The 56,159-nt window shown below is 56.5% G+C and carries 55 protein-coding genes and 4 tRNA genes (2 of these 59 only partly in view); 36 read left to right on the top strand and 23 right to left on the bottom strand.

The annotated features are described in order from the left end of the window. The 14 genes from cobO to KBP52_RS09815 all read left to right on the top strand — a co-directional run. Positions 1–46 carry the 3' end of a cob(I)yrinic acid a,c-diamide adenosyltransferase gene (gene cobO / locus KBP52_RS09875; RefSeq protein ID WP_003223053.1) on the top strand. It extends 566 nt beyond the left edge of the window, so only the last 46 of its 612 coding nucleotides appear in the window; the start codon falls outside the window, past its left edge; the stop codon is at positions 44–46. After that, the gene (locus KBP52_RS09870; protein ID WP_212622668.1) at positions 43–1,443 is read left to right on the top strand and encodes a cobyrinate a,c-diamide synthase; all 1,401 of its coding nucleotides are present in this window, start codon (positions 43–45) and stop codon (positions 1,441–1,443) included. The genes cobO and KBP52_RS09870 overlap by 4 nt, the downstream gene beginning before the upstream one ends. After that, entirely contained in the window at positions 1,440–2,090 is a 651-nt protein-coding gene (bluB, locus tag KBP52_RS09865; RefSeq protein WP_123592708.1) for a 5,6-dimethylbenzimidazole synthase, read from the top strand. Before KBP52_RS09870 ends, bluB begins: the two co-directional genes overlap by 4 nt. Continuing rightward, positions 2,087–2,995, top strand: coding sequence for an adenosylcobinamide-phosphate synthase CbiB (gene cbiB, locus KBP52_RS09860; RefSeq protein WP_123592709.1), 909 nt, complete (start codon positions 2,087–2,089; stop codon positions 2,993–2,995). The genes bluB and cbiB overlap by 4 nt, the downstream gene beginning before the upstream one ends. Beyond that, entirely contained in the window at positions 2,988–3,980 is a 993-nt protein-coding gene (cobD, locus tag KBP52_RS09855) for a threonine-phosphate decarboxylase CobD (RefSeq protein WP_212622667.1), read from the top strand. The genes cbiB and cobD overlap by 8 nt, the downstream gene beginning before the upstream one ends. After that, positions 3,977–5,428 (top strand): cobyric acid synthase, encoded by a 1,452-nt coding sequence (locus tag KBP52_RS09850; RefSeq protein WP_212622666.1) that lies wholly within the window; start codon positions 3,977–3,979, stop codon positions 5,426–5,428. Before cobD ends, KBP52_RS09850 begins: the two co-directional genes overlap by 4 nt. Positions 5,429–5,576: 148 nt before the next feature. Further along, the gene (gene cobU, locus KBP52_RS09845; protein WP_116032332.1) at positions 5,577–6,098 is read left to right on the top strand and encodes a bifunctional adenosylcobinamide kinase/adenosylcobinamide-phosphate guanylyltransferase; all 522 of its coding nucleotides are present in this window, start codon (positions 5,577–5,579) and stop codon (positions 6,096–6,098) included. Then, positions 6,095–7,150: a nicotinate-nucleotide--dimethylbenzimidazole phosphoribosyltransferase gene (gene cobT / locus KBP52_RS09840; protein WP_212622665.1), complete on the top strand. Its 1,056-nt coding sequence runs from the start codon at positions 6,095–6,097 to the stop codon at positions 7,148–7,150. The genes cobU and cobT overlap by 4 nt, the downstream gene beginning before the upstream one ends. Further along, positions 7,147–7,722 (top strand): alpha-ribazole phosphatase family protein, encoded by a 576-nt coding sequence (gene cobC, locus KBP52_RS09835; RefSeq protein WP_212622664.1) that lies wholly within the window; start codon positions 7,147–7,149, stop codon positions 7,720–7,722. Before cobT ends, cobC begins: the two co-directional genes overlap by 4 nt. Position 7,723: 1 nt before the next feature. Then, the gene (locus KBP52_RS09830) at positions 7,724–8,455 is read left to right on the top strand and encodes an adenosylcobinamide-GDP ribazoletransferase (protein ID WP_212622663.1); all 732 of its coding nucleotides are present in this window, start codon (positions 7,724–7,726) and stop codon (positions 8,453–8,455) included. Between the two features lie 174 nt (positions 8,456–8,629). After that, positions 8,630–9,034: a MarR family transcriptional regulator gene (locus KBP52_RS09825; protein WP_007919794.1), complete on the top strand. Its 405-nt coding sequence runs from the start codon at positions 8,630–8,632 to the stop codon at positions 9,032–9,034. Positions 9,035–9,087: 53 nt separating this feature from the next. After that, on the top strand, positions 9,088–10,296 hold the full coding sequence (locus KBP52_RS09820; protein WP_212622662.1) for an MFS transporter: 1,209 nt from the start codon (positions 9,088–9,090) through the stop codon (positions 10,294–10,296). Further along, the gene (locus KBP52_RS30670; RefSeq protein WP_256587114.1) at positions 10,293–10,415 is read left to right on the top strand and encodes a hypothetical protein; all 123 of its coding nucleotides are present in this window, start codon (positions 10,293–10,295) and stop codon (positions 10,413–10,415) included. Before KBP52_RS09820 ends, KBP52_RS30670 begins: the two co-directional genes overlap by 4 nt. 55 nt (positions 10,416–10,470) lie before the next feature. Further along, on the top strand, positions 10,471–11,031 hold the full coding sequence (locus KBP52_RS09815; RefSeq protein WP_212622661.1) for a glutathione peroxidase: 561 nt from the start codon (positions 10,471–10,473) through the stop codon (positions 11,029–11,031). Between the two features lie 227 nt (positions 11,032–11,258). On the opposite strand, the gene KBP52_RS09810 is transcribed toward KBP52_RS09815, so the two are convergent. The 3 genes from KBP52_RS09810 to KBP52_RS09800 form a co-directional block, all read right to left on the bottom strand. Further along, positions 11,259–12,530 (bottom strand): outer membrane protein transport protein, encoded by a 1,272-nt coding sequence (locus KBP52_RS09810; protein WP_077571735.1) that lies wholly within the window; start codon positions 12,528–12,530, stop codon positions 11,259–11,261. A gap of 146 nt (positions 12,531–12,676) precedes the next feature. Then, positions 12,677–13,159 (bottom strand): hypothetical protein, encoded by a 483-nt coding sequence (locus KBP52_RS09805; RefSeq protein WP_212622660.1) that lies wholly within the window; start codon positions 13,157–13,159, stop codon positions 12,677–12,679. A gap of 274 nt (positions 13,160–13,433) precedes the next feature. Continuing rightward, positions 13,434–13,658, bottom strand: a complete 225-nt coding sequence (locus KBP52_RS09800) for a hypothetical protein (RefSeq protein WP_034156218.1) — start codon at positions 13,656–13,658, stop codon at positions 13,434–13,436. A 207-nt stretch (positions 13,659–13,865) separates the two neighbouring features. On the opposite strand from KBP52_RS09800, the gene KBP52_RS09795 reads away from it, so the two are divergent. The 3 genes from KBP52_RS09795 to rmuC all read left to right on the top strand — a co-directional run bounded on the left by KBP52_RS09795 (position 13,866) and on the right by rmuC (position 16,485). Then, positions 13,866–14,255: a hypothetical protein gene (locus KBP52_RS09795; protein WP_176091707.1), complete on the top strand. Its 390-nt coding sequence runs from the start codon at positions 13,866–13,868 to the stop codon at positions 14,253–14,255. Positions 14,256–14,621: 366 nt separating this feature from the next. Beyond that, positions 14,622–14,945 (top strand): sel1 repeat family protein, encoded by a 324-nt coding sequence (locus KBP52_RS09790; protein ID WP_212622659.1) that lies wholly within the window; start codon positions 14,622–14,624, stop codon positions 14,943–14,945. Between the two features lie 175 nt (positions 14,946–15,120). Beyond that, a complete protein-coding gene (gene rmuC, locus KBP52_RS09785) occupies positions 15,121–16,485 on the top strand; it encodes a DNA recombination protein RmuC (protein ID WP_187677502.1) in 1,365 nt (454 codons plus the stop codon). A gap of 99 nt (positions 16,486–16,584) precedes the next feature. On the opposite strand, the gene KBP52_RS09780 is transcribed toward rmuC, so the two are convergent. Together KBP52_RS09780 and KBP52_RS09775 are read right to left on the bottom strand one after the other, a co-directional pair. Further along, entirely contained in the window at positions 16,585–20,055 is a 3,471-nt protein-coding gene (locus KBP52_RS09780) for a PAS domain-containing hybrid sensor histidine kinase/response regulator (RefSeq protein ID WP_137219612.1), read from the bottom strand. 222 nt (positions 20,056–20,277) lie between these two features. Then, positions 20,278–20,817: a TetR/AcrR family transcriptional regulator gene (locus KBP52_RS09775; protein WP_212622658.1), complete on the bottom strand. Its 540-nt coding sequence runs from the start codon at positions 20,815–20,817 to the stop codon at positions 20,278–20,280. A gap of 91 nt (positions 20,818–20,908) precedes the next feature. Here KBP52_RS09775 and KBP52_RS09770 point away from each other — a divergent pair, with 91 nt between their 5' ends. From KBP52_RS09770 to KBP52_RS09755, 4 genes are all read left to right on the top strand, one after another. Then, positions 20,909–22,096, top strand: a complete 1,188-nt coding sequence (locus tag KBP52_RS09770; protein WP_116032299.1) for an MFS transporter — start codon at positions 20,909–20,911, stop codon at positions 22,094–22,096. A gap of 51 nt (positions 22,097–22,147) precedes the next feature. Continuing rightward, entirely contained in the window at positions 22,148–22,459 is a 312-nt protein-coding gene (locus tag KBP52_RS09765) for a cupin domain-containing protein (RefSeq protein WP_116032295.1), read from the top strand. A gap of 105 nt (positions 22,460–22,564) precedes the next feature. Further along, the gene (locus KBP52_RS09760; protein WP_212622657.1) at positions 22,565–23,716 is read left to right on the top strand and encodes a TDT family transporter; all 1,152 of its coding nucleotides are present in this window, start codon (positions 22,565–22,567) and stop codon (positions 23,714–23,716) included. Between the two features lie 99 nt (positions 23,717–23,815). Further along, positions 23,816–25,690, top strand: a complete 1,875-nt coding sequence (locus tag KBP52_RS09755; protein ID WP_212622656.1) for an MFS transporter — start codon at positions 23,816–23,818, stop codon at positions 25,688–25,690. A gap of 114 nt (positions 25,691–25,804) precedes the next feature. On the opposite strand, the gene sugE is transcribed toward KBP52_RS09755, so the two are convergent. From sugE to rdgC, 3 genes are all read right to left on the bottom strand, one after another. Continuing rightward, positions 25,805–26,119 carry a quaternary ammonium compound efflux SMR transporter SugE gene (gene sugE, locus KBP52_RS09750; protein WP_077571744.1) on the bottom strand — a complete coding sequence of 105 codons (315 nt, stop codon included), beginning with the start codon at positions 26,117–26,119 and terminating at the stop codon, positions 25,805–25,807. A 120-nt stretch (positions 26,120–26,239) separates the two neighbouring features. After that, complete coding sequence (locus KBP52_RS09745) at positions 26,240–27,205, bottom strand: bile acid:sodium symporter family protein (protein ID WP_077571745.1); 966 nt, start codon at positions 27,203–27,205, stop codon at positions 26,240–26,242. Between the two features lie 149 nt (positions 27,206–27,354). Next, complete coding sequence (gene rdgC / locus KBP52_RS09740) at positions 27,355–28,275, bottom strand: recombination-associated protein RdgC (RefSeq protein ID WP_007919763.1); 921 nt, start codon at positions 28,273–28,275, stop codon at positions 27,355–27,357. A 159-nt stretch (positions 28,276–28,434) separates the two neighbouring features. On the opposite strand from rdgC, the gene KBP52_RS09735 reads away from it, so the two are divergent. From KBP52_RS09735 to KBP52_RS09690, 10 genes are all read left to right on the top strand, one after another. After that, positions 28,435–28,510, top strand: a tRNA-Val gene (locus tag KBP52_RS09735). Between the two features lie 19 nt (positions 28,511–28,529). Next, a tRNA-Asp gene (locus KBP52_RS09730) sits at positions 28,530–28,606 on the top strand. A 191-nt stretch (positions 28,607–28,797) separates the two neighbouring features. Beyond that, positions 28,798–28,873: transfer RNA gene (locus KBP52_RS09725), tRNA-Val, on the top strand. 19 nt (positions 28,874–28,892) lie between these two features. Next, positions 28,893–28,969 (top strand) — tRNA-Asp (locus KBP52_RS09720). A 233-nt stretch (positions 28,970–29,202) separates the two neighbouring features. Then, positions 29,203–30,504, top strand: a complete 1,302-nt coding sequence (locus KBP52_RS09715; RefSeq protein WP_212622655.1) for an integrase arm-type DNA-binding domain-containing protein — start codon at positions 29,203–29,205, stop codon at positions 30,502–30,504. A 265-nt stretch (positions 30,505–30,769) separates the two neighbouring features. After that, positions 30,770–30,967 (top strand): hypothetical protein, encoded by a 198-nt coding sequence (locus KBP52_RS09710; protein ID WP_150760978.1) that lies wholly within the window; start codon positions 30,770–30,772, stop codon positions 30,965–30,967. Continuing rightward, positions 30,964–33,027, top strand: coding sequence for an AAA family ATPase (locus tag KBP52_RS09705; RefSeq protein ID WP_191632518.1), 2,064 nt, complete (start codon positions 30,964–30,966; stop codon positions 33,025–33,027). The genes KBP52_RS09710 and KBP52_RS09705 overlap by 4 nt, the downstream gene beginning before the upstream one ends. Further along, positions 33,027–34,532 (top strand): FtsK/SpoIIIE domain-containing protein, encoded by a 1,506-nt coding sequence (locus KBP52_RS09700; RefSeq protein WP_150760980.1) that lies wholly within the window; start codon positions 33,027–33,029, stop codon positions 34,530–34,532. The genes KBP52_RS09705 and KBP52_RS09700 overlap by 1 nt, the downstream gene beginning before the upstream one ends. Further along, positions 34,532–35,662, top strand: coding sequence for an AAA family ATPase (locus tag KBP52_RS09695; protein ID WP_150760981.1), 1,131 nt, complete (start codon positions 34,532–34,534; stop codon positions 35,660–35,662). The genes KBP52_RS09700 and KBP52_RS09695 overlap by 1 nt, the downstream gene beginning before the upstream one ends. A 3-nt stretch (positions 35,663–35,665) precedes the next feature. Then, positions 35,666–36,556, top strand: a complete 891-nt coding sequence (locus tag KBP52_RS09690) for a hypothetical protein (protein WP_150760982.1) — start codon at positions 35,666–35,668, stop codon at positions 36,554–36,556. A 95-nt stretch (positions 36,557–36,651) separates the two neighbouring features. Here KBP52_RS09690 and dndE read toward each other — a convergent pair whose 3' ends face one another. From dndE to dndB, 4 genes are read right to left on the bottom strand one after another with little or no spacing between them, the layout of a single operon-like run. Then, positions 36,652–36,999: a DNA sulfur modification protein DndE gene (gene dndE / locus KBP52_RS09685; RefSeq protein ID WP_212622654.1), complete on the bottom strand. Its 348-nt coding sequence runs from the start codon at positions 36,997–36,999 to the stop codon at positions 36,652–36,654. Next, positions 36,999–38,993 (bottom strand): DNA sulfur modification protein DndD, encoded by a 1,995-nt coding sequence (gene dndD / locus KBP52_RS09680; RefSeq protein ID WP_212622653.1) that lies wholly within the window; start codon positions 38,991–38,993, stop codon positions 36,999–37,001. The genes dndE and dndD overlap by 1 nt, the downstream gene beginning before the upstream one ends. Continuing rightward, on the bottom strand, positions 38,990–40,618 hold the full coding sequence (dndC, locus tag KBP52_RS09675; protein ID WP_212622652.1) for a DNA phosphorothioation system sulfurtransferase DndC: 1,629 nt from the start codon (positions 40,616–40,618) through the stop codon (positions 38,990–38,992). The genes dndD and dndC overlap by 4 nt, the downstream gene beginning before the upstream one ends. Further along, positions 40,615–41,700: a DNA sulfur modification protein DndB gene (gene dndB, locus KBP52_RS09670; RefSeq protein WP_150760986.1), complete on the bottom strand. Its 1,086-nt coding sequence runs from the start codon at positions 41,698–41,700 to the stop codon at positions 40,615–40,617. The genes dndC and dndB overlap by 4 nt, the downstream gene beginning before the upstream one ends. 331 nt (positions 41,701–42,031) lie before the next feature. Between dndB and KBP52_RS09665 the strand changes: the two genes are divergently transcribed. Together KBP52_RS09665 and KBP52_RS09660 are read left to right on the top strand one after the other, a co-directional pair. Then, the gene (locus KBP52_RS09665) at positions 42,032–42,556 is read left to right on the top strand and encodes a hypothetical protein (protein ID WP_212622651.1); all 525 of its coding nucleotides are present in this window, start codon (positions 42,032–42,034) and stop codon (positions 42,554–42,556) included. After that, a complete protein-coding gene (locus KBP52_RS09660) occupies positions 42,556–43,773 on the top strand; it encodes a DNA phosphorothioation-associated DGQHR protein 1 (protein ID WP_150760988.1) in 1,218 nt (405 codons plus the stop codon). The genes KBP52_RS09665 and KBP52_RS09660 overlap by 1 nt, the downstream gene beginning before the upstream one ends. A gap of 195 nt (positions 43,774–43,968) precedes the next feature. On the opposite strand, the gene mobH is transcribed toward KBP52_RS09660, so the two are convergent. After that, entirely contained in the window at positions 43,969–45,714 is a 1,746-nt protein-coding gene (mobH, locus tag KBP52_RS09655; RefSeq protein WP_212622650.1) for a MobH family relaxase, read from the bottom strand. A gap of 224 nt (positions 45,715–45,938) precedes the next feature. On the opposite strand from mobH, the gene KBP52_RS09650 reads away from it, so the two are divergent. Next, a complete protein-coding gene (locus tag KBP52_RS09650; protein WP_007901093.1) occupies positions 45,939–46,136 on the top strand; it encodes a hypothetical protein in 198 nt (65 codons plus the stop codon). 132 nt (positions 46,137–46,268) lie between these two features. On the opposite strand, the gene KBP52_RS09645 is transcribed toward KBP52_RS09650, so the two are convergent. The 3 genes from KBP52_RS09645 to KBP52_RS09635 form a co-directional block, all read right to left on the bottom strand. Next, positions 46,269–47,228 (bottom strand): zincin-like metallopeptidase domain-containing protein, encoded by a 960-nt coding sequence (locus KBP52_RS09645; protein WP_150760990.1) that lies wholly within the window; start codon positions 47,226–47,228, stop codon positions 46,269–46,271. A 132-nt stretch (positions 47,229–47,360) separates the two neighbouring features. After that, positions 47,361–47,690, bottom strand: a complete 330-nt coding sequence (locus tag KBP52_RS09640) for a hypothetical protein (protein WP_212622649.1) — start codon at positions 47,688–47,690, stop codon at positions 47,361–47,363. Positions 47,691–48,318: 628 nt separating this feature from the next. Further along, positions 48,319–48,681, bottom strand: a complete 363-nt coding sequence (locus tag KBP52_RS09635; protein WP_191632525.1) for a DUF3085 domain-containing protein — start codon at positions 48,679–48,681, stop codon at positions 48,319–48,321. A 456-nt stretch (positions 48,682–49,137) separates the two neighbouring features. Between KBP52_RS09635 and KBP52_RS09630 the strand changes: the two genes are divergently transcribed. Then, the gene (locus KBP52_RS09630; RefSeq protein ID WP_150760992.1) at positions 49,138–49,545 is read left to right on the top strand and encodes a DUF3742 family protein; all 408 of its coding nucleotides are present in this window, start codon (positions 49,138–49,140) and stop codon (positions 49,543–49,545) included. Here the strand turns inward: KBP52_RS09630 and KBP52_RS09625 are convergent. The 5 genes from KBP52_RS09625 to KBP52_RS09605 form a co-directional block, all read right to left on the bottom strand. Then, positions 49,538–51,076, bottom strand: a complete 1,539-nt coding sequence (locus tag KBP52_RS09625; protein ID WP_150760993.1) for a conjugal transfer protein TraG N-terminal domain-containing protein — start codon at positions 51,074–51,076, stop codon at positions 49,538–49,540. The genes KBP52_RS09630 and KBP52_RS09625 overlap by 8 nt on opposite strands. Before the next feature lie 10 nt (positions 51,077–51,086). Continuing rightward, positions 51,087–51,395, bottom strand: a complete 309-nt coding sequence (locus KBP52_RS09620) for a hypothetical protein (protein ID WP_150760994.1) — start codon at positions 51,393–51,395, stop codon at positions 51,087–51,089. Positions 51,396–51,398: 3 nt separating this feature from the next. Further along, positions 51,399–52,769: an integrating conjugative element protein gene (locus KBP52_RS09615; protein WP_150760995.1), complete on the bottom strand. Its 1,371-nt coding sequence runs from the start codon at positions 52,767–52,769 to the stop codon at positions 51,399–51,401. Next, positions 52,766–53,722 carry a TIGR03756 family integrating conjugative element protein gene (locus KBP52_RS09610; protein WP_122318589.1) on the bottom strand — a complete coding sequence of 319 codons (957 nt, stop codon included), beginning with the start codon at positions 53,720–53,722 and terminating at the stop codon, positions 52,766–52,768. The genes KBP52_RS09615 and KBP52_RS09610 overlap by 4 nt, the downstream gene beginning before the upstream one ends. A 108-nt stretch (positions 53,723–53,830) precedes the next feature. Further along, a complete protein-coding gene (locus KBP52_RS09605) occupies positions 53,831–54,085 on the bottom strand; it encodes a helix-turn-helix transcriptional regulator (protein ID WP_122318590.1) in 255 nt (84 codons plus the stop codon). Between the two features lie 169 nt (positions 54,086–54,254). Here KBP52_RS09605 and KBP52_RS09600 point away from each other — a divergent pair, with 169 nt between their 5' ends. Continuing rightward, positions 54,255–54,524, top strand: coding sequence for a LasR-specific antiactivator QslA (locus KBP52_RS09600; RefSeq protein WP_122318591.1), 270 nt, complete (start codon positions 54,255–54,257; stop codon positions 54,522–54,524). Between the two features lie 129 nt (positions 54,525–54,653). Here KBP52_RS09600 and KBP52_RS09595 read toward each other — a convergent pair whose 3' ends face one another. Beyond that, on the bottom strand, positions 54,654–54,926 hold the full coding sequence (locus tag KBP52_RS09595; RefSeq protein ID WP_122318592.1) for an HU family DNA-binding protein: 273 nt from the start codon (positions 54,924–54,926) through the stop codon (positions 54,654–54,656). Positions 54,927–55,051: 125 nt separating this feature from the next. Next, on the bottom strand, positions 55,052–56,159 hold the final stretch of the coding sequence (locus tag KBP52_RS09590) for a conjugative transfer ATPase (RefSeq protein WP_212622648.1). It continues 1,643 nt past the right edge of the window; the window shows 1,108 of its 2,751 coding nt (coding positions 1,644–2,751); the start codon falls outside the window, past its right edge — the gene reads right to left on this strand; its stop codon occupies positions 55,052–55,054.

Genomic DNA, 56,159 nt, shown 5'->3' with positions numbered 1-56,159 from the left:
CGCCTTCCAGGCCGGCATCAAAGCGCAGAAAGGCGTCGAACTTTGAATCAACCACGTCACTGCCCGGCGGTGCTCATCGCCGCGCCGGCTTCCGGTCAGGGCAAGACCACCGTTACCGCCGCGCTCGCCCGTTTGCATCGCAATCAGGGACGCAAAGTGCGCGTGTTCAAATGCGGCCCGGACTTTCTCGACCCGATGATCCTCGAGCGCGCCAGCGGTGCGCCGGTGTATCAATTGGACATGTGGATGGTCGGCGAGCAGGAAAGTCGTCGTCTGTTATGGGAAGCCGCTGCCGAGGCGGATCTGATTCTGATTGAAGGCGTGATGGGCCTGTTCGATGGCACGCCGTCCAGTGCTGATCTCGCGCGGCATTTTGGTGTACCGGTGCTCGGAGTTATCGACGGCACGGCGATGGCGCAGACCTTTGGTGCGCTGGCGCTCGGCTTGGCCAAGTATCAGCCGGATCTGCCGTTTGCCGGTGTGTTGGCCAACCGCGTTGGCACTTTGCGTCATGCGCAATTGCTCGAAGGCAGCCTCACGGAAGGTTTGCGCTGGTACGGCGCATTGTCCCGCGAGACCGGCATCGAATTGCCGAGTCGTCACCTCGGCCTGGTCCAGGCCAGTGAACTGAATGATCTGGATGTGCGCCTCGACGCCGCCGCCGATGCATTGGCCAGCAGTTGCGAGGTAGCGCTGCCACCGGCCGTGGAGTTCGCCGCGCCTGACGTCATTGCGGTAGAGCCGCTGCTGAAGAATGTGCACATTGCCGTTGCGCGTGATGAGGCGTTTGCCTTCACTTATGGCGCGAGTCTGGATCTGCTGCGCGCGATGGGCGCCGAGTTGAGTTTCTTCTCGCCGATTCGCGATACGCAATTGCCGGAGGCAGATAGCCTGTATTTGCCCGGTGGTTATCCGGAACTGCACCACGTTGCGTTGTCGCAGAACACCGCGATGCTTGAGGCGATTCGCGCGCATCATGCGGCGGGGAAACCGTTGCTCGCTGAGTGTGGCGGGATGCTTTATCTGCTGGATTCGTTGACGGACGTTGAAGGCACTCGCGCCGAATTGGTCGGACTGCTTGAGGGCGATGCGGTGATGCAGAAGCGTCTGGCGGCACTAGCCCTGCAAGCGGTCGATCTGCCGGAAGGTTCGCTGCGTGGGCACACTTATCATCATTCGCTGACGACTACCGAACTGGCGCCGATTGCACGGGGTTTGAGCCCGAATGGTGGGCGTGGGGCCGAGGCGGTTTATCGGGAAGGGCGGATGACGGCCTCTTATGTGCACTTCTATTTCCCGTCGAATCCGGTGGCTGTCGCTGCACTGTTTGCGCCTGATTCCGAAGGCGCCTTCGCGAGCAGGCTCGCTCCCACAGTTGAAACAGTGGTGACTGAAGCAATGCAATCCCCTGTGGGAGCGAGCCTGCTCGCGAAAGGGCCATGACCGACAACGCATTCTCCGAAGCCGAGCGCCAAGCCGTCTATAAAGCCATCGCCGAACGCCGCGACATGCGCCACTTCACCGGCGGCACGGTCGAACCGGAGCTGCTGCGCCGACTCTTGGAAGCCGCCCACCAGGCCCCAAGCGTCGGCCTGATGCAGCCCTGGCGCTTCATCCGCATCAGCGACCGCAACCTGCGCGGGCAGATCCAGAACCTCGTCGAAGAAGAACGCGTCCGCACCGCCGAAGCCCTCGGCGAGCGCAGTGACGAGTTCATGAAACTCAAGGTCGAAGGCATCAACGATTGTGCCGAAGTGCTGGTCGCCGCGTTGATGGACGATCGCGAAAAACACATCTTCGGTCGCCGCACGCTGCCGGAAATGGACATGGCCTCGCTGTCCTGCGCCATCCAGAATCTGTGGCTGGCCTCGCGCGCCGAAGGTCTGGGCATGGGCTGGGTTTCACTGTTCGAGCCACAGGCACTGGCTGATCTGTTGAAGTTGCCCGAAGGTGCAAAACCTCTGGCGGTTTTATGCCTGGGTCCGGTCAAGGAATTCTATCCGGCGCCGATGCTGGTACTCGAAGGGTGGGCGCAAGCGCGTCCGCTCAATGAGTTGCTGTACGAAAATTATTGGGGAGTGAGTCAATGAGTGTGGCGTTGTTGAGTGTCGCCGCAGTGGCGCTGGATGCGCTGCTCGGTGAACCGAAACGCTGGCATCCGCTGGTGGCGTTCGGCAATTTTGCCGGGCGCATCGAGCAACGTTTCAACGCCGGTGGCCGGGGCTGGCGCAGCCATGGCGTCACTGCGTGGGTGATCGCGGTGCTGCCGTTGACCTTGCTCGCCACGGCGTTTTCCTGGGCGCCGTACGTGGGCTGGGTCGTCGAGATTCTCGCGTTGTATTGCGCCCTCGGCATGCGCAGCCTCGGCGAGCATGTCGCGCCAGTGGCTGCTGCCTTGCGCGCGGAAGATCTTGAAGAGGCGCGCAAACGCGTCGGCTATCTGGTCAGCCGCCAGACCGATGAACTCGACAGCACCGCCGTCGCCCGCGCCGCCACCGAATCGGTGCTGGAAAACGGCAGTGACGCGGTGTTCGCCGCGCTGTTCTGGTTTGTCGTGGCGGGTGCGCCGGGCGTGGTGCTCTATCGCTTGAGCAATACGCTCGATGCGATGTGGGGTTATCGCAACGAACGCTTCGAACGTTTCGGTTGGGCGGCGGCGAAAATCGACGACGTGCTCAACTACATTCCTGCGCGTCTGGTGGCGTTGACCTACGCGCTGCTCGGCAAAACCCGACTCGCGTTGAAGTGCTGGCGTACGCAGGCGCCAAAGTGGGACAGCCCCAACGCCGGCCCGGTGATGGCGGCCGGAGCCGGAGCCTTGGGCGTGGAGTTGGGCGGCCCGGCGATCTATCACGGCGAACTGCACGAGCGACCGCAACTCGGCGAAGGCGCTCCAGCGGATGCCGATTCCATCGACCGTGGCTGGCAATTGGTCCAGCGCGGCGTATGGTTATGGCTGCTGATTCTCTGCGTGGGGGCTGAATTCTATGCTTGAGCACGGTGGCCGGCTGCGCAAGGCTGCACTCGATTACGGCATTGCCGAAGCGGATTGGCTCGACCTGTCCAGCGGCCTCGCGCCGTGGCCGTTCCCGATCCCGGAAATCCCGCTGCGCGCCTGGGCGCGTTTGCCGGAAACCGATGATGGTCTGGAGCAAGCTGCGTGCGATTACTACGGTGCCGCGCAAGTGCTGCCGGTGGCCGGTTCGCAAATGGCCATTCAGTTGCTGCCGCGCTTGCGCCGGGCCGGCAAAGTCGGCGTGTTGTCACCGTGTTATGCCGAGCATGCCGAAGCCTGGCGCCGTAGCGGTTACATCGTGCGTGAAGTGCTGGAGCAGGAAGTCGAATTTTTTCTCGATAGCCTCGACGTGCTGGTGGTGGTCAATCCGAACAACCCGACCGGCCTGAGCCTGCCCCCGGCACGCCTGCTTGACTGGCATGCGCGGCTCGCCCGGCGCGGTGGCTGGCTGGTGGTCGATGAAGCTTTCATGGATAACACGCCGCAGTTGAGTCTGGCACCGCATGCCCATCAAGTCGGGCTGATCGTGTTGCGTTCGTTCGGCAAGTTTTTCGGTCTGGCCGGGGTGCGTCTGGGCTTCGTCCTGGCCGAGCGCAAGTTGCTCAAGCTGCTCGCCGAACAGGTCGGGCCCTGGGCGGTGAGCGGGCCGACGCGGGTGCTCGGGCAAGCGTGTCTGCAAGACACCGAAGGGCACACACGCCAACGGATTCGCAGCGATGAAGCCAGTGAACGACTGGCAGCGCTGCTTGAACGCTACGGCTTCAAGCCGCAGGGCGGTTGCGCGCTGTTCCAGTGGCTGATCACCGAGCATGCCGAAACGCTGCACGCATTCATGGCTCGTCGCGGCATTCTCCTGCGCCTCTTTACCCACAACAGCAGTTTGCGTTTTGGCCTGCCCGCCGACGCGGCTGAAGAGGCGCGTCTCGAACACGCTTTAAGCGCTTTCGCCAAGGACCACCCATGACCACCCTGATGGTGCAAGGCACCACCTCCGATGCCGGTAAAAGCACACTGGTGACGGCACTGTGCCGCTGGGCGACCCGCCAGGGCGTGGCGGTCGTCCCGTTCAAGCCGCAGAACATGGCGCTCAACAGCGCGGTGACTGCCGACGGCGGTGAGATCGGCCGCGCGCAAGCGGTGCAGGCGCAAGCGGCATTTCTCGAACCGCACACCGACATGAACCCGGTGCTGCTCAAGCCCAACAGCGACACCGGCGCGCAAGTGATCATTCATGGCCGCGCGGTAACGTCGATGAATGCCGTGGCGTATCACGACTACAAAGCCATCGCCATGAAAGCGGTGCTTGCGTCCCACGAACGGCTCAGCGCGGCGTATCCGTTGGTGATGGTTGAGGGCGCAGGCTCGCCGGCGGAGATCAATCTGCGCGCGGGCGACATCGCCAATATGGGTTTTGCCGAAGCGGTGGATTGCCCGGTGCTGCTGATTGCCGACATCAATCGCGGCGGGGTTTTCGCCCATCTGGTCGGCACCCTGGAGTTGCTCTCGCCGAGCGAACAGGCGCGGGTCAAGGGCTTCATCATCAACCGTTTTCGCGGTGACATCGCCTTGCTGCAACCGGGCCTCGACTGGCTGGAACAGCGCACCGGCAAACCGGTGGTGGGCGTGCTGCCGTACGTGATGGATCTGCACCTTGAGGCCGAGGACGGCATCGATCAGCGCCAGACCGACAAGGCCGAACAAGTGCTGAAAGTAGTGGTGCCGGTGCTGCCGCGCATCAGTAACCACACCGACTTCGATCCATTGCGTTTGCATCCGCAGGTCGATCTGCAATTTGTCGGGCCGGGGCAGGCGATTCCTCCTGCCGATCTTATTATTCTGCCGGGCTCGAAAAGCGTGCGCAGTGATCTGGCCTATTTGCGTGCCAATGGCTGGGATACGGCGATCTCTCGGCACTTGCGTTACGGCGGTAAAGTGCTGGGGATTTGCGGCGGTCTGCAGATGCTCGGCGAGCAGGTGCATGATCCGCTTGGCCTCGAAGGCGCCGCCGGTTCGAGCGCTGGTCTGGGCTTGCTGGCGTTCGAAACCACGCTTGAGGCCGAGAAGCAGTTGCGCAATGTGCGTGGACGGCTGGCGCTGGAAAATGCCGAAGTCAGTGGCTATGAAATTCATGCCGGTGTGACCAGCGGACCGGCGTTGGAAAACGCTGCGGTGCATCTGGATGATGGCCGTTGCGACGGTGCACAGAGTGTTGATAGGCAGGTGTTCGGCACCTATCTGCATGGCCTGTTTGAATCGCCGGCGGCGAGTGCGGCGTTGCTGCGCTGGGCCGGGTTGAGCGATGTGCAGCAGGTGGATTATCACGGCTTGCGCGAGCGTGATATCGAGCGGCTGGCGGATCTGGTGGAGAAGCATCTGGATACCGAGCTGTTGCGTCGGCTCTGTGGGATTTGAATTGCCTGTACGGGCCTCTTCGCGAGCAGGCTCGCTCCCACAGTGAATGCGGTTAGCCATACATTTTGAGTACAACTCATAACCCTGTGGGAGCGAGCCTGCTCGCGAAAGCGGCGGTTGCCTCACTTGAATTTTCCTGGATGAACCCATGCTCCAACTGATCCTCGGCGGCGCCCGCTCCGGCAAAAGTCGCCTGGCAGAAAAACTCGCCAGCGACAGCAGCCTCTCGGTCACCTACATCGCCACCAGCCAACCCCTCGATGGCGAGATGAGCGACCGCGTCGCCCATCACCGCGCCCGCCGTCCCGTCGAATGGGCGCTCATTGAAGAACCCTTGGAACTGGCCCGCGTCCTGCGCGAATCCGCCAGCGCCGAGCGTTGCCTGCTGGTCGATTGCCTGACCCTGTGGCTGACCAATCTGCTGATGCTCGATGACGCCGAACGCCTCGCTGCCGAGCGCGAAGCCCTGCTCGACTGCCTGGCGTCTTTGCCGGGAGAAATCATTTTTGTCAGCAACGAGACCGGAATGGGTGTCGTGCCGCTGGGCGAATTGACTCGCCGCTACGTCGATGAAGCCGGTTGGCTGCATCAAGCTCTGGCCGAGCGTTGTCAGCGTGTTGTCCTGACCGTCGCCGGCCTGCCCCTGACTCTGAAAGGACCCGCGTTATGACTCAAACCTGGTGGCTGAACCCGTGCAAACCGGTCGATCTCAACGTCGTTGAACAAGCGGCGGCGCGGCAGCAGCAACTGACCAAACCGGCGGGGTCGCTGGGGCGTCTGGAATCGGTCGCGGTGCAACTGGCCGGTCTGCAAGGCCAGATCAAACCTACGCTGGCGCAAGTGTGGATCGCGATTTTTGCCGGCGATCACGGCGTGGTTGCAGAAGGGGTTTCGGCGTTCCCGCAGGAAGTCACCGGGCAGATGCTGCTCAACTTTGTCAGTGGCGGCGCGGCGATCAGCGTGCTGGCGCGTGAGCTCGGCGCGCAGCTGGAAGTGGTCGATCTGGGCACGGTGAATCCCGCGCTGAACCTGCCGGGTGTGCGTCATTTGAACATTGGCGCGGGTACGGCGAACTTCGCTCAGGGTGCGGCGATGACTCAGGCCCAGGGCGAACTCGCCTTGCAGGCCGGTCGCGACAGTCTGCTGCGAGCGAAAGCGGCGGGCGCGCAGTTGTTCATCGGTGGCGAAATGGGCATTGGCAACACCACGGCAGCCAGTGCGCTGGCCTGCGCCTTGCTCGATTGCCCGGTGGTACACCTGACCGGTCCCGGTACCGGGTTGAATGCCGAAGGCGTCAGCCATAAAGCGCAAGTGATCGAGCGCGCGCTGGCGTTGCATGCAGCGCAGCGTGGCGATGTCTTGCAGACCCTGTTCAATCTGGGCGGTTTCGAAATCGCCGCGCTGGTCGGTGCGTATCTGGCGGCGGCTCAAGAAGGCGTTGCGGTGCTGGTCGATGGCTTTATCTGCACGGTCGCGGCGCTGGTTGCGGTGCGTTTGAATCCGGCTTGCCGCGAGTGGTTGTTGTTCGGTCATCGCGGTGCCGAGCCGGGCCATCGTCATGTGCTGGAAACCCTCGCTGCCGAGCCGTTGCTGGAACTCGGTTTGCGTCTGGGCGAGGGCAGTGGCGCGGCGCTGGCGGTGCCATTGTTGCGTCTGGCCTGTGATCTGCACGGGCAGATGGCGACATTCGCCGAAGCAGCGGTGGCGGATCGTCCGGCATGACCTTGCATCTGGATCTGCTGCGCCATGGTGAGACTGAGCTCGGTGGTGGTTTGCGCGGCAGCCTCGACGATGCGCTGACCGAAAAGGGCTGGACGCAAATGCGTGCGGCGGTGGTCGAGGGCGGGCCGTGGGATCGGATCGTCAGTTCGCCGTTGCAACGTTGCGCGCGGTTTGCCGCAGAGCTGGGTGAGCAACTGAACCTGTCAGTGCATCTGGACAAGGATCTGCAGGAACTGCATTTCGGTGCGTGGGAAGGGCAGAGCGCGGCAGCGTTGATGGGGACCGATGCTGAGGCCTTGGGGTTGTTCTGGGCCGATCCGTATTCGTTTACGCCGCCGCAGGGTGAGCCGGTCAGCGAGTTTTCTTCTCGAGTGCTGGCAGCGGTTGCGCGCCTGCACAGTGCTTACGCCGGTGAGCGGGTGTTGCTGATCAGTCATGGCGGCGTGATGCGTTTGTTGCTGGCGCAAGCACGCGGGTTGCCACGCGAGCAGCTGCTCAATGTCGAGGTCGCTCACGGCGCGTTGTTTGCGCTGACGATCGAGGCTGACGGTTCACTCAAGGAAGGTTGCTGACATGTTGCCGCTGTGGATCGCCCTGCAATTTCTCAGCAGCCTGCCGATTCGTTTGCCGGGGATGCCTGAGCCGGAGCAACTGGGGCGGTCGCTGCTGTTTTATCCCTTGGTGGGGCTGCTGTTCGGGGTGATCCTGTGGGCGTTGGATCTGGCGTTGGCGGGCGCGCCGTTGTTGTTGCATGCGGCGCTGTTGCTGACGGTGTGGGTGTTGCTCAGCGGCGCACTTCACCTGGATGGTCTGGCGGACAGTGCCGATGCCTGGCTCGGCGGTTTTGGTGATCGCGAGCGTACGCTGACGATCATGAAGGACCCGCGCAGTGGGCCGATTGCGGTGGTCACGCTGGTGTTGGTGTTGTTGCTCAAGTTTGCTGCGTTGTTGGCGTTGATCGAGCAGGGACATGGGCTGGCGTTGATCATCGTGCCGCTGCTGGGGCGGGCGGCGCTGTTGGGGTTGTTTTTGACCACGCCGTATGTGCGCGCGGGCGGGTTGGGGCAGGCGTTGGCGGATCATCTGCCGCGCAAGGCCGGGTGGTGGGTGTTGGGCGCAAGTGCGCTGGGCTGCTTGCTGATCGCCGGTTTTAGCGCGGTTGTCGCGTTGCTGATCGCTGTCGGTGTGTTTGTCTGGCTGCGGCAGGTGATGATGCGGCGGTTGGGCGGGACGACCGGTGATACGGCGGGGGCGTTGCTGGAATTGCTGGAGGTGGTGGTGTTGGTTGGATTGGTTTTGGTCTGATGGATTTCTACTGGTCATGCCGGCCTCATCGCGAGCAGGCTCACTCCTACACTTGACCGCGTTCCCCTGTAGGAGTGAGCCTGCTCGCGATAGCGGTGTGTCAGGCGCCACAAATGTTATGGGTAAACTTATCTGTAACTTGATTTAACACAGTCGCGGGTATATACACGCATCATGCTTCCTTCTCAGTGTTTGTGCACCAACCTGCGTCGCGCCGCTCGTGGCGTCAGCAGGCATTACGACGGCGCTCTCGACGGCTTCGGGATCAACGTTGCCCAGTATTCTTTGCTGTGCAACCTGCAACGTCTGGATCAACCGAGCATCTCGGAACTCGCCGAAGCGATGGGGCTGGATCGCAGCACCCTCGGGCGCAATCTGCGGGTGCTGGAAGGCGAGGGGCTGGTGGCGCTGGCCGAGGGCGAGGACATGCGTAACCGCATCGTCAAACTCACCGAGACTGGCGTGCAACGCCTGGCAGCGGCACTGCCGGCCTGGGAAGCGGCACAGCAGCGGTTGATCGACCGACTGGGTGCCGAGAAGCGTGAAACCTTGCTCAGATTGCTGGATGAACTGGCCTGAGGCCGGTTTTTTCCAAACTCAAGCGGGTATATACCCGCAAGCGGAGAATAACAATGACATCGATGTGGCGTACGTGCGGTTGGGTGTTGGTCGGGAGTGCGCTGATTCTCGCGTTGTCATTGGGCGTGCGGCACGGTTTCGGCTTGTTCCTGTCACCGATGAGCGCGCAGTTCGGTTGGGGGCGTGAGGTGTTCGCCTTTGCCATTGCTCTGCAGAACTTGATCTGGGGCCTGGCGCAACCGTTTACCGGCGCATTGGCTGACCGCTTTGGCGCGGCAAAAGTGGTGCTGATCGGTGGGGTGCTCTACGCGGTGGGTCTGGTGTGCATGGGTCTGTCTGATTCTGCGGTGACGTTGTCACTGAGCGCCGGTCTGCTGATCGGTATCGGCCTTTCAGGTACTTCGTTCTCGGTGATCCTCGGTGTCGTGGGCCGGGCCGTGCCGCCAGAGAAACGCAGCATGGGCATGGGCATTGCCAGCGCCGCCGGTTCTTTCGGCCAGTTCGCCATGTTGCCGGGCACACTGGGCCTGATCGGCTGGCTCGGCTGGTCGGCGGCGTTGCTGGTGCTGGGCCTGCTGGTGGCGCTGATCGTGCCGCTGGTGAGCATGCTCAAGGACAAGCCGTTGCCGGTGCTTGGCCATGAACAAACGCTGTCCGAAGCGCTGCGCGAAGCCTGCTCGCATTCGGGTTTCTGGTTGTTGGCATTCGGCTTTTTCGTCTGCGGTTTTCAGGTGGTGTTCATCGGCGTGCACCTGCCTGCATATCTGGTCGATCAGCATCTGCCAGCCAGCGTTGGTACGACGGTGCTGGCGTTGATCGGATTGTTCAATATCTTCGGCACCTACACTGCCGGTTGGCTCGGCGGGCGTATGTCCAAACCGCGTCTGCTGACAGCGTTGTACTTGTTGCGTGCGGTGGTGATCGTGCTGTTTCTGTGGCTGCCGGTGACGACCTCATCGGCCTACCTGTTTGGCATGGCGATGGGTTTCCTGTGGCTATCTACGGTGCCGTTGACCAACGGTACGGTGGCGACCTTGTTCGGCGTGCGAAACCTGTCCATGCTCGGTGGCATCGTGTTTCTGTTCCATCAGCTGGGTTCGTTCCTCGGCGGCTGGCTGGGCGGGGTGGTGTATGACCGAACCGGGAGTTATGACTTGATCTGGCAAGTGGCGATTCTTTTGAGCCTGCTGGCGGCCGCGCTGAACTGGCCGGTGCGCGAACGGCCGGTCGCACGTCTGCAAGCCGCAGCGAGCGCCGCATGAGCCGACTCTGGCCACGTATCGTCATCGCCGCACTTGGTGCTGCATTGCTGGCGCTGGTGTGGTGGGGCTGGCATCAGGGCGGACTGGCGTTGATGCAGTTGGGCATGAGCATTTGCTAGAAGCGGGCATGACGAGTAACGTCGAATTCTGAACGACTGCTCAAGGATGCTCGACATGCTGATGCGCTGGTGTGCTGTTCCCGCGTTGCTGATGGCGTTGACTGGTCTGGCCCAGGCCGCCGACTGTCCCGAATTGCTGCAAGGCTCGCTGCCCAAGCTGCGAGCCAAGGAATCCATCGATCTGTGCAAGCAGTACGCCGACAAGCCGTTGGTGGTGGTCAATACGGCGAGCTTCTGCGGTTTCGCGCCGCAGTTCGAAGGCCTTGAGGCGCTGCATAAGCGCTACGAGTCGCAGGGGCTGCAAATGCTCGGCGTGCCTTCCAATGACTTCAAGCAGGAGTCCAAGGACAGCGCCGAGACTGCCAAGGTCTGCTACGCCAACTACGGCGTGACGTTCAACATGACCGAGCCGCAAAAGGTTCGTGGTGATGACGCTACGCATCTGTTTCAGGTGCTGGCGGCACAGAGCAGCGCACCGAAGTGGAATTTCTACAAATACGTAGTCGATCGCCAGGGCAAGGTGATCGCCAATTTCTCCAGCCTGACCAAGCCTGATGATCCGGAGTTTATCGCTGCGATTGAAAAGGCTATTGCCTCGAAACCGCTGAAACCCTGATGCACTGAGCTTTTTGTGGGAGCGAGCCTGCTCCGGGCGGCGTTCCGACGAAAGCGGTCTGCCAGTCGACATGTGTATTGATTGATACACCGCCTTCGCGAGCAGGCTCGCTCCCACATGGGAATGGTGTTGTGGTGGTGAGCGAAATCAAGGCATCAAAAAAGCCCCGCTTTCTGCAAAGAGAGCGGGGCTTTTTGTGGGCGAGGGATTAGCCTCGCCACACAGCATCAGAAGCGATAAGTCGCGCCGACACCGAAACCGTTTGCCGAGTTTTCATACTTGGCGTCGTAGCTTTGGCCACGATCGTTTTCGTTGCGGATCTTCACCGACTCTTCTTTCAGGTACGAGTAAGCGACATCGATAGTCAGGTCTTCGGTCGGGCTCCAGCCGGCACCGATGCTGAAGATGGTCCGGTCACCGGTAGGAATGCGTGGCGAACGATCGACGTTGTTGGTCGGCGACTGGTCGAAGGTCAGACCGGTACGCAGTACCCATTCCTTGTTCAGCTGGTACGAAGTACCCAAGGCATAAGCCCAGGAGTCGTGCCAGTTCTGGTCTTCCGTGATTTCACCGAATTGACCGGCCAGCAGCGGCTGCACACCGGAGTTCTTGACGGTGATTTTTTCCAGCTGGCTCCAGCGGGTCCAAGTCGAACCGGCATACACGTTCCAGCGATCGTTGATCGCCTGGGTGACCGAGAAGTCGACGGATTCAGGCGTGGTGATCTTCAGCGAAGCATCGTACTTCTGGTTGGCGCCCAGACCGATTGCACCCAGTACACCGTAGTTGACCTTGGTGTTGCCTTCGAGCTTGTAGTCGACTTTCGAGTGGTAAGTCAGACCCAGGCGAGTGGTGTCAGTGGCTTGTACCAGCACGCCGATGTTGTAGCCCAGCGCGGTGTCGTCACCCTTGATCTTGACCTTGCCATCCGGCGCGGCCTGAGTGATCGACAGGTTGGATTCCAGCGTGCCGTCGATGCGGTTGATGGTCGGACCAAAACCGATCGACACCTTGTCGTTGAAAGCGTAGCTGACGGTTGGCTGGAAAGTGATGACCTGAACTTCAGACTTGCTGCCGAAATAACGGCCGGCAAAGTTGTTTTCGTAGTCGGTAATCAGGCCGAACGGCACGTAAACGCCGAGACCGAATGCCCAATGATCATCGATCGGTTTGACGTAGAAGCCCATAGGTACGGAGGTGAAGGGCACCATGTCGCCTTTGTTGCTGCCGCCGTTAGGGCTGGAGCTGGCGTCGCTGATATCGGTTTTTGCATCGAGGAATGCAACACCGCCAGTCACTTGTTCGCGCTTGAGGCGCGACATGCCGGCAGGGTTGCCATAAACAGTGCTTGCATCGTCGGCAGAAGAAGATCGCCCAGCGTAACCGGTGCCCATCCCGCTGATACTGTGTTCGTTGATGGCAAAGCCAGCTGCGAAGATCTGGGTGGATGCCATGGTAACGGCGAGGCTAAGGGTGGTTTTGAGCATGACTTTTTTCATTATTAGAACTCCTGGTGATCACCGGGGCGAAAATTACCAACATTTTCGTCCCAGCGCTATAGTCCGTATGCCTTGAGTTAGAGCGGTTTTGTAGGACAATCCGACCAGAATCGCGTCCTGTTGGACGATCTTCTGAAACCGGTCGGTCAGCAAGCGACCTGACTCACCGTTGAAACACAGGTGTGCCAAGCGTAAGTGAAGTCGCGCAGGCGACCTTGGGGTTGAAAGGTCTGGCGCCAGATACGCGCCATTCCCAGCAAATCGTTGCAATCGGGGAGGGTGGGGTTTTGTTCTTCCACCAGCAGCCAGGCAATGGCCGTGGCGTAACGCAGATTGACCGTCAGTTCCAGGTGCGGACCGGTCAGGAACGCATGCTGGCTGGCGAGGCCGCGAACCAGGCTGGCACGTTCGGGATCGAGTGCCAGGTAATCATCCCAGAGGGCTTGATGGCGATGCTCGGCAATGCGGTAAAGCCCGTGGCCGCGACGGTCATGCAGGGCGGAACCCAGGGCTGACTGACTGGCGGCGATGCCCAGCAGCAGAGATTCGGCAGTCGCGCTGTGGCGTCCCAGATAGATCAACGTAGGACGGATCACGTAGCGGCACAGTTCGCTGGCAGCGATACCCATAAAACCCTCGGTTCTTGTTATTAATGGCGAGTCCTGAAGGGGGGCTTGGCAGCTGTGGATCGGTTCAGGCTCGCCGCAAGCGGATCACGCCGCTTGAGTTGAAGTGTAGTGTCATATTCGCGACGTAAAGGCCTGTTTTTAAAATATTTCCGGCTTCGAGTTATAACCGTTATATCCGTTGGTACTTAAGCGCCAACGGCTAAAAGTGAAACATCGGGCAATAAAAAGCCCCGCATTTTGTGCGAGGCTTTTGCTTTTGCAGCCTTTTCGGCTCTCAGGCAATCAATGCCTGACGGGTACGATCGATCACGGCCTGCAGCGGTTCAGCGCTGGAGTATTGATCGGGGTACAGACGCTCGCTGTGGCGGGCGATACCGTGTTCGTTGACCAGTGTGAAGCTGAAGCAGCCTTTGCGAGCGGCCATGATCAGGCAGTTCATTGGTGCAAAAGCGTTGGTTAGGGTGCGAATGGCATCCTGAGTATGGATTTGAGTAGACATAGTTATTAGGTGTTCCTACAAATGACACGGATAAGAACCGTGCAACGTTAAAACGTTCCAGTAACGTCGACCACCATTGGTCGAACGAAGAACCCGACTGGAACAAAGCAGCCAGTTTGAAGCGCAATTAAGTTGGCGCGCTTGGGCTGGCAGGTAGGTACTTAGGAGGGCAGGCAACACATCAAGGGCAAAGGTTCTGGGCCCGGGGTGAAGATCCTGATCAATTTGCAGGTTGGTTCGGTCAGAGTAAGTGGTCTTCGCAACACCCTTCGCATCATTCGAAGGCAGTGTCGTCGCAAGATTTACCTGGAAACCATCGAGGGGTCGTTCCCGCTTTTTTCGGTAGGGCTTCTTGGTAGAAGGCTGACCGTGGGGATGTGTTCGACCGGAATTGACTTTCAGCTTGGTACTAACGCCGCGGATACTAACGGATCGAAATGGGTAAAGCAAACCCCGTGGAGAAAAAGATTGCAGCCAGAGATTGAGCCTGCTTTGCGTGTTTGCTCAATTGCCCGCAATTGGCGCATTTTTCCACCGTCGGTCGGTGAAAATATCTTCATCAAGCCGCGCGTTAGACCGGCTTATCCCCAAGCCTGACCATAAACAGACCCGAAAAAGCGCATCGATATAACCGGGTAACAGGTACTTGTGCACATTAGTTGCGCAGGCTGTAACGGCGCTGTCACATCATTCCTGACTCCAGTGGCTGCCTGCATCGAAAGTTTAAGTCAATGAAAAACATCGCTTTTTTTTGTTGGTGAAAAAATCGTCAGTTTGACTGCGAGCCCCATTCCATAAGGCTTTGCGAGGGTTGGAGGACGGTTGTCCACTGAGTTATCCACAGCTTCTGTGGATTGTCCCGAGCGCTTGCTCTAGGACGGGCGTGCCGGGTTGTTTTTCGACTTTACCTGTAAGAAAAAGAGAGTAGAGTGGCGCGCCTTCCGATTCGTCCCACAGTGCTTTATGAAGTTTCGCTCAGTATCAGACTCTGTTACCTCACAAACTCCTCCTGTTATCCCGCCCAAGCGCTTTTCCGTTCGCGTTGCCGAATGGCTGCTCGACAGCCCGCGCCTGAGCGACAGTCACAACGCCAAACACCTCGCTGGTCGCCTGCTCAAACAACCGGCGCGTGATGGCGTGGTCGTCGCGCAAAGCCGCCTCGGCCAATTGATGTGCCGCGAGTGCGGTAACGCACGGGACCGTCGCATCGGTCAGGATCTGCTGCGCCAGGCCGCCCGCGCCGGCGACCGTCGCGCGCAACAGGAACTTGGTCTGCTCGAAGACTGAGCTGTCCAAGACCTGACACCTTGGTTAACCTTCAGGCTTTATAAGATCGGCGGGAGTGGCTATGGCGATGGACTTGACAAGCGTATTGCTGGGGCTTGCAGGGGCGGGATTGCCACTGCTGGCGCTGGCCTGGCAGTTGCAACGCCGGGCGAGCAACGGCCAGGCTGAGGTCGCCCTGCTCGAAGAGCGGCTGGCCATGGCCCAACTGGCGCAGGATGGGCTTAACGCGCAGCTCGACGCCAGCCGCGATGAAGTTGCCGATCTCGGCCAGGCCAATGCCGCCAAGCAGGCGGATCTGGCCGCTCTGCGCCGGGAAGTCGAACTGCTGCAGATCGAGCGCGACGACGCCCGCGATGCTTCCCACGCCTGGAACCTCGAACGCGCCAACAAGGAAGCTGAACTGCGCCGCCTCGACGCACAGGCTGCTTCACTGAACGCCGAACTGCGCGAGCAACAGGAAAGCCACCAGCAACGCCTCGACGACTTGCAAGGCTCGCGCGATGAACTGCGCGCGCAGTTTGCCGAGCTGGCCGGGAAGATCTTCGATGAGCGTGAACAGCGCTTTGCCGAAACCAGCCAGCAACGCCTCGGTCAATTGCTCGACCCGCTCAAGGAACGTATTCAGTCCTTCGAAAAACGTGTCGAAGAAAGTTATCAGGCCGAGGCCCGCGAGCGTTTCTCGCTGGCCAAGGAGCTGGAGCGCTTGCAGGCGCTCAACCTGCGTCTGAGCGACGAAGCCACCAACCTGACCCGTGCCCTCAAAGGCCAGAAAACCCAAGGCAACTGGGGTGAGCTGATTCTCGAACGGGTGCTCGAACACGCCGGTCTGGAGAAGGGCCGCGAGTACCAGACTCAGGTCAATCTCAAAGGCCCGGATGGCGAGCGCTTCCAGCCTGATGTGATCATTTACCTGCCGGGCGACAAGCAAGTGGTGGTGGATTCCAAGGTGAGCCTCACCGCGTATCAGCAATACGTGGCTGCCGACGACGACACTCTCGGGCAGATCGCAATCAAGCAGCACGTGCTGTCGTTGCGCAATCATGTCAAAGGCCTGGCCGGCAAGGACTACAAACGTCTGGAAGGCTTGCACAGCCTTGATTTCGTTTTGCTGTTCGTGCCAATCGAAGCGGCGTTTTCGGCGGCGTTGCAAGCCGAACCGAGCCTGTTCCAGGAAGCCTTCGACCGCAACATCGTCATCGTCAGCCCGACGACATTGCTGGCGACTTTGCGGGTGATCGACAGTCTGTGGAAGCAGGAGCGCCAGAGTCAGAATGCTCGGGAAATCGCCGAGCGCGCCGGGTGGCTGTACGACAAGTTCGTGCTGTTTATTCAGGATCTCGACGAGGTTGGCAATCGACTGCAACAGCTGGATAAAGCCTACAGTTCTGCGCGCAACAAGCTGACAGAGGGGCGCGGTAATCTGGTCAGTCGCAGTGAACAGCTCAAGTTGCTCGGTGCTCGGGCGAGCAAGAGTTTGCCAGCGGACTTGCTGGAGCGGGCGATGACCGATGTCGATGGTCTCGTCGAACTCCCTGAGTGACGCTAAAAGCTTCGCGAGCAGGCTCGCTCCCACAGTGAAATGCATTCCAAAGGTGGGAGCGAGCCTGCTCGCGAAGAGGCCGCTGCAGTACACACATCTTTACAGCGGCAAATACCGACTCAACAACGCCCGCAACGCCGCCGGCTTCACCGGTTTCGGCAGATAATCCAGCCCCGCCGCATGCACCTGCGCGACCATCTCCGGTCGCCCGTCAGCACTGATCACCACCCCCGGCACCGGCTCGCCTAACGTGGTGCGCAACCACGCCATCAACTCGGTGCCGGTATCGCCGTGGTCGAGGTGATAGTCGACCAACGCCAGTTGCGGTCGCACGCCGTCACTCAGCAGCGCCGCGCATTCCTCACGGTTGCGCGCCGTCCACACCTGGCAACCCCAGCGGCTCAGCAGGCTGTTCATGCCGATCAGAATGCTGTCTTCATTGTCGATGCACAGCACCTGCGCGCCGCTCAGCAATTTGCCATTCAATTCAACGGCGGCGCTCGCCGGCACGGCTTGTGAGCGAGCCAGCGGCACGCTGACGCTGAACACACTGCCGCGCCCCGGCCACGAACGCACACGCAAGGTATGCCCGAGTACACGGCACAAACCATCGGCAATTGCCAAACCCAGCCCGAGGCCTTTTTCGGCGCGGGTCTGATGGCTGTCGAGGCGTTTGAATTCCTCGAAAATCACCTGTTGTTTATCTTCTGGAATACCCGGCCCGCGATCCCACACTTCCAGGCACAGTTCGCCGCCACGTCGACGCACACCCAGCAGCACCGGGCCTTTGGCGTAACGGAAGGCGTTAGTAAGGAAGTTCTGCAGAATCCGTCGCAGTAATTTGATGTCGCTGTCGATGCGCAAATGACTGCCGCGCACACGGAAGGTCAAACCTTGTTCCTGGGCCAGCGCCTTGAACTCGGCACCGAGAATGTCGAACAACTCATTGACGGCGAACGGCTTGCGATCCGGATTGATCTTGCCGTTTTCCAAGCGGGAAATATCCAGCAGATCGCTGATCAAGTCCTCGGCTGAGCGCAGCGAACTGTCGAGGTGTTGCACCAGTTTCTGCGCCTCGCTGCTCAAGCCGTCGTCCTGATGGGAGAGGGCGGCGGAAAACAGTCGGGCGGCGTTCAGTGGTTGCATCAAGTCATGGCTGACCGCCGCGAGGAAGCGGGTTTTCGACTGGTTGGCCGCCTCGGCGGTGCCCTTGGCTTCGGTCAGCGCGACGTTGAGTTGCGACAGTTCCTGAGTGCGTTCGCTGACGCGTTGCTCGAGCCCTTCGTTGGCCTCGGTCAGCGCTTGTTCGGCTTCGCGGAACGCGGTGATGTCGGTGAAACTCATGACGAAGCCGCCGCCCGGCATCGGATTGCCGATCAACTCGATCACTCGGCCGTTGGGGAACAGCCGCTCAGACGTATGCGCGCGGCCCTGACGCATCCAGTGCAGACGGCGGGCAACGTGGACCTCTGCTTCGCCGGGGCCGCACAAACCGCGCTCGGCGTTGTAGCGAATAATGTCGGCAATCGGTCGGCCGACACTGATCAAACCGTCGGGGTAGTTGAACAGTTCCAGATAACGCCGGTTCCACGCCACCAGTTTCAACGACTGGTCGACCACGCTGATGCCTTGGGTAATGTTCTCGATCGCCCCTTGCAGCAGGGCGCGGTTGAACTGCAGCACTTCCGAGGCTTCGTCGGCGATGCGGACTACATCCTCCAGTTGCATTTCCCGACCTTCGATGGCGGCTTTTACTACAGCACGTGTCGAAGAAGCGCCAAGCACACCGGCCAGCAAGCGCTCGGTGTGGGCGATCCATTCGCCGTCGGCATTCTGGTTCGGGTTGAAGCCTTTACCTTGGCGATAGGCGAAGCGAATAAAGCTCTGGCGCGCACGTTCCTCACCGACAAAGCGCGCGGCCAATTGCAGCAAGTCGTCAATCTGCACCGCCAACATCGAACGGGCACTCGGCCGCGCACTGATCTCCTGACCGATGAAACGCCCGGCCTGCCAGTGCTCCGAGACGCGAGTACGCGACAGCACCGAGACCCAGGCAAACAGCGTGAAGTTACCCGCCAGCGACAGCACCACACCTTGGGTCAGCGGGGTAATCGGCAGGTTCAGCGGATTACTGTGCAACCACGCCAGCCCCGGAAAACTGCTTAGCGACCAGCCAAGGCTGTGCGCGGCAATCGGCAGGATCAACGTGTAGAACCAGAGGAATGTACCCGCCGCCAAACCGGCGAAAACACCGCGGCGGTTGGCCTGTTTCCAGTACAGCGCGCCGAGCATCGCTGGCGCCAGTTGGGTCACCGCAGCGAAGGCGATCTGGCCGATGGTCGCCAGACTCGCGGTCGAGCCGAGCAGGCGATAGCTGACGTACGCCAGCAACAGAATCACCACGATGCTCACGCGCCGCACCGACAGCATCCACTGGCGGAACACTTCGAACGGGCGCTCGGCGTTATTGCGGCGCAGCAACCACGGCAACAGCATGTCGTTGGAAACCATGGTCGACAACGCCACGCTGGCGACAATCACCATGCCCGTGGCCGCTGACGCGCCGCCAATAAACGCCAGCATCGCCAGCGCCGGATGCGCCTGCGCCAGTGGCAGGCTGATCACGAAAGAGTCGGGCAGCACGTCGCTGGGCAGCAGCATCTGACCGGCCAGGGCGATCGGGACTACAAACAGCGCTGCCAAAGCGAGATAAGCGGGAAACACCCATTTGGCCAGACGCAGATCCTGCGGATCGATGTTCTCCACCACCGTGACGTGGAACTGCCGGGGCAGGCAGATGATCGCCATCATCGCCACGCCGGTTTGTACCACCATCGACGGCCAGTTAATGGTTTCTTTCCAGTATTCCTCGAGGCGCGGGGCGAGCATGGCCTGGTTGAACAGGTCATCGAAACCGTCATACAGGCCATAGGTGACGAAGGCGCCGACGGCGAGAAACGCGAACAGTTTGACCAGCGACTCAAAGGCAATCGCCAGCACCATGCCCCGGTGGTGCTCGGTGGCGTCGAGGTTGCGCGTACCGAAAACGATGGTGAACAGCGCCAGCACCAGCGACACGATCAGCGCGGTGTCCTGGGCGCGGGTGCCCATGGCGTCGGCACCGGCACCGATCAACAGGTTTACGCCGAGGACGATGCCTTTGAGTTGCAGGGCAATGTAGGGGAGGACGCCGACCAGACAAATCAGCGCCACGACCACCGCCAGCGATTGTGATTTGCCGTAACGCGCGGCGATAAAGTCAGCGATGGAGGTGATGTTCTCCTGTTTGCTGATCATCACCATTTTTTGCAGAACCCACGGCGCGCCCACCAACAGCAGGATCGGCCCGAGGTAAATCGGCAGGAATGACCACAGTTGTTCGGCCGCCTGACCGACTGCGCCGAAGAACGTCCAGCTGGTGCAGTAAACCGCCAGCGACAGGCTGTACACCCAGGCACGCATGCGCGGCGGCAACGGCGCGCTGCGGCGGTCGCCGTAGAAGGCGATGGCGAACATGATGGCCATATAGGCCAGGGCGACGGCGGCGATCAGCCCGGTGGACAGCGACATGCAACACTCCCGACAAAAGACTCCCCGGCACTTCTGCCCGGGCGGACAGTCTCGCATGCGCGGGGCGGTTAGTCAGTGTCGACCAAGGTCGTGGCGTGGCGGGGTGTCGCAGGGGCGGAACCGGGTGGTTTTGGTGGTGACTCTTGAGGCCCCATCGCGAGCAGGCGAAGGCCTACATTTGAAATGCATTCCCCTGTAGGAGTGAGCCTGCTCGCGATGGCGTCAGTCCAGCCGCAGCGCGATATCGATCAGATAATGCAATTCTTCCACTTCCAGCGCCGCCGAAAACAGAATCCGAAACACCACCGGCGCGACCACCAGATTGATCAACCGATCAACACTCGGCGCCGCCTCATCGGGATGTCGCTCGATGATCGTCTGCAATTGCGCACCAATGATCGTCACGCAATAGCCCGGCGTAGCGCTCGCCTGAACGTCGCGCATCATGTTGCGCCCAGGCTCGGAGCTCATCTCATCGAGATACTGCTCGGCCCACGCGCGAATATCGCTGCGCAAACTGCCGGTTTGCGCCGGCTCGCTGTCGGGGCGCATGCGGGCGAGGGCGACGTCGGCCAATAACGCCGAAAGATCACCCCAACGCCGATAAATCGTCGAGGGTGTAACTCCTGCGCGAGCGGCGATTTGCGGGACGGTCACGGTCGAGCGCTCCTGTTCTTGCAGAAGTGCGCGAACTGCCGAATGAATTGCATCTTGCACCCGGGCACTGCGGCCGCCGGGGCGTAAACCTTCTTTAATAGCCATGCGGCAGACCTTAACACAAAGAATTTGCTTTAAGCGTTGAGCAGTAGCACACTCCGCAAAAGCAAAAAATTAGCTTTTGCGGAGTGTGCACATGAATAGCGCTGTTTCACATCGTTCGAATCTGTGGTTTCTGGCAATCACCTTACTCAGTTTTCTCGCCGCTTCCACTGCGCCGACGCCGTTGTATCACTTGTATCAGGATCAACTGCATTTCTCGGCAACGGTGCTGACCCTGATTTTCGGGGTCTACGCCCTGAGTCTGCTGGCGGCGCTACTGACCGTCGGTTCGCTGTCGGATCACCTCGGGCGCAAACCGGTGATCTTCACTTCGGTGCTGCTCAACGCGTTGGCGATGTTGCTGTTCATTTATGCCGACAGCGTCAGTGGGTTGATCGCAGCACGCGTACTGCAAGGCTTCGCTACTGGCATGGCCACCGCCGTTTTGAGTGCCACGTTGCTGGACACCGATCGTCAGCAAGGGCCGTTGATCAACAGTGTCGCGCCGTTGCTGGGCATGGCGCTGGGTGGCATGGGCTGCGGATTGCTGGCCGAGTTCGCCCCCGCGCCGTTGCAACTGACTTACTGGCTGCTGCTGGCGCTGTTTGTATTGCAGGCGTTATACGTTTGGCGTCTGCCGGAAAGCGTTACGCCGCAAGCCGGAGCGTGGGCATCGTTGCGGCCGACTTTGCATGTGCCGGTGCAGGCACGTTCAACGTTGTGGCGCGTGTTGCCGCTGAATACGGCAACCTGGGCGCTCGGTGGTTTCTACGCCTCCCTCGCGCCATCGCTGGTGCGCACCGCCACCGGTTCGACTTCCAATCTGATCGGCGGCGCAACCGTGGCTGCCCTGACCGTGACCGGTGCATTGATGATTTTCACGCTGCGCAATCGTCCCGCGACAAGGGCATTGCAGTTGGGCGCGAGCCTGTTGCCGATCGGACTGGTGTTGATTCTGCTGGGGGTGCACAGCGCCAGCCTGGCGTTGTTTTTCCTTGGCACGCTGGTGGCCGGTTGCGGCTTTGGTTCGGGATTTCTCGGTGCCGTACGCAGCCTGGTGCCGCTGGCCTTGGCCCATGAGCGCGCGGGATTGATGGCGGCCTATTACGTGCTCAGTTATCTGGCGTTCTGCTTGCCGGCGTTGCTCGCCGGGCACTTGTCGCGCAGCTACGGTTTGCTGGCGACCACCGATGGTTACGGTGCGGTGTTGATTGTGCTGGCCGTCGGCGCGTTGTTGCTTAGCCTGCGTCCTGCGCCGGCCAAAGTGTGCCGCGCTCCATAATCGCTGCGGTTTCGGTTAGCCTTGGCCAGCCTTCTTCTCACGGATCGACTCATGAAGATTATCCGCAGCAAGACTTTCACCGCCGAGCGCGCCTGGGGCGCGCTGGACATCGCCAATATGAACGGCATCACCACGCGCCTGCACTGGACGGATCAGCCGTACAAATGGCACGTCAATGACGGCGAGGAAGTGTTTGTGGTGCTCGATGGCCAAGTGCTGATGCATTACCGCGAGCAGGGCGAAGAAAAACAGGTGCAGCTGGATGTCGGCGACATCTTCTATGCGAGCGTCGGCACCGAGCACGTCGCCCATCCGCAGGGTGCAGCGCGGATTCTGGTAATCGAGAGCGAAGGCAGCGTCTGACTTCTTATTGGTAAAACAGATAACAGTTAGAGATATTACCCGTTATATAGATATTCGATTCGGTTCTACCATGGACTCAACCTCACCAGAGGACAGGAGTTCATGATGATTTGCCCCAACAGCGCCAAACCCGGCATCAAGCCGTTCAGCCAGCTACAGCATCCTCGCGAAGTGATCCGCCAGTTCACCCCGAACTGGTTTGCCGCCACCATGGGCACGGGTGTGCTGGCGTTGGCGCTGGCGCAACTGCCCTTGGCCATTCCAGGCCTGCACGCCATCGCTGAAGGTTTGTGGTTGTTCAACATCCTGTTGTTCAGCCTGTTTACCGCTGCCTATGCCGCGCGCTGGATCTTGTTCTTCGATGAAGCGCGGCGGATTTTCGGCCACTCCACGGTGTCGATGTTCTTCGGCACCATTCCCATGGGCCTGGCGACGATTATCAACGGTTTTCTGCTGTTCGGCCTGCCACGTTGGGGCGACGGCGTGATTCATCTCGCCGAAGTGTTGTGGTGGGTCGATGTGGCCATGTCGCTGGCCTGTGGTGTGTTGATTCCGTACATGATGTTTACCCGCCAGGAACACAGCATCGACCAGATGACTGCGGTTTGGCTGCTGCCGGTCGTGGCAGCAGAAGTGGCGGCGGCCAGCGGTGGTTTGCTTGCACCGCATCTCACCGATGCTCACTCACAACTGGTGGTGCTGACGACGAGCTACGTGCTCTGGGCCTTTTCCCTACCGGTAGCGTTCAGCATTCTGACGATCCTGCTGCTGCGCATGGCCCTGCATAAACTGCCCCACGAAAACATGGCAGCCTCGAGCTGGCTGGCTCTCGGCCCAATCGGCACCGGTGCGCTGGGCATGTTGCTGCTCGGTGGAGATGCGCCTGCGATCTTCGCGGCGAATGGTCTGCCAGGCATCGGTGAAATCGCCTCGGGTCTTGGGCTTATTGCAGGGATCACCCTGTGGGGCTTTGGTCTGTGGTGGATGTTGATGGCGTTGCTGATCACCGTGCGCTACCTGCGCGACGGCATTCCGTTCAACCTCGGCTGGTGGGGCTTTACCTTTCCGTTGGGCGTGTATTCGCTGGCAACCCTGAAACTGGCGAGCACCCTGAACCTGACGTTTTTCAGCGTCGTCGGCACGCTGTTGGTGATGTTGCTGGCGGTGATGTGGCTGATTGTCGGTAAACGCACGGTGCAAGGCGCCTGGCGTGGCGAGCTGTTCGTCTCGCCGTGCATCGCAGGTTTGAAGAAATAACCTGAAAGTTTTAGGTAAGGTGTGGCCTGGATCGCGCTTCGGGATTCCAATAAGCAGTACCCAGGCCTCTCTACCTTAAACATCAGGGAAACACGGAAGATGAGTCACCCCTCACAGTTCAACCTGCTGCGCACCCGGCGCTTCTTGCCGTTCTTCATCACGCAGTCCCTCGGCGCATTCAACGACAACGTGTTCAAGCAGTCGCTGATCCTCGCCATTCTCTACCGGCTGACCATCGAGGGTGACCGTTCGATCTGGGTCAACCTGTGTGCGTTGCTGTTTATCCTGCCGTTTTTTCTGTTCTCGGCACTGGCCGGGCAGTTTGGTGAAAAGTTCGCCAAAGACGCGCTGATCCGTCTGATCAAACTCGCGGAAATCGCGATCATGGCCGTAGGATCGGTCGGTTTCCTCTTTGATCACTTGTCGCTGATGCTGGTGGCACTGTTCGCCATGGGCACGCATTCGGCGTTGTTCGGGCCGGTGAAGTACTCGATCCTGCCGCAGGCACTGCGCGAGGATGAGTTGGTAGGCGGTAACGGCCTGGTGGAGATGGGCACGTTTCTGGCGATTCTCGCCGGGACGATTGGCGCCGGGGTCATCATGTCTTCGAGTCACTATGCGCCGTTGGTGTCCTGCGCGATTGTCGGGATTGCCGTGCTGGGCTATCTGGCCAGCCGCAGCATTCCGCGCGCGGCGGCGTCCTCCCCGGAAATGCGCCTGAACTGGAATATCTTCAGCCAGTCGTGGGCGACGTTGAAACTCGGTTTGGGCCAGACGCCGGCGGTATCGCGCTCGATTGTCGGCAACTCGTGGTTCTGGTTTGTCGGGGCGATTTACCTGACGCAGATTCCGGCCTATGCCAAGGAATGGATGCATGGCGATGAGACCGTGGTCACCCTGATTCTCACCGTGTTCTCGGTCGGTATCGCGCTGGGTTCGATGCTTTGCGAGAAACTGTCCGGGCGCAAGGTCGAGATCGGTCTGGTGCCGTTCGGCTCATTCGGTCTGACCGTGTTTGGTCTGCTGCTGTGGTGGCATTCCGGGGGAATCCCCGACAGTGTCACCGGCCACAGCTGGATTGAAGTACTGGGCTTCGTGCACACCTGGGCAGTGCTGATTGACATCTTGGGCCTCGGCGTTTTCGGCGGTTTCTACATTGTGCCGCTGTATGCCTTGATCCAGTCGCGCACCGCCGAGAACGAGCGCGCGCGAGTGATTGCCGCCAACAACATTCTCAACGCGCTGTTTATGGTGGTCTCGGCCATCGTCTCGATCGTGTTGTTGAGTGTGGCCAAGCTGTCGATCCCGCAGTTGTTCCTCGTGGTGTCGCTGCTGAACATTGGCGTTAATGCCTACATCTTCAAGATCGTCCCCGAGTTCAGCATGCGTTTCATGATCTGGCTGCTCAGCCATTCCATGTACCGCGTCGAGCATCGCAATCTTGAAGCGATTCCCGATGAAGGAGCGGCATTGCTGGTGTGCAACCACGTGTCGTTTGTTGATGCCCTGCTGATTGGCGGCGCGGTGCGTCGGCCGATTCGCTTTGTCATGTACTACAAGATCTACAACCTGCCGGTGCTGAACTTTATCTTCCGTACCGCGGGAACAATTCCGATTGCCGGGCGTAATGAAGACATCCAGATCTACGAAAAGGCTTTCACGCGGATTGCTCAATATCTGAAGGACGGTGAACTGGTGTGCATCTTCCCGGAAGGCAAGCTGACGGCGGATGGCGAGATGAACGAATTCCGGGGCGGGCTGACGCGGATTCTTGAGGAGACGCCAGTCCCGGTGATTCCGCTGGCGTTGCAGGGGTTGTGGGGGAGTTTCTTCAGTCGCGATCCGAATAAAGGTGTGTTTCGGCGGTTGTGGTCGCGGGTGACGTTGGTGGCGGGTGCGCCGGTGGACGTTGATGCGGCGGAGCCGGCGAAGTTGCAGGTGTTGGTGGGGGAGTTGCGCGGCGCTGTCAGATAGTCGGCGATTTTAAGGGCCTCTTCGCGAGCAGGCTCGCTCCCACAGTTGATCGTATTCCTCTGACGGAACGCGATTGAATGTGGGAGCGAGCCTGCTCGCGAAAGCGGTAGTGGCCTAAGCGCTGACCTTAAGGCCAATCAATCCGGTAATGATCAACGCCACACTGGCCAGCCGAATCAACGCCATCGACTCGCCAAACAGCAAGATCCCGGCTATCACCGTGCCCACCGCACCGACACCGGTCCAGATCGCATAAGCCGTGCCCAGCGGCAATTCCTTCATCGCCAGACCCAGCAGACCCAGACTGATAGCCATGGCCGCAACGGTCAGTACGGTGGGCAGCGGGCGGGTGAAACCGTCGGTGTATTTCAGGCCGACGGCCCAGCCGACTTCGAACAGGCCGGCGAAAAACAGAATGATCCAGGACATGAAAGACCTCCATCGATTGACGGGGTCGTCCCCAGATTAATGACTCGTTCGAGCCGCAGGGTCGTCCCCGCGTTGCGCGCTAGTTTGACCAGCATTAACCCGGGGATCAAGTTTTCGAGGTCAGTCAGCCGCTCGCTGCGCCAGTGTCTCGCGATCTTCTTTTTCACTCATGCGCCGGAAGTACGTCGACAGCAGTGCGCCGGAAATATTGTGCCAGACGCTGAACAGCGCACTCGGCACCGCCGCCAATGGCGAAAAATGCGCGCTGGCCAATGCCGCACCCAACCCCGAATTCTGCATGCCCACTTCCAGTGCCAACGACTTGCGCTGGGCCAGCGGCAACTTGAACAGGCGCCCGGTGAAGTAGCCCAGCAAATAACCGAAGCTGTTGTGCAGCATGACCACGGCCATGATCAACAGACCGGATTCGGCGATTTTCGCTTGGCTGGCAGCCACCACGGCGGTGACGATAATCACGATGCTGACCACCGAAACCAGCGGCAACACATCCACCGCGTGGCGCACTTTGTCGCCGAGCAAACGCTGGGCAACTACGCCGAGAATGATCGGCAGCAACACCACTTGCAGGATCGACCAGAACAACTCCATGAACGACACAGGCAGCCACGCCGAGGCCAGCAGCCAGATCAGCGCCGGGGTCAGCAGCGGGGCGAGGAGGGTGGTGACGGCAGCAATGGCCACCGACAACGCCAGATCACCACGGGCCAGCCAGGTCATGACGTTGGACGACGTGCCGCTCGGGCAGCAACCGACGAGAATAACCCCGACGGCGATTTCCGGCGGCAGGTGGAATACTTGGCAGAGCAACCACGCCACACCGGGCATGATCACGAAATGCGCGACTACGCCCAGCGCCACGCGCCACGGATGGCGGGCAACGGCAGCGAAGTCGTCGAGTTTGAGGGTCAGGCCCATGCCGAACATCACCAGCCCGAGCAACGGTACGATCGCGCTTTTCAGGCCGAGGAACCACGCCGGTTGCAGGAACGCAATCACCGCGAAAATCAGAACCCAGTAAGCGAAGGTATTGCCGACAAAGCGGCTGAGCGCAGCCAGTGCGCGCATGGCCCGATCCTTATTATTAAATGAACACCACAAAACCAATTGTGGGAGCGAGCCTGCTCGCGAAAGCGGTCTTTCAATCAACACATTAGTTGAATGTCAGTCCCTCATCGCGAGCAGGCTCACTCCTACAGTTTGGACATCACAAGGCGTTAGATCCCCTGCGGAGTCTCTTCCCCACCCAACGCTTCCACCAACGCCGGCAGGAAGTCGCCAAACGTCAGCATCATCAGGGTGAAGCTGGCATCCAGTTGACCCAGCGCTTCATCACCACCGTCCTGTTCCGCCTGATCCTGCAACAGATCTTCGAACTTCAGACGTTTGACGGTCATCTTGTCGTCGAGCATGAACGACAGTTTGTCCTGCCAGGCCAGCGACAATTGAGTGACCACTTTGCCAGTGCTCAGGTGCAGCTGGATTTCTTCGCTGGTCAGGTCCTGACGCTTGCAACGGACGATACCGCCATCTTCGTGGGTGTCGCGCAGCTCGCACTCGTCGAGTACATAGAAGTCGTCGGCGGCTTTTTGTGTGGTGACCCATTCGGTCATGGTCGCGGTTGGCGACATTTTCACGGTCAGCGGACGAACGGGCAGGGTGCCGATAACTTCACGCAGGGTCGACAGCAGGTCTTCAGCGCGTTTCGGGCTGGCCGAGTTGACCAGGATCAGGCCCTGTTTCGGCGCGATGGCGGCGAAGGTCGACGAGCGACGGATAAAGGCGCGCGGCAGGAAGGCCTGGATGATTTCATCCTTGATCTGATCGCGTTCCTTCTTATAGACCTTGCGCATCTGCTCGGCTTCGATCTCTTCGACCTTTTCCTTGACCGCGTCACGCACGACGCTGCCCGGCAGAATGCGTTCTTCTTTACGGGCGGAAATCAGCAGGAAGTCACCGCTGACGTGCACCAATGGAGCATCTTCGCCTTTGCCGAACGGCGCGACGAAACCGTAGGTGGTCAACTCCTGGCTTGCACATGGACGCGCCAGTTTGGTGGCCAGTGCAGTTTCCAGCGCCTCGGCATCGACAGGCAGGTCTTGGGTCAGGCGATAGATAAGCAGGTTTTTGAACCACATGGGGTGAGTCTCTCCTTTATACAAAGGGGGGCATTATTGTCTTCGCCGTCTCATAGGCCAACCCTTCTCTAAGCCTTTGGAAGGCCTGAGAAAATTATTTAAAAAAGTGCTTGCCAGAGGTTGGGTCGCTCCGTAGAATGCGCGCCACACCGAAGCGAAGGGTGATTAGCTCAGCTGGGAGAGCGTCTGCCTTACAAGCAGAATGTCGGCGGTTCGATCCCGTCATCACCCACCATTCGTTTCAAGTGTTTAGCGCAGCGGTAGTTCAGTCGGTTAGAATACCGGCCTGTCACGCCGGGGGTCGCGGGTTCGAGTCCCGTCCGCTGCGCCATATTCGGTAACCTGGACCACTGAACGCCAGGTCACCACGGAAAAACCCGCCAAGGCGGGTTTTTTTCTGCTCCAAGGTTGTACCCGCGGGATGTGTCGTTTTACCGGTTTTCGGATTTATTTGAAAAAAACTTCTATTAAATCAACACTTTACGAAAACTTGTGGCATAATGCGTCCCGTAACGAAGCGAAGGGTGATTAGCTCAGCTGGGAGAGCGTCTGCCTTACAAGCAGAATGTCGGCGGTTCGATCCCGTCATCACCCACCATTCGTTTCAAGCGTTTCGCGCAGCGGTAGTTCAGTCGGTTAGAATACCGGCCTGTCACGCCGGGGGTCGCGGGTTCGAGTCCCGTCCGCTGCGCCATATTCGCTTCCACTAAGGCCCACTGAACGCCTGGAAGCCACGGAAATAGCGGCCTTGTGCCGCTTTTTTCGTTTTCTGAATTCCGCTGGAATCCATTGCCAGCCACGGTTTTTAAGTACACATTTAAGTACACCGCTGGCGCTGCCTTTTACGATTCCTTGCGCATCAATTTTCGCATTGGTTCGTCTAGCGCTGGGTTGTATTCCCCTCCTTGATGTAAAAGGAGGTGTCTGATGGCTCTGACAGATACAGCGATTAAGCAAGCCAAGCCCGCCAGCAAGCCTTATATGTTAACTGATGGGGATGGCTTATCTCTGCAGGTGCCCACGACTGGTTCGAAGCGCTGGCATTTCCGTTTCTATTGGCATGACAAGCAGTTGCGTATTTCCTTCGGCACCTATCCCGACGTGAGTCTCAAGGAGGCTCGTCGTCGGAGAGAGGCTGCACGTGCTCTGGTGGCCAACAACATCGATCCCCGATCGCATCGTCGTGCCGAGCGGCAGAAAGCCTCTCACGCCGCAAACAACACTTTTGAAGCGGTTTCTGATCGCTGGCATGAGTTCCGAAGTAAAAAACTGACGAAAAGTAAGAAGGGCAGTGCAGGGCAAGCCAGCAAATACCTGAAAAAGGACATGCTGCCGTGTTTGGGCGATCTTCCGATCGCGGATATTTCTCGTGGTGATGTGCTGGAGCTCATTAGGCGAATTGAGCGCAGAGGGGCGCTGGTCTCTGCCCGAAAAGTGCGCACCTGGCTCAACCAGATTTTTCGTTTTGCCATGGCGGAAGGGCTCGTTGATGTGAACCCAGCAGCAGATCTTGATATCGTTGCCGAGACGCCGCGGCCAGTTCGCCATAATCCCTTCCTCCAGGTAAATGAACTTCCAGGACTGCTCAGGACCGTCACCCACTATGGGTGTACAGAAGCGACACGGCTTGGTATTCGTCTATTGCTGCTGACAGGGGTGCGTACAGGAGAGCTGCGGGCGGCGATGCCAGACCAATTCGACCTCGACAAGGGAATCTGGCTGGTGCCGCCGGAGGGTGTGAAGCAACTCCGGAGTCGTGTTCGAACACAGGGGAATGAGATCCCACCTTATGTGATTCCACTGCCTACTCAAGCAATTGCAATTGTGCAGCGGCTGATGCAGTTAAGGGCGCGCGGTGCGCGCTATCTGCTGGTTCACCGATACGAACCGCAGGAAATGATCAGTGAAAATACCCTTAACACCGCGATCAGCCGGATGGGTTACAAAGGAAGGCTCACCGGTCATGGCATCAGGGCCACCATCTCAACGGCGCTCAACGAGGTTGGCTTTGTAGAAGAGTGGATTGAGGCGCAGCTTTCACACGCTGATACCAACCAAATTCGGGCTGCATACAATCATGCAGAATACGTCGAGCCGAGACGTAGGATGATGCAGTATTGGGCGGATTTATTAGATGCGCTAGAGGTCGGCGTTTCTCCACCTAGGCCCGAAGCATACATGGCGCAGAGCGGCCGACGTTCAATGGATTTTCTGGGTCAACAGCGTTGATCAACTGTGTCGGCTTACGGAAAAGCTGCCGAGGCGAAACCGTCAACGAGGGAGGCCGGAGGGTGTTCGAGTGAAGCCTTGCCCGAGGCTTTCGCAAGGTGATGTGACTAGTCAATTAAGATGGCTTGCAGCAAAGACCTTTGCCGTTCATCCTATGCGCGGTTGCCGCCGGGCGTCTTAATTTGGCGGCCCTAATGCAAAATACGCGTACCGCCGTTTCAAAGAGATTTCCATCTGCTACGGCAGTACGATTAAGGGAGGCCGGATGACCGGTGAGAACAAGGACAGCAAGCTGATCGCTGAAGCCGCCGCGGAGTTTAGCGTTGACCCGGAGGTGCTTGCAGAGCTACTTGGGTTAGCCGAAAAGTTTACAACTTTTGCAACTTACGGTGCGAAAGCCGAATTCTCTCGCCATGTTAGTCAGATTCTTGACCAGGCAGCCCTAAGGCAGAGCAAATCGTGAGCGATTCCATTGAGTTCACTTCGCTTGAAGTCGAAAACATTTTCGCATACGAAGGCCTCAGTCAAATAGATTTAAGCGGCTGCACCGCTGAACGTAACATGGTTGTTATAGCCGGACGCAATGGCGCCGGCAAAACGAGCCTGCTGAATGCCATCAAACTATTGTTTCTTGGGTCTGAAAACGAGGAGATTCGCCGGGTAGGCTTTGGCGGAATTCCATTGAGCCCAAAGCAATTTGTTCTAGGTCAGTCGGGCCGTTGGTATGGGGTATTCAATAGAGGGGCACGTGATCCCGACGATCGGGCCCGTGTAATGCTATGTTGGACCCAAGGAGCGCTGGAGGTGAAGATCGAACGCATCTTCTCCCGCGCGAATACAACCGCAGGCTTTACAGAACGGCTGAATATTAGTCGAGGTACGGCCCAATTGGGTTCTGAGGAGGCAGAGTCGTTCCTCTCTGGTTTGGCTCCCAGCGAAATTGTGCCGTTCTACTTCTTTGACGGCGAGCAGGTCCAATCGTTTGCAGATTCAGAGGAAGGGCGTGAGCGCGCTGAAATAGAGCGTTTGCTGAAGCTCTCCTTTATTGGAGATATTCTTCGCGAATTGGACGTTTATGGCAGAGCCAAACGTCGTTCTGGGTTGCCGGCAGAGGCTCAAAGCGAGGTTGTACACGCAGAGAACGACCTTCGCTCGGCAAAAGCCCAGATTGAATCACTTCAACGTTTGCGGGTGGACACCGAGGCGGAGTACTCCGATTTAGATCGTAAGCGCACACGTCTTGACGATCAACGAAACGCATTGCGCGTTGGGATTTCCGAGACAGACCGTCGCCGTATGGTCAACAGAATAGAAGTCATAGGTTCCCAGCGCGAAAAGCTAGATGCCGAGCTGTCCGAACTGCTGGCGCCAGAGGCTCCTTGGCTCACCAATCTTTCGGTGGTTCGAAACGCCTACAAGTTGTTGGATGATCAGTTTTCATCTAGCACAGACATTTCTTTGTCCACGAAGCTGCATGGGGAACTGCCCGAAGCCCTAAAAGGCAGCTTAGCCCACTTAAGTCCCCCAGTCTTGCTGACTGATTCGCAGTACGAAAATTTTTCTTTGGATGTCAGAGAGGCGCTGGTGAGGCGAGGGCTGTCGGTCGGTGCGCATGTAAGCCCGCTGCTTACTGCAGTAAGCCCTCGACAAGCAAAGGCGTTGCGTGATCGATACTTGGTATGGACAGAGCGTGGTCCAAGTTTAGTAGCCTCTCATGTCGATAAACTTCGCCTTTTGAGACAGCTTGCCCAAGAAACTGAGCAAGCGCAGCGGGATCTGGACGAGGCCGAACTAACTAGTGACGAAGCCAGGCATCAGTTTGAGTCCTTGAACAAAGTAATCTCAGATTTAGATCAGCAGATTCGTGACTTCACTGACAGGCTTGCGGAACTTAGGGTCAAGGAGCGGCAGGCTTTGGAAGCCTCAGAGCAAGCCAAACAGCGCATTCGTCAATGCGAACAAAAGTATGCCTCTGTGACAGAAGAAAACCGCGCTTATCAGTTGAGCGTGAAGGTCAAGCGAGCTCTAGAAACATACCGTGATAGGCGCAGGACTTATATCCGCCAATCGGTAGAAAACCATCTAAATGAAAGAATCGGAATCCTTTTAGCGCCTAGTCAACTTATTAAATCAGTAACTCTCGATGACTGGTTTGTAATGAAGTACTTCGACGAACAATCTGAGGAGGTTGCACGTAGAAGTATTTCTGCTGGGATGCGACAGCTTGTTGCGATGGGAATGCTTTGGGCTTTGAGGGATGAGGCTGGTCGTGATCTTCCAGTGGTAATCGATACTCCACTGGGAAGAATTGACCGAGAGAATCGAGCCTTGCTTATGAGCGAGTACTTTCCAAACGCCGGTAAGCCGCTGTTACTCCTGCCTACCAATAGCGAAATGGATGACGAGGTACTCTGCCATTTAGGTGAGCGTATTCGTCGTCGCTACGAGATTCAAAATGATGGTGGAACCCGAGCAAGGATTGTCGAGATTGATAGGATGCGCTACGACGGGATTTCAAGTTAATGATTAGCCTGTACTTCTCTGCGGACGAAAAGTCTTTCTTTGAAACCGTTTTGCGTGACGGACTACATCAACCCAGCGGTCACTACTGGTGGGTGGTTCGCTTCGCCATTGCTCAATCATTAAAGATTGGTGGGGAACCTGATGAGAGGTATAGCGCCCCGTCCGTAAAGAGAGGGGATCGTGGCAGTGAGCTTAGTATCGAGCAGATCACTGGCATGGGAAAAGCAGAAAGCCAAAATTATGATGATGCATTCAGGATTCTTTTGGGTGTAATCCACGATGAGGAACTCTTCGACAACAATCGGCGTTACGTCGAACTTATACAACGACACGCTCGACGTGGTCTCGAGTTCATGCGAGGTGCTTGGACGCCAGGTCGTAGTTTCTACGATTATCTTCTCGACGAGTTGTACGTAAGTACCGAGCGCGCCGAGGATGCCCAGGACGGCGCTGATGGCTTTAGCGCCTTGGATTTTGCAACGTTGGCGCAAGGATTGAAGCAATTGGGCGTTTCTGCTACGGCAGCCGCTGACGTTCAGGAAGGACCGCGCCTGTCGCGCTTTCAGTTGACATTGGCGGGAGTGGAGGATTACGACCGCTTGAAGCGAGGCCTCGATGATCTGGCATTTGCGGTTGGCTTGGGTAATACAGGGATCGGGCTATCCAAAGACTTCGGCGAGAGGCGTGTGATATTGGATATTCCCAGGCCAGGCGCGCTATGGCACGAAGTTGCTTGGCAGTCGATTGAAAAGGCTTTAGTCGATCGCGTTGAAGCAATGCCTGTGTCTCCTGGCGTCGACGTATTGGGGCAGCCGATTATCTTCGATCTTGCAGAAGCTCCGCATCTATTCGTCGCCGGAGCTACTGGTAGCGGCAAAAGTGTGTGTCTGAATGCTCTGCTGCTTTCCTTGGTGATTTCTGCCCGTCCCCCCGAACTTTTGATGATCGATCCAAAGGGTGTCGACTTCAGCGATTTCAACAGCTATCCCCGGCTGAGAACAGGCTCTGTTATTACGGACATGGGGCTTGGCATCGAAGCCTTGCGTGGGGTTGTAGTGGAGATGGAAGAGCGTCAGGAGCTGTTGCGCCGAAACAATGTCCGAAACATTACCGAGGCCCAGGCGCTAGGTGTTCCCATGGAACGGCTAGTAGTGGTGATCGATGAACTCGCTGACTTCATGCTGGGCCGAACAGGTGCTGAAGAGCCTCTGGTGCGTCTTGCACAGAAGGCTCGCGCAACAGGTATCCATTTGGTGTTGGCGACTCAGCGTCCCGAGGCGGCGACGTTTTCGGGGCTGCTTCGGGCCAACGTACCTGCGCGAATTGCCCTGACGGTTCAGAAAGCTACAGACTCGCGCATCATCCTCGACGAAGGCGGTGCGGAGAAGCTGCTTATGCGTGGCGACATGCTAATCAAACTTTCGGGGCGCGCTACCATGCGCGCTCACGGAGTAAAGGTCAGTCCTTCGGAGGTCAGGGCCGCATTATCGACAAGGAGTAAGTAATGGCCATGATGTTGAGACCGACCCGATTTGAATTGTTGGAATTAACTTTGTTAGACCTGGGCGCACTCCGGGGTCAAAAGTCGTTCGTATTAAGAGACGGACAGGGGTTAGCGACGAATATTTTCATGATCATGGGTACGAATGGGGCTGGTAAGACCACCGTTCTTGAATCAATTTATGCTGGCATGCGTTTGCTGGACGCGCGTGAACACGTTGGTACAGGGATTGACGACATCGATCGAAACGGTGGAGGGCTGCAGCTTGACGCTCGAGTTACACTCGATGACGGTGTGCGATCTAAGATCTATCTTCTTTCCATATTTGTAGGTCGCCCAGGTCTGCTGAAGCGTTGGACGGCAGAAGCTCTAGAGGGGGTGGGTGTTGAGCAGCAGATTTTCTTGTCGTTCAAAAATCGTCTCAATGGTCCAGGATTGGAACGGAGTGCGGAGTCTGATCCCGAAGCAATAGCCTTCGCTGAGGCGATTCTTGAACGCGCTGGCGAGCCGCCAGCCGCGCTATTTGACTCGGCCAATGGATACCCATCTGTACTTTATTTCCCATCTGATCGTGGTATCCGTAGGCCGCCGGAGGGAGAGCGGGCCGTCACGCGCCCAAGCGGTTTGTCTTATCGAGCTGCACACCGTTTTGGTGCTGATGGAGAGAGGTGGGACGCATCGATCGACAACCTTTTTGTCTGGTTTGCCTGGCTTGCCGACGGCAGGGAAGAAGAGTGCCGGGAGTTGGTCAACCGGCTGATCTTTAGAGGGGCGAAGAGACTAGGTACGGTGGATCGGCCCACATTGTACGTTCCAGTGGAGGTGGAGTCCGGTGTACACCGCATAGATCAGTTGAGCAGCGGTGAGCGCCAACTGGTGCAGCTCATCGTTCGAATTGCCAGCCATATGACCGGCTCGACAATTGTACTTATCGATGAAACCGAACAGCATCTGCATCTTGTCATGCGTCGTAGACTGATGAAGCTCATAAAGCAGTGGGCGCAGGAGCATCCGGGTCTTTCGTTTGTTCTAACCTCTCATCAGGTCGACTCATTGCGAGTCCTGGCTCCCAAACTTGTGGAGACCGGGCTTGTGAAGGGTGGTGCTCTACTCAAGCCAAAACTCAAGGTGTAGAGCATGCCTATTGAACTCCAGTCATTCGATGAGTTTGATTCCATTGAACAGATTGAGGCACATCAATCTTGCCTGATTCGAGTAGTTTTGGAGGGCAGGGATGATGTCGTTCTATTTAATCGTTTCTGGTTCGGGTCGATGATTGACTCCTTCGAGTTTGTTGAGGCGCGCAGTATCGTCGTTGGTGGTGGCTGTACGAGTGTTCAGGCGGCAGTGGATCACAGTGTTAACGTAGATGGTATTCCCACAATTGGTATTGTTGATCGCGACGTGTTTTTTCGTGAGCATAACTGGACTGCTCTATATAAATTCGAGAGCGACGAGATAACGCAACATACGGTCAATGGAAGTGTGCATATTGCCTCACGTTGGGAAATTGAGGCTTATCTACTCGACTATGATCTTCTCGGACGATGGATTGAGTCGTGTCACCGTAAGCCTCCGGGGTCGCAGCTCGAGGCTGATTCCGCGTTGGCTAGAACGCTTGCAGATTGTGGTCTTTTGCTTGAAGCAGCTCCGTTTTTTGCTGCTAGTCACCGCGCCGGCGTAAAGGTACCGCCAGGATTCATGTGTAGTGTCACTGAACCCATTGTCCGAGCTGATATCTCGCAAAGGTTGCGGGCATTGGATCAAGAGGGTCATAACGTAGCGACTGAGGTGATTGCTTTGATAAACTTGATAAAGCAGCATCTACCTGCTGATCCTACCGAGCAGTTACCAATTTACCTGCGTTATGTGGATACCAAGCGACTTTTGCAGCGCCTCACGCATACGCTTACCTTGAGAGATGAGTCGAAATGGGTGCTTTCGAGCTTTCAGGCTTCGCTAGGGCGACGACCGCAGGAGTTTGAAATGGTACTAGAACAAGCTAAATACCACCTCTCAGTTTACTAGTTTGTGGAGTCTAAAGCTGACACCCTCTTGCCATAAATTTATATGAGGAGTTTTCCATGCCCTTTCCTATGGCCTAACAAAAGGGCAGGAGCGTCTTAAAGAGCTGCTGAGAAAGACAATAAGCTTTTATGGTTACGCAGCGCTGCAATACCGTCATCGACATGCGCTGCCCAAGCTTTCATAAGGTCGCGGCTGTCCAATGTAGGGTACTTTAGTTTTAACACTAGCTCCGTTATCGAGGCGGTGTCGCCAAGCCAAGTAACTTTATCTAAAACGAGCGTGCCATCGAGCTTTTTTATTTCTCCTTTATAGAGAAAGTCTGATTCAATAGATCGAAAAAAGGCAATTCTCGCGCTGACGTTCGGAGTTAAACCTGTTTGGCTTTTAAGCCGTTTAAGGTGATCCTCTGTCTGGCGATCAAGCTGCATTCGGTTCGGTAACATTAGTGTAGGCCTCCTTCGTAAGACCAAAAGTAGCCTGGTAAAATGCGCGTGGACAAATTGCTGCTGTCAAACTCGATTTGATAGCTGTGTGACACATATGGCGAAAGATGTTTGCTGAAGTAGGTTTCTCCGACTTCGGTGTCGGTTGATAGCAAAATAACTTGATGGCTAGCAAACGGGAAGTAGTTGTCTATAAGGTTTTGACGGTGAACCGAATCCAGGCGGCCGAGTGGGGTATCAATGATTACGGGTAGTTGTCTTCCAGAGGTCTTTGCAAGTGCGTCTAAGACTGCCACAGCATAAATTTGCTTTTCGCCGGCAGAAAGCGATTTCCGGCTCAGAATGTTATTTTTTTGATCTATTAGTTCTACGTCGAAGGTATCTTGGCTTATGCGCGCTGTGATCTTTAGGTCATCCTTACGGGCCAGGCGGCTATAGGCATCAGAAAAGTTTTTTTCTAACTTTTTGACTCTGGCCCCGGTGAGCACTTTGGCATAGTCATTAAGCATTGAAATCGTTTTGGACGCGTTCGAGACTGCAGTCGTCGAGCCATGACTTGAGCGGACACTGTCGTGCAGTTTTCGGATTTTTTTCTCGCAGTCGAGTTGTTTTGTTATTGCAAGCTTAATGTTTTTTAGTAGGTGCTCGTATTCGTTTTGTGTGGTTACGCGCTTTTTATCGAGCTCTCTTATCTTTGTAAATAAGCTAAGCAGTTGTTGGTCGTCGGGTGCTCGTTCGATATTTCGCGCGCCATCTTCAAGGGCATTTTCAATTTCGGCGAGTCGATTTTTAGCTGAGTGAAATCGATCCCAAGACTGTTTTGCTTCATGAGTGATCGCGTGATTTATTATACCTGTTTCACGGTCTGATATATCCAGCAGGATCTCTATGGTAGGTTTGGATGAAAGGTAATTGCTCATTTGCGACTCCATCATATCCTTGATGGTGGTCTGTATTTCTTCAGGTGTTGATCTCAAACCTTCTTTGAATTTTTCTAAAAATAGCTCCAGCTGTTCTGAAAAGTTTCTAAAGCTCTTCGATTCACATTCACCATCTAGCTGCCGTAGCAGGTTGCTCATTGTCTTGGGGGCAAGACAGTAGGCAAGTGAGCCCTCACATTCATGTCGAATATTTCTTTCTAGTATAGCTTTCTCTTTCAAGAGTTCTTCAATTACCAATTGCTCTTGATTTTTACTCAGTGCGAAGGCGCCTCCTTGGGCTGCTAAGGTACCTTCAAGTTTGCTTATATCGCTAGCGGTAAAGTCTAGATGATTTTTTACCAAGTCGGCGGAAAAACGAAATTGCTCAACACTCAAACGAAGCCGATCGCATTCGGCCTCTATTTCGGACAGTTTGAGTTGTTCCAATTCTTCTAATTGTAGTGAGTTTTGACGCTTTAAGTATATGGTCAAGTCGGTTATTAATCGCTCGATCACATCTAAGCCTAACAGTCGTTTAACTGCTGTTTTTAAGAGTTGGCCGGAAGCATCCTCGGCTAAAGCCGATATTTTTTCACCATCAAAAAAGAACAGATCTGCAATTCCTGGTGGAATTAGCTCATTCAAAAAACCCTGGCACTGTTCGTAGTTAAGCTCGTTTAAAGGGGCGCCGTTTTGCTGTAAAGACAAGCGGTCGGCGGCGTCACGCTTCCAGCGTCTGACGACAGTGAACTCTGATTCTTCACCATCTTTATTGTATGTGAACGTTAGCTCGACGACGGCTTCAGCGGGGCGGGGAGTGCCATCCACGCCATGATTAATCAAAGTAGATATGTGGTCCAGGTAATCTCGTGTCTGATGAATCCCATCAAATGCTAGCCTGCCATGAAGCGCGAACCTTATGGCCGTTAAGATTGAGGTTTTTCCGGCACCATTTAGTCCCCCAATCAGAACAATAGGTTTCTGATGTTGGGAATCGCTTTGTGGAGCTAGGTCAATTTCATGGGTGCCATGAAAAACACGGAAATTATGGAGTACCAACTTCTTAATGATCATTGAGCAAAGTCTTCATGTCGCAAGTTTTTTGTTTTATCAATTTCAGCAATCTGTTCGGAAATCGTTTTTAAATCCTGTTCCAGGCGTAAAATGGTATCGGCATGAAGGTCCCGTTCATGTCGTTTTTGTAGTGCGGTATTGTGCTGTTCTATTACTTCAAGTGAGCCCCAGTCTTGTTTAAGGATGGTGCCGATTTTCTCAAAAATACCTTGGCGACGTCCTAAACCTTCCATGGAGATTTCGAGCTCAATTAGTTTCATGACCATCTCTGATTCTACTTCGTATGCCGAAGAAACATCATTGAGAAGTTTGGCGTCGCAAGCATCAAATCGACTCTGATCATCGATAACCCAATCTAAATCGAATCCATATACCCTGCGGTAAATTTCAGGAAGTTCATCTTTCCAGTCGGGCTCGTTCGGGTCTCTAAGCCACTGCTGGCGAATAACATGGAGTTCTGGCTCAGAAATAAGCTTTATGGTATGTCCGCCTTGGTTGATATCTCTTTCAAGCTCAAGCAGCTCTTGGAGCCAAGCTTTTCGATACTTTAACCAATAAGGTCCAGGTACATGCTTTCGTGTTTCGTGAACGTCTGCACCTTCTTTTGCGTACTGATAGGTCACTTTTCCCGTTCTCCGCTTGTAATTGCGAAAGACGTCTTTTTGATTTGGATCGCTGGTGTTTGCCAATGCATCTCTGAACTTCAAAAGCGGTAGCATCCAATCTTCGCCGTTTTGGATAAGGCTTTCCATCGCGCGGTCTTTGGTGACGACGGTACATGTCCAGCAGCCGAAGCGAGAGTTTCCACAGGAAGGAGTACTTTCGTCAATTACTAGCGGACACTCACCTTGACCAGACGAGTGCATATAAAGCGTCCAAAGCTGGCGATTGCTTCCGCCCCAAGGGTTTTCCCACTCTTCAATATCGAGACCAGCGTATCGAAAGGCTCCTCGAAGTAGCCTCCATACATCTTCAGTGTCCCAAGTATCAATCGGTGTGTAGATGAAGGCATTAGCCAAGGTGGTATGACGCGCCAGTCTCGTACCATCAATCTTATGCTTAGCGATCACCTGTGCCCGGGATGAACTTTCACTACTACGGGCACCAAGCAATACAACAACTTCCTCAAACTGACTGACTTTTCCCTTAATAAACTCACTTACTGGGTTTATCTTCATTCGTTCGGTGCACCAGCGAAAACTCCTACTAGGCGCAGGATAACCTTTGCCCAGTAGGTTAACCCAGAATGTTTCTGAAACCTTTGGTGTGACAGCGTGTTGAGTGATAGGCAGCCCATCTCGTTTGGCGCCTTTTTCTATTAACTGCATGCTCTCGAGAATAAGGTCGACCACTACTGGAGTTTCTACGAGCGTGTCCGAACATACCAAGAATACGTGTTTTTTTCGATCCTCTGGCTTTAGTCCTAGTAATGCTAAATAGACCAAGGTAATTACAGCCGAGGAATCTTTTCCGCCACTATATCCGATAATCCATGGGCGCGTATCGGAACAGTAGATACGTTGAACTTCGGCAACATAGTCTGCTAGAGGTTTGCCTGCAAAGACCTCTTTGTTAATAAATTCTTCGTAGTCAGCAAGATCGAAATTTTGATTGAGGTTGCTCATTGCGGTAAAACCTGCTGTTCCAGTACGGCTTCATCGGGCGTTAGAGGAAGCTTCAACGCCTTTTTAAGAGCGTTGCATGTTAATTGAATGGAAATTGTCGATTTGCTCAGTTTTCCATGGGACATAGTGCGACGCAGCCACTCGGGATTGGTTTTGCTCCAGTCTATACTTCTAAGATCCTGAAGTTTGTTTTTCCAGGTGTCAGGGCAAGCGAGAATTAAGTGCTTGCCGAGGAGTCCAAGTGCGTGCAAGCCAACGCCATGCGCATGAATATACTCTAAGCGCAGTTGAGTGGGTGATACTTCCTTTTTCATTGCCATTTGCCAATCTGGCATGCACTGGTATACAGCTTCCCAGTACGTTTTAGCTAAGACCGACTCTGTTTCGCTGTAGCTGTCACGGTTGCCTTTACTCAACAGGGCGCGAGTGGCCTGTTTAATACTGCTCAAGGTGAACAATTTATTGGATCTGACAGCCACACTGGATCTCTCCATCTCCGTCAGGCCAATGAACGGGCATATCGTTGTTGCCAGACTACGGGCGAGTTCTGACTCAGGATCTCTATGGTCGTATAGCGTGGCCAGTGATGGACTGGGCTTGACGGCGTATTTATTGAGGTCAGCAAACATTTGCTGACTGCGTCTAAGTCCTTCATCGACGAAAAAAAGAACCGGTATATTGTCCTGCCCTAGCTCGGGCCGTTCTTGAAGAGCTTCTTCTATGGCTTTTCGGCGATGCTGACCATCATTGATGAGGATTTGTGCGTCCATGGGAACCCTAAGGGTGCCTAAGTTATACGAGCCAGTGTGTTCCTCAAACTCCACGTCAACAGCGATCGACGCTGTTAGCGCTGAAAAGACGTAGTCCTTTGGATTATCAAGCAAATATCGTACCATTTCTGGGATTCGTGCTTTGTTGATGATGCGCTGAGCTCGCAGCTCGGGCGGAACCTCAGACTCATCAAAACTAAAAATTTTAGGAATGATCCTCAACGGGCAGGTCGCAATGTAAAAAGGCCTGCCTGCTTGCATACCCCTGACAGCGGGGAAGGAATAGCAATAATCAGCGGTAAGTGAGGTCATAGCTCATTACTATTTGCGAAAAATGTCTCCCAATTATGACGTTTTCTTAAGCGTTTTTAAACGTATTTAACGCTGTGTATGTCATTTTTGACGTACAGGCTCGGGGGCAGGCCGGGAGGGGGCCGCGTTAGAGGCTAGAATTCCAACAGGACACCGTACTGTGAATGGTTACTAAGGAGGGAAGCCCTCACGCGTAGGTCTTCAGATTTTGTTCAGTACAGCCGCACGACTTGCCATCACCAGGCAGCGCCTGCTGTATTAGCCGTCACAGGCGGGAGTCGGGTTTTGTACAGATAGCTGAATGCCGTAGCATCTGCCAAGGTGGCGTGGGTTGGATGGGTATGATTTACTTGAACGCTTAGAGAGGATTGCTTCCAAAGGAGCGGATGTGTCGCACAAAGAAAATCGCAAAGTGAGCGGCGACGAAAGGTGGACAGTTCTTCTCTATTGTGCGATTGCGCTTTTGGCTGTTGGAGGCATTGGCGTCTATTTTCCGCTCGTGATGGACAGATCAGTCAGTTCAGAGTCGCTGGCGACCTACGCTCTTGCGACATTAGCCCCATTCGCCGCTGATATTTTTCTTCCTGAAAACTACTGGAAGAGGATATCGCGATTTCAAAGGATGAGAATTTGCGCGCTGTGTGTTTCTGGAGGCTTGTTTGCGGCGATCGCTCTATTTCGTAATGAGAAACCTAATGCAATGGTTTGGGCGCTTCTGGGCACCGGCGTTGTTTTATATTTATCCTACCGTGTGTGTATTCTCTCAGGTCGATTTCAACCAGAAAATCCTCCAATGACTGAAGATGGAGGAGCGAATCCTCAAGTTAGTAAACTTTCTGGTGGAGGACTGATTTAATGAGTATTCTGGATAAACGTAGCATCATTCGTCCCGCTATCCGTATTGAGCAGCCGTTAGGAACCTTTTTCGCCTTTTCCTTGCGCGCTGATCTCCTGAATGAGATTACTTATTCTTTGCCTGCCGAGATCAGGGGGCGATTAGACGAAGAGCAGGCTGATTCGAAGGGGGGGTATTCAATTTTTGGCTCCCAGCGAGTAGAAAAAAAGACTCGGCTTCAAGAAATCGCGTCATTCATCCAGACAACCGACGCGACGTTTCCGAATGCGATTATTCTTGCGGCTAACTATTCGAAAGACGGGCTTTATGTAGAGGATGAATCTCAGCAATGGAAAGTTGAAGATCGAGGCGAAGGCTTTTGGGCGCTATCAATACCTCTTGATGCTCTTTCTCACGCATCTATTATCGACGGTCAGCACAGGCTTCATGCGTTTCAACATCTTCCGAAGTCCGCGCCTCAGCGTGAAATGGAATTGTTATGTGTTGTTTTCTTAGAGTTACCTACACCATTCCATGCCTACGTCTTTGCGACTATAAATTTTAATCAAAAAAAGGTAGATAGAGGTCTGGCGTACGAATTGTTTGGGTTTGATGTTGATGAACGTCCCGTAAGCCTTTGGTCGCCAGAGACGCTCGCTGTTTATTTAACTCGACTTCTCAACACAGATGCAACCTCGCCCTTTTATGAGTCTATTTTTTCAACCGCAGACACTACGGCTTTGCTTGCAACTAAAAAAGATGCTCGTGGTTCAGTCGGTGTGTCAGTGGCCACCATTGTCGACGGTGTTCTTCGGCTTATCTCTAAGAATCCTCAAGAAGATAGAAACACAGTTAGGAAGTCCGATAATAAAAATCTAGGCAGAAAAGCGCTCGCAGGGTACTCGGACTTACCATTAAGAACTCTCTACCTTGAGGGGAATGATAAAGGTATCTATGAGATTGTATGTAATTTTTTTCATGCAGTCACCAGTACTATTTGGAAAGGGGCAGGAGAAGGATCTTATCTGAGAAAAACAGTAGGAGTTCAAGCGCTGTTTGACGTTTTACGAATCCTTACGATGAGGCGCCCAATTTCGGCTGGAAATTTTTCAATAGAAGCGCTTACTCGGCTGCTAGAGCCATGCGCAGGAATGGATTTGAATGGCGATAAATATCAAGCGTCGGGAATTGGTCGCTCTGAAATTCGTAGAGATTTAGTGAATGGTCTAGGGCTTTAAGTAATCAATATGGTTTTTTTCTCTAGTTGGTTAAATGCTGTGGTTAGTGGCAGTCGGTGGAGGTTGAACCTAAACTAAAGTATTATTAATACTATGCTCGGGGTTGGGGACTTATACGTATTTATAGTCTTGCGGGAGGCGTAATTATTTTTGTGGGGTAGTCACTGTCACTATGTCAGGTCTCTATGAAACGGTCTAGAGTTCCTCCTCTGTCTTAATCGTTAAGAAAGGGTTGTTCACTGGGAGAGGTGAAATCAGAAGTTCAGGTTTTGTTAAGAGATATCCTTTGAGCTTTGTCTTTCTTCTCGGTCCTTTAACTTGGCAACACCAAATGTTCAAACCGCTTTTTCGCTTCCTATGTAAGTTTAACTGTTCAAATCGCTTCTGGATCCAGCGCCACTCCTCGCTGCCCGCGTTTGCACCCGAGGCAATGCCCGGAAACTCCTGAGCATAACGCTGAAAAATCCCTGGTGTGACTAGGAGTAACGTGCCGTCAACGATGTGCACCTTGGCCTTGCTGTCATTGATGATCAGCTTGTGACTCTGGATGCCTTCCTTGACCCAATTCAGAAATGCCTGACCAGGGTTATCCGAAGAAGTATTTGATATTTCCAGAGTGCCTGCTGACGATGTGTCACTGACCTCAGGCTCTTCCAGCTCGAACATATCCAGCAACGTTCCGAGATAGTCGGCATCTTCCATCGCCAGCGGGGCAGGCGGCGAGTGACTCTGAGTTGGTCCTGTACTGCCAGCTTCGGAGGTGGATGGTGATGCTGGTGCTGGTGCTGTTGTCGGCTGGATTTCAGCATCCACATTCACCGTTCCGCTGAAAGCCTCGGGCCGGTGTTCGCTCCCCCAAATCAACGCCGGTGGAAGGCGCAGAAAGGTAAAGCTCTGCTGCCAGCTTCCCTGGACGACGAGCGCGGTCCAGATAGCTTTGCCTTCCGGGGTGGACTCGACCAGTCCATGCGATTGCAGTTCGTCGAACACGGCGATGTTGGATGAAGGAATACCTTCAATCGATTGCGACAGCAGGTAAGCTCGCAGCTTATCCGTGACCGTCTTGCTGACGAGCCATAGGGCGTCCTGGGTCAGCCAGCCCGCGGCACCCGGCTGGTTGAGTTTCAGCTCGTGCTGAACCAGGTGACGCAGTCCGCTGATCAAGTGATGTTGCAGCGAATGGATCGGAGCCTGCAGCGCCTTGCTTGGGTTGCCGCCGATGTTTTGCGCGGTGGAGACGCGGTCTGCTTGAATCACCAGTTCTCCCAACACGCCGGCGCGCTCGTATTGGCCGGCCAAGACATACAGCAGGCTGGCCCAGAGTGAAGGAAACCCATTGAGCCAGTCGAGGATGGAGCGGTCGAGAATCTGGGTGTAGAGCAAACCCGCAGCGGCGCCGTGCAGGTGGTAGTCGCGATCTTTGACATAGCGAAAACGGTAGGGCTGATCCAGGGGACCGTGCCAAGGATGCCAAGGACGGCCATCCTGGCGTTCGACCTGCAGGTCCACGGCGATCTTGCCTATATCATGCAGCAGGGCGCCATAAGCAATACCCGCCGACCAGGCATCGGTCTGGGCGGCTTGATCTTCGGGCGCGGCGCCGGTGGGAAGTAGATACGACTGACGCAGTTTCAAACTGCAAGCGACCAGCTCTAGGCCATGGTCGAGCATACCGCCGAGATACGCATGGTGGTGTGTCTCGCTGGCTGGAAGTTGCTGGACCTGTTGGGCGTAGCGATGGATCGGGTTTAAATAGAGCTGGGTGAATTGCGCTTGAGAGAGGGCGGTGTACTGCCAAATCCGATCGAGCAACTGACGGCGGTGCTCCGCAGCTAACAAACTGAGGGCCGACTCGACGGGCAGGTAACCTTCGGCGACGCTCACGCTCACGGTCGGTGGCGGAGTGGGCTTCTGCCTTTTGTGGCGAAACAGATTGAGCATCGTGACCTCCGGGAAGTGGCTGGGTCAGTGGCCTTTTAGCCTTTTCGGATAGGGCTCTTACCCTTGACTCCCCATTCCTTTCCAACCCTTACCCGTCCTTTTGGCTCGTGTCCCTTTGTGCGGCAATCGGATTATCGATACTGCTACACGTCAGTTTGTTGGGGGGGCTGGTATGGAAAAGACAAGAGTCGGTACACTGCGATGCCTATTTTTTGGGTCTTGCCATGAACCTCACTGACGCCACGCTCGTGCTGCTGCTCGCGGCACGTATCCATGGGACCGACGAAGCCGTCCGGGCCTCGGCGAAGAGCGTGGTCAAGAAGTTGCCGCGCAGTAAACGCGATCTAATCTACAAGGTGATCGACAGCCGGAGTCCGCTTGAACTGGTGGATTTTCTGGCGCAGAACCTGGATGCGGAATGATAGGCTGCGGGTGTGCGCCCATCCCTGACCCTTTGCATCAGAGCCCCGCGGCATGGGTTTTCTGGGGGTGTCAGAAAAAAGGGCCCAACTCGCGTTGGGCCCTGTGATGCGATTGCAGCGGTGAGGTAACGATCAAACTCCATCGTTCATGCATCGTGAGTCATCCATTACCATCTGCTTCAGTTGCTGCTCCAGGTTGAGCACATACTCCGACGCGCTTCGGGCGTGACCACTGGCGCGAAAGATCGCGCGTTTGTCAGCCTTGAGCAGGCTGAGCCAGGAGTCGATGTAGCCCTCGTGTCGCAACTCTCCCTGTATACCGGCGTAGGCACATAAAAAAGCGGCACCCATTTCGGCGATCAGCTCCTCAAATGCATAGCCTGGCGAGCCGAATGGACAAGGAGACTTCACGCCCTCGCGCTGCAATCGAGAGTGGTGTCCGGTCCAGTGCGTCAGCTCGTGGAGTGCGGTGGCGTAGTACCCACCTTCGTCGTGAAATTGTGCTTTTGTCGGCAGCTGGATGAGATCCCTGATCGGGTGGTAAAAGGCTTCGTCGGCAGGCCGAAGAATGATGTGTGCGCCTGAACTTAACAGCAGCTTTTCCGCAACGCTGTTGGCCTGGAAGGGATCACTCTGTTCCGTCTCGAGCTCGGTTTCATTGAGCGCTTCGAGCCCCTCCGTTTGCTCGATGTTGAACAGAAAATGTGTCCTGAGAATACCGAAGTGAGCGACCTTGGGCTGACCGTTTTCATCGAGTACGGGTTGGCCTGACTCGGTCTGTTCCTCGCGCTCCATCGGCTTGTAGAGCACCGCCAGGGTGCTGTGCTCACCCTTACGAATGTGCCCACCGGCGTTTTTGGCCTGGTTGAAGGTCAGCCAACGATCTTGAGTGAACCCCTGCAACCTGGCCTCGGCCCAGAGCAGCGGCAAATTGATGCCTGAATACGGACGTCGTGTGATGGCGTTGATGGGGTAGGGTTGATGGCCGATGTAAGTGGAGCCACTTGAGGACCAGGGTTTGATCCAGGGAGCAACGCCTTGGTCTAACGCGGTAACGATCTTGTCAGTCACGTCTTGGTAGATATCGCGCATGGCAATTTCCTCGAGAGAAAAACGGAGGAACGCCTTGCCCGTCGGGGGAGGGTTCCCCGGTTGGGTGATGGGTTGGATTGATGCAGGTCTTGCATGCCGTCCGAATGTGGAGGTGGGCACCGCCCATTGCGCTTAGCGCTGGTGTTCTCCTGCAAGCGCTATCAGCAAGACGTCCGGCTGACCCGGCTCTTGGAGCAGGCTGAGACTCAATTGCAGCAACGGGTCGTGGTCTAAGTGATCGATTGATTCAATGTAGATTACCTCGAACAGCACGTAGGGCTTGTGTGGATAGGCCAGGTGGGCTTCGAAGGCTGCGCGCAATACGTGGCTCAACCGATCGACCTGCAGCTTCTCAGCGTGATCGGAGTGTTCGAGCAGTACTGCGCGTTGCCACGCGCCAGGGGTGAATACGATGGGCAACCGAAGGGGGTTCAGTGTTTCCGGTGTAAGTGAGTCGGGCATGGTATGTCTCCGTGGAAAACGCGAAGAAACCTGTCCCGAGGGGGAAAGAATTTCCCCGCAGTGGGTTGAAGAAAATCAAGAGGGCTTATCTCACGAGCAGCGCTCGAAAGGCGCTCAGGAGAGCAGTAGGCGTTCATCACCGTAGCAACGGTCACCGTGCGAGCCACCGAACGCTCATCGCACTTGGGGAGAACTATCACCGGGGTGACGTAGCCTTGAAGGTTCTGGCTACCTGGGAAAGTGCTGTCGATAACAGCGATCCGTACCTTGTATTTAACCGAGCAATTTGTGCGGGTCAATCACATCGGCGATACCATTCCAATGGTCTTGTCTGCTGGCTTCCAGAGCGATAATTTTGGCCCAATTAATTGATGAACGGTCAAGTGCAGGCTTGCGTTGAGCTGACACCACCGCGCCCCTGAAGAGGCTGTCCTGCGATCGCTCCTGACCGTGTTTGACCGATATGTGCTGGTCAGCCTGAATGCGAAAATGCGCGTATATCTGCAAGAATAAAAAGCCCCTCGTTGGAGGGGCTATAAACGGATTTCCCGTCAGGACATCGATCAGGATATGACACAGGTAACTGCCTTGATCAGCATTCAGTATGTTGTGGCAAGATTGCTGGTCGTTATCGAATGCCCGTTTTTGGTTTCAATACTTCCAAGTAAAGGTGCGTGTCGGTCGCGTGAATGATCAAGTCATCACCTGTCTCCAATAGCTCGGTCAGCAGGTCATCATTGACGTCCAAGTACTCGCTAAAGTCGTCTCCTCCTAATTCGCTGATGGCGACGTTCCACCATTGCTCGAACTCATCGAGGTCCGGGTTGCAGCCAATCGCATAAACAAGGACCTTGCGACTGCCGTTGGGAGTTGTCTCGCCGACTTCGGACATGAGGTACACCCCATGATCCTTGACCAGAATGATTCGACAATCGTTTGCTAGGGCTTCGGACAAGACGGCCCGTAGTTCAACGCCAGCAAATTGCAGCATGATTGATATCTCCGTTGACAGTGCGGAGAAACCTGTCCCCGTGCGGGAAAAATTTCCCCGCGGCGGGTTGACGAAAACAAGAAGGTTTGCCTGGCGAGCAGCGCTCGAACGGCGCTCAGGAGAGTAGTAGGCGTTCATCACCGTAGCAACGGTCATCGTGCGAGCCACCGAACGCTCATCGCACTTGGGGAGAGCCACCACCGAAGTGACGTAGCCTTGAAGACTCTGGCTACCTGGGCAGGAGCTGTCGATAACAGCGATCCGTACCTTGTATTTAACCGGTCGATTTATCTGGGGCAATCACTGTAGAAACGTTGTTTCACGGAGCTTGTCTTCTGGCTTCCAATGAAGATTTTTCAGCCGGGGAAACTGATAAGCGGTCAGGCACGGACCGTTTTCAGTAGTAGGCTATTACTCTTGTCTCAACCATGAAAACGCTCAGAAGAGGGCGAGACCATGCCGATTCAGCAACCTGTTCAGAGTTCACGTGCCCACCGCTGGGCGTATGCCTGTGGTCTGTCGGTGAAGCGTGGTTACCGTAAACTGAAAACGTTTGAATCCCGTGTGGTTGAGCATGTGGAGACCGCAGGTATGCCCGCAGGTAAATTTCTTGTTCGCGGGAGTTTTTTGATTGCCAAACTGGCAATGATCGGAGGGCTGCTCTTTATCGGCTTCTGGCTGGTCGCTTCTGTTGTTGTGGTGATCGCTGTGATTGCCCTTCTGCAGTCCAAGGCGGTCATTGAGACGGATCTTGAAGATGACAATCCAGGTCCTGACTACCTTGGGGCTAACTCCTATCTTGGCAACTACGATGACAATGGCCACTACATAGGTCATTTCAAATCATCTGATGACGTCAGATAACCTTCTTCGTAGCACCCATCAACTGATCTGTTCCTTTACCCGCTGCACCATGCGCGGCTTTGCTTGCACCACCTAGCATCCCCTCAAGGCTGTTGCCGATTGAGTAGCCAGCCCAGCTCATGGCGACCAAAAACAGTCCAGGCAGCACCAAGAACATTGCCCCCATCACGTACTCGATCACCTGTGCCGTGACCGTCCCCTCCATAAACCCGGATGTTGGCAGCGACAACAGCACCTGATTGGAAGCCGAAACCTGATTGTATAGGGTATCGAGCATACTGGAGTCGACCCAGCGGGCCAACTCCCACCAGAAGGTCAGCATGTGCAGCGTGAACAGCGCGAACGTCACCGTCATGACGGTCTTCAATTGGTAGGTACTGACCAGCAAGATCAACGGTAAGCTGATGATGACGCCCATGATCAGGAAAGCCTGCACCATCGGCAGAGCCGCGCGTAGCGCATTCATCGCCGGGAAGTTGCTGAAGGAACCCAGTGCCAGCCCGGTATTGGTGGTCAGGTTATTGAGCCCCTGATTGATCGACCCGCCGCGGGCACTGGAGCCATAGTCCTGGTACACCTGTCCGGGCGACATGGACATCGATTGCTGGCGCGGGCTGACCAGCTCACGCAGGGTGGCATCCTCGATCTCGTTGCTCGAACGACCAGTCAACCAACCTTTCAGCTGAGTCAGCAGCGAAGGATCGACCTGCTCGATCAAGCGCTCACGCAACCCGACACCGCTATCGCTCCACCACTGCTTGCAGGTGGGATAGCCCGCGCCATTCTCCAGCCGCGGCAAGGAAACATCGCGGCTTTCGTCATATGGCCAGCTGACTCGTGGTGTGCGTGAACGATCCGTATCGTAGTAGCCGGGCGTGTCGAGAAAATAGCTTGAGCCGATCCAGGAGGCGTCATGACTTTGTGCCTTGTCCAACTGCGGACGGTTGGTGAATAGCCGAGAACGGGAATAGCCATAGCAGTCGCGGGTGAAGTCGGCGACTTCCTGCAGCAGTACCTGGCTATCGATGCGCGAACTGTCGATCTCCATGCGCATCTGCCGGATATCCGGTGCGCAAGGGATGGAGGCGGTGGCCGCTGCGGTCACACCTTTGCTCAAGGCATGCACCAGAAACCACCAGATCGGTACGTTGGCGGAGCGTTCGCCGATAGTATTGAAGGTCGTCCCCCAGGCGGTTTCCGCCGGCTTGGCCACACTCACACCGCAGCGCTGACTCGCCGCATCATCGAACGCCATTGACGTGAGGCTCAACGGAAAGACCGGCGCGCAGCCGAACAATACGACGATGTAGGCCAGCCACAACCGGTTCTCGATCCGCGGTACCGACAATAGTCCCTTGTTGCCTTCATCTGCGCCTTGCTGACGGGCCGACAGCCATTCTTGCAAGATGATTGCACCAAAGGGCGCGGCGAACAGTCCGGTGTCGGACAGGACACTCCAGAGGCCGTTGTTGATGATCCAGGCCAGTAGAGAGAGGTAAAATTCCAGGTAACTGTTGGTGCTCATGAGCATGGTGGTGACCTCACAGTCGGATGAGTTCGACGACGGTCAAGAGCACGAGCCCTAATGCTCCGAGGCGTTTCACGCGCAGCCGATCCGGTGGTCGATGGCGGTAGCGCCGAAGCAGATCCACCCACAGCGCAAAGAGGGCGCCGTAGAGCAGGGCGCGCCACCATCGCAGATAAGGTCGTGCGGATTCGAATGCCTGCTGCCAGGCCTCGACACTACCCAGCGCAGTGCGGCCGATCCAGGCGACCAGTGCGGCGCTCAGGATCATCACCGCGGCAATCACCAGACTCGAAAGCAAAGTGAACAGCCGTGAGCGTTTCATGGCTCACTTGTGCCTGGCGTCAGCGTCATTGAGTCGACCGGGCTCGGGGTCGCCTTGCTCGACGGTATGCGAAGCATCGGCACCACCGGCATGCCGGTCGAGCACCAAGCTGGCGGTATTGGTGGCGAGCATCTGCCGGACCTGCAGCTCGGTTTGTAGCAGGCGTATTTCACGCTCCAGGGCGTCGATGTTTTTCGTCAAGGCGGTCTGGGCCGGCTCGGCGGAAGCGATGTTCGGTTCGTGACTGCCCGCCAGCAACGTGCGCAGTAGCAGCAGTGCCTTGTCGAGCACGCTGGACAGGGCCGCCTCACTGGCCAGGCGCCGCGCCAAGAGTTCCTGATCGGGATCGTCGCGCAGGGCTTCAACCACGCCACGGGTCACCGGCAGCATCGGGCTGGAAGCTTTCGCCAGGTTGTCAGGGGTAGGCGGCAGCGAGCCGGACAGCAACCCTTGCAAGGCCTTGAGGCGTTCGCTGTAGGCCTCCTGGATCAGCGGCGTCAATCCGCTGCCAGCGGTAGCACGCAGGGTTTCACAGGTGTCGCAGGTCGCGACTTCGCTCTCGCCCAACACCCGAACGGCCCAGTCGGACTCCTCTTGGGGCGAAGCCCAGGTCTGACAAATAGCCCCTCCCAGGCAATCACTGCTACTGATCGAGGCACTGTCATCCACCGTCCGGTTATGCAGCAGGTTATAGCCTGCGCGGACCACGTCGGCGGTCACCCGAATGGGCGTCTGTCCGTTACCTCCTGCCTTCGAACCGCCGACCCAGGACACCCCGTTGTTGCCGTTATGGGTCTCGGTGTTTTTCACCGCGGCCACTGCATCACCGCCGGTGTGCTCCAGATTGCTCTGCATCTCCTGGTTTTTGGCCAGCGCACCCCAGCCGGCTTGACCGACCTTGTCGGCCATCTTCTCGGCCATGGCTTGACAGGTCAGCTTGGAACGATCGAAGTCGATGCGGCCCTGCATCACCCCGTTACTCAGTAGCTCATAGAGACCGGGGTTGGCGCGCTGGATGATCAACGCCGGCAGCGACATCACCGCTTGGGTCGCGTTTTGTACGACGCTGCCCATGATCTGCTGGAAACCTTCGGTGGCACCGTTCAGCTGGTTTTGCAGGGTATTGGTGAGGCTCATGTTGCCGCACATCATGTTCGCTCGCCAGGACCCACCGACACTGAGACCGCTGGGTCGGTAGAACGAACTCGGTGAGCCGACTGCCGAGCCGCCACCGAGGGTGTACATCACCCGGTCGTCGAGCACTTCGCCTTGAGTACCCAGGCGGTAATCGCCCTCGGTGGCGGGGGCATGCGTGGCCATGCAGAGCAACAGACTCATCACGCCCAAGGAGGGTCGCGCGCGAAGCTGACTCATGAAGCACCGCCTTCGAAATCGATGCTGAACAGGAAGGTCTGTCCTTCGCGTTTGCAGCAGCTATAGGGACGCCACAGCGACCAGGCATAGCCGCCATCCGCGCTCTGGATTGGACCGCTGGGGAAGATGGCGCACGTCGGCTGAACCTGGGGGGAGAGCAATTGCCATTTGTGAGTCGAAGCGTCGTTTTCAATGATCGGGCCAGGCGGCCAGTAGCCGTCGCGTTTGGCGGGCGTGAGCGGTACATACACATGCGGTTGCCCGTTACGGGTGATTACATCGCCGGTCCGTTGCGCCATGACTGCGGCCGCCTTGAAGTCGTCAGGCTGTACCAGAAAGCCCTGACGGGGATAGACGCTGCCCCACATGTTTCCCGAAGCTTGACGACCGATTTCACGGATCCCCGGCATGAGCGACTCGGGGTAGAAACTTTCTGGGATGCCATGGCGCCAGGCCAGTGAATCCAGGGTGCTCAGGTAGTAGGGCATGAACGCAGTCGCACCGCTGGCGCAGGCATAGCCGGCTTGCGAAGCCAGTTGCGTGGCGGCCCAGCCACCGGGGTGGCCAATGCCATCGACGTTCTTGAAACGGGGCAGGTTGTCACGGTGGGTGTTCGGCGTGATCAGGTTGCCGCCACCTTCCGCACCGCTGATGGGAGAAGAGAGGGTGGCCATTTCGATCCAGGGGTTGTTGCCAGTGGTGGCGTAGCTCGAGACCACCAGTTCAGGAATGAAATGACGCACCTTGGTCGACGTTTTGACTGTGCAGCCGAAGGGCGTGCAGAGCAGCCAGAAACAAATACCGGCGACCCTGTAGGCGAGGCAATTTGGCGAAAGAACAGAGGCGGTGATGCTGCTGGTATCCAGCGCCATGCTTGGGCCGCACGCCAGCAGGATGCTCAGCGCCAAGGGCCGAAGCTTTGGGGGCGTGATTGAAGAGCAGGCAGCAGGCATGATCCAGGCTCAATTAGGTAAATAGCCAGGTCAGGTTCGGTTTCGGGCGGGAGACTGTCAGTAGATAAAATGAAGTTGGGTGTATCGATTTTGTGAGGCGTGAGACTATTATTTGACGTGAAGGAAGCTGCGCAACATATCGGGTTCCGTAAGTAGCTGATCCGTGGTGATTTCGAGAATATTGGCGAGTTTGCACAGGACCAACAGCGACGGATTGCCCGTGCATCGTTCGATCTGACTGACGTAGGTGCGATCCACCTCGGCCATGAGCGCAAGTTGCTCTTGGGTCAGGTTTTTCACGCGTCTCATCCAGCGGATGTTTTCCGACAGATGCAGACGAAGCTGTTCGTAGTCTTGAGTCATGCGCGCAAATTGCGCCTTGAGGGACTCTCAATCCACGGGATATAGTCTACATTGACATTGATCTAGGCCATTTGATGCTCATGCCTGTTATCGAGCGTTCATTTGGTTTCGTTAAGATTTTCGAAGCTGGGCCCAGCGTCTAACAATAAATCAGAAATCCAGGGTGCGTATGAACGAAAACTACCTTTCAATTCCCGCTGCGGATGGTTGTCCAAGTCTTTTGACACCTTGGGGCAGCGAGTTTGCCCCGATGATCGAACGTGGCGTGCAATGCGCTCAGGCTTGGCTTGATACGCCCGGCGAGATTCCACTGTGGTGGGCGTTGGCGCAAACCCGCAAGACCTTTCCAGTCGGTGACTGCCAAGATGCTTTTGAAGCTGGATTCCTGTTGAGGATTCAGCAGCGGCTGAGCAGTGCCCCCCAGCCCAATCAAAGCTGAGAAAAACGACGTTTAAGACGCGTTCATACACATGGCTTGAACGGCTCCCGATGTTCAGCAAGCGTTTCGGCTGCTCACGCCCCAATACCAGTGCTCGGAGAGTTGGTATTGGGTCATCGCTACCAGCGTCTAGTTCACCGCATCTTTCAGCGATTTACCGGCCTTGAAGCTGGGCGTCTTGGCCGTTGCGATCTTGATGGTGGCCCCAGTCTGAGGGTTACGGCCGTCGCGTGCCGCACGTGCTTTTACCGCGAAGGTGCCAAAACCAACCAAGGTGACGTTCTCACCGCTTTGCAACGAAGTGGATATGATAGTTGTGAGGGCTTCCAGTGCGCGCCCGGCAGTGGACTTCGGGAGGTCAGCGGAGCTCGCTATGGCCTCGATCAGATCGTTTTTATTCATGTGTGACTCCTTCCGCTGGCTGGGTGTTGACGAGTAATCTACTCAGATAATTCTTCGATATCCACTACAAAACCGCTCTCCAGCCTTCTACGGATGTAACGCTATTTGGGCTTAAAATCGGGTAGCTATGCCCCGATTCCACGGGCTTGGTCAATGCGCGCAGCTATCTGGAAAGCCGCTTCCAACTCCGAGCAACCGTTCTCCAGCATCAACCTCCAGCGGTCAGCTTTTTCCTCGGGCTCCGTCATGGCCAAGGCGAGATAGAGGCTGGGTGGTACGGCTCGAAACAGCGTTTCGAGTTTTTTCGACAGCACGACCCCCTCGGTGAATTTGCCCGGTTCCTTGCTGGCGGAGAGCAACAAGGCTTTCTGTGCCGGCGTGAGTTTCTTGAAGCGTGCGATTTCTTCGATTTCCGCGGGCGGCATGTTCAAACAAATCCACCATTCGATCATGTTGAGCATGGTCTGCGCAGCAGTGGGAAAGTCGGCAAGGTTTTGCGTCGCTAGCCAGAACCAAGCGCCGAGCTTGCGCCACATCTTCGTCCCCTTGACCACGAAGGGCGCCAGCAGTGGGTTTTTGGTGATGATATGGCCCTCGTCGGTGACCATGAGGATCGGTCGGCCCAGGTATTGGTCGCGCTCGGCGAGGTTGTTCACGGTGTTCATCAGGCTGATGTAGCTAATGGACATCTGTGCCTCATAGCCTTCGCGAGCGTAAGTGGCCAGATCGACAATGGTCACATCGCTCTCGGGCCAAGGCGTGCCCTCGCGATCGAACAGTTCACCCTCGAATCCCTGGCAAAACAGGTCGATGGACTCACCCATTTCCTGGGCGCGCTCACGACGCTTCTCGGGCAGATATTGGTCGGCGGCGACGCGCAGCAAGGCGTCGCGCACGTCGCGGGTCAGCACCTGACGGCCCGCGGTGACGCAGGTCTGCGCCGCATCGAGAATGCACTCGCGGATCAGGCTGCGATCCGCTCGACTCAGGCGCGCCTCTTCCTTGGCCTCGCCGCCGGTGATCATCAACCGGGCGGTGATTTCCAATTCGCCAAGCACATCGCGCTGGTCTTCGCGACTGGCTACCGCCTCATCGTCCAGCTCATCGATCGACAGACTCGCTACCTGATCCGGCTGCTCGACCAGGCGCCAGGCATCGGCAAAGAGCGCGAGGCTGACCGAGGCACCCGGTTTTAATTGGACCTTGTTGACCGACAGGCCCTGTGTCGCGAAG

It is taken from the genome of Pseudomonas sp. SCA2728.1_7 (genome assembly GCF_018138145.1).
Classification (GTDB): Bacteria; Pseudomonadota; Gammaproteobacteria; order Pseudomonadales; family Pseudomonadaceae; genus Aquipseudomonas; species Aquipseudomonas koreensis_A.
This window is presented reverse-complemented; position numbering and strand designations above follow the sequence as displayed.

Bases quoted from the DNA above. Each gene is read 5' to 3' on its own strand.
- bluB (WP_123592708.1), top strand. From the start codon at position 1,440: ATGACCGACAACGCATTCTCCGAAGCCGAGCGCCAAGCCGTCTATAAA.
- cbiB (WP_123592709.1), top strand. From the start codon at position 2,087: ATGAGTGTGGCGTTGTTGAGTGTCGCCGCAGTGGCGCTGGATGCGCTG.
- cobD (WP_212622667.1), top strand. From the start codon at position 2,988: ATGCTTGAGCACGGTGGCCGGCTGCGCAAGGCTGCACTCGATTACGGC.
- KBP52_RS09850 (WP_212622666.1), top strand. From the start codon at position 3,977: ATGACCACCCTGATGGTGCAAGGCACCACCTCCGATGCCGGTAAAAGC.
- cobU (WP_116032332.1), top strand. From the start codon at position 5,577: ATGCTCCAACTGATCCTCGGCGGCGCCCGCTCCGGCAAAAGTCGCCTG.
- cobT (WP_212622665.1), top strand. From the start codon at position 6,095: ATGACTCAAACCTGGTGGCTGAACCCGTGCAAACCGGTCGATCTCAAC.
- cobC (WP_212622664.1), top strand. From the start codon at position 7,147: ATGACCTTGCATCTGGATCTGCTGCGCCATGGTGAGACTGAGCTCGGT.
- KBP52_RS09830 (WP_212622663.1), top strand. From the start codon at position 7,724: ATGTTGCCGCTGTGGATCGCCCTGCAATTTCTCAGCAGCCTGCCGATT.
- KBP52_RS09825 (WP_007919794.1), top strand. From the start codon at position 8,630: ATGCTTCCTTCTCAGTGTTTGTGCACCAACCTGCGTCGCGCCGCTCGT.
- KBP52_RS09820 (WP_212622662.1), top strand. From the start codon at position 9,088: ATGACATCGATGTGGCGTACGTGCGGTTGGGTGTTGGTCGGGAGTGCG.
- KBP52_RS30670 (WP_256587114.1), top strand. From the start codon at position 10,293: ATGAGCCGACTCTGGCCACGTATCGTCATCGCCGCACTTGGTGCTGCA.
- KBP52_RS09815 (WP_212622661.1), top strand. From the start codon at position 10,471: ATGCTGATGCGCTGGTGTGCTGTTCCCGCGTTGCTGATGGCGTTGACT.
- KBP52_RS09810 (WP_077571735.1), bottom strand. From the start codon at position 12,530: ATGAAAAAAGTCATGCTCAAAACCACCCTTAGCCTCGCCGTTACCATG.
- KBP52_RS09805 (WP_212622660.1), bottom strand. From the start codon at position 13,159: ATGGGTATCGCTGCCAGCGAACTGTGCCGCTACGTGATCCGTCCTACG.
- KBP52_RS09800 (WP_034156218.1), bottom strand. From the start codon at position 13,658: ATGTCTACTCAAATCCATACTCAGGATGCCATTCGCACCCTAACCAAC.
- KBP52_RS09790 (WP_212622659.1), top strand. From the start codon at position 14,622: ATGAAGTTTCGCTCAGTATCAGACTCTGTTACCTCACAAACTCCTCCT.
- KBP52_RS09780 (WP_137219612.1), bottom strand. From the start codon at position 20,055: ATGTCGCTGTCCACCGGGCTGATCGCCGCCGTCGCCCTGGCCTATATG.
- KBP52_RS09775 (WP_212622658.1), bottom strand. From the start codon at position 20,817: ATGGCTATTAAAGAAGGTTTACGCCCCGGCGGCCGCAGTGCCCGGGTG.
- KBP52_RS09770 (WP_116032299.1), top strand. From the start codon at position 20,909: ATGAATAGCGCTGTTTCACATCGTTCGAATCTGTGGTTTCTGGCAATC.
- KBP52_RS09765 (WP_116032295.1), top strand. From the start codon at position 22,148: ATGAAGATTATCCGCAGCAAGACTTTCACCGCCGAGCGCGCCTGGGGC.
- KBP52_RS09760 (WP_212622657.1), top strand. From the start codon at position 22,565: ATGATTTGCCCCAACAGCGCCAAACCCGGCATCAAGCCGTTCAGCCAG.
- KBP52_RS09755 (WP_212622656.1), top strand. From the start codon at position 23,816: ATGAGTCACCCCTCACAGTTCAACCTGCTGCGCACCCGGCGCTTCTTG.
- sugE (WP_077571744.1), bottom strand. From the start codon at position 26,119: ATGTCCTGGATCATTCTGTTTTTCGCCGGCCTGTTCGAAGTCGGCTGG.
- KBP52_RS09745 (WP_077571745.1), bottom strand. From the start codon at position 27,205: ATGCGCGCACTGGCTGCGCTCAGCCGCTTTGTCGGCAATACCTTCGCT.
- rdgC (WP_007919763.1), bottom strand. From the start codon at position 28,275: ATGTGGTTCAAAAACCTGCTTATCTATCGCCTGACCCAAGACCTGCCT.
- KBP52_RS09715 (WP_212622655.1), top strand. From the start codon at position 29,203: ATGGCTCTGACAGATACAGCGATTAAGCAAGCCAAGCCCGCCAGCAAG.
- KBP52_RS09710 (WP_150760978.1), top strand. From the start codon at position 30,770: ATGACCGGTGAGAACAAGGACAGCAAGCTGATCGCTGAAGCCGCCGCG.
- KBP52_RS09700 (WP_150760980.1), top strand. From the start codon at position 33,027: ATGATTAGCCTGTACTTCTCTGCGGACGAAAAGTCTTTCTTTGAAACC.
- KBP52_RS09695 (WP_150760981.1), top strand. From the start codon at position 34,532: ATGGCCATGATGTTGAGACCGACCCGATTTGAATTGTTGGAATTAACT.
- KBP52_RS09690 (WP_150760982.1), top strand. From the start codon at position 35,666: ATGCCTATTGAACTCCAGTCATTCGATGAGTTTGATTCCATTGAACAG.
- dndE (WP_212622654.1), bottom strand. From the start codon at position 36,999: ATGTTACCGAACCGAATGCAGCTTGATCGCCAGACAGAGGATCACCTT.
- dndD (WP_212622653.1), bottom strand. From the start codon at position 38,993: ATGATCATTAAGAAGTTGGTACTCCATAATTTCCGTGTTTTTCATGGC.
- dndC (WP_212622652.1), bottom strand. From the start codon at position 40,618: ATGAGCAACCTCAATCAAAATTTCGATCTTGCTGACTACGAAGAATTT.
- dndB (WP_150760986.1), bottom strand. From the start codon at position 41,700: ATGACCTCACTTACCGCTGATTATTGCTATTCCTTCCCCGCTGTCAGG.
- KBP52_RS09660 (WP_150760988.1), top strand. From the start codon at position 42,556: ATGAGTATTCTGGATAAACGTAGCATCATTCGTCCCGCTATCCGTATT.
- mobH (WP_212622650.1), bottom strand. From the start codon at position 45,714: ATGCTCAATCTGTTTCGCCACAAAAGGCAGAAGCCCACTCCGCCACCG.
- KBP52_RS09650 (WP_007901093.1), top strand. From the start codon at position 45,939: ATGAACCTCACTGACGCCACGCTCGTGCTGCTGCTCGCGGCACGTATC.
- KBP52_RS09645 (WP_150760990.1), bottom strand. From the start codon at position 47,228: ATGCGCGATATCTACCAAGACGTGACTGACAAGATCGTTACCGCGTTA.
- KBP52_RS09640 (WP_212622649.1), bottom strand. From the start codon at position 47,690: ATGCCCGACTCACTTACACCGGAAACACTGAACCCCCTTCGGTTGCCC.
- KBP52_RS09635 (WP_191632525.1), bottom strand. From the start codon at position 48,681: ATGCTGCAATTTGCTGGCGTTGAACTACGGGCCGTCTTGTCCGAAGCC.
- KBP52_RS09630 (WP_150760992.1), top strand. From the start codon at position 49,138: ATGCCGATTCAGCAACCTGTTCAGAGTTCACGTGCCCACCGCTGGGCG.
- KBP52_RS09625 (WP_150760993.1), bottom strand. From the start codon at position 51,076: ATGCTCATGAGCACCAACAGTTACCTGGAATTTTACCTCTCTCTACTG.
- KBP52_RS09620 (WP_150760994.1), bottom strand. From the start codon at position 51,395: ATGAAACGCTCACGGCTGTTCACTTTGCTTTCGAGTCTGGTGATTGCC.
- KBP52_RS09615 (WP_150760995.1), bottom strand. From the start codon at position 52,769: ATGAGTCAGCTTCGCGCGCGACCCTCCTTGGGCGTGATGAGTCTGTTG.
- KBP52_RS09610 (WP_122318589.1), bottom strand. From the start codon at position 53,722: ATGCCTGCTGCCTGCTCTTCAATCACGCCCCCAAAGCTTCGGCCCTTG.
- KBP52_RS09605 (WP_122318590.1), bottom strand. From the start codon at position 54,085: ATGACTCAAGACTACGAACAGCTTCGTCTGCATCTGTCGGAAAACATC.
- KBP52_RS09600 (WP_122318591.1), top strand. From the start codon at position 54,255: ATGAACGAAAACTACCTTTCAATTCCCGCTGCGGATGGTTGTCCAAGT.
- KBP52_RS09595 (WP_122318592.1), bottom strand. From the start codon at position 54,926: ATGAATAAAAACGATCTGATCGAGGCCATAGCGAGCTCCGCTGACCTC.